This window comes from Paracoccus sp. S1E-3, from assembly GCF_013868135.1.
In the GTDB taxonomy this organism is placed as follows: Bacteria; Pseudomonadota; Alphaproteobacteria; order Rhodobacterales; family Rhodobacteraceae; genus Paracoccus.
Genome location: NZ_JACEMU010000007.1, coordinates 57,672 through 112,562 on the forward strand (window position 1 = coordinate 57,672; position 54,891 = coordinate 112,562).

The 54,891-nt window shown below is 64.6% G+C and carries 56 protein-coding genes, 2 tRNA genes and 1 pseudogene (2 of these 59 running past the window's edge); 37 read left to right on the forward strand and 22 right to left on the reverse strand.

What is annotated here, in order from left to right; all coding sequences use genetic code 11:
* Window positions 1-1,527, reverse strand: the beginning of a protein-coding gene (locus H1S04_RS11215; RefSeq protein ID WP_370470457.1) for a M10 family metallopeptidase C-terminal domain-containing protein. The gene continues 1,779 nt to the left of window position 1, outside the view; 1,527 of the gene's 3,306 nt are visible here — the first part of the coding sequence; the start codon lies at window positions 1,525-1,527; its stop codon lies beyond the left edge, outside the window.
* Between the two features lie 634 nt (window positions 1,528-2,161).
* Between H1S04_RS11215 and H1S04_RS11220 the strand changes: the two genes are divergently transcribed.
* On the forward strand, window positions 2,162-3,022 hold the full coding sequence (locus tag H1S04_RS11220; protein WP_181745683.1) for a DUF4123 domain-containing protein: 861 nt from the start codon (window positions 2,162-2,164) through the stop codon (window positions 3,020-3,022).
* A gap of 40 nt (window positions 3,023-3,062) precedes the next feature.
* Here H1S04_RS11220 and H1S04_RS11225 read toward each other — a convergent pair whose 3' ends face one another.
* The 6 genes from H1S04_RS11225 to H1S04_RS11250 form a co-directional block, all read right to left on the reverse strand.
* Window positions 3,063-3,881 carry a hypothetical protein gene (locus H1S04_RS11225; RefSeq protein ID WP_181745684.1) on the reverse strand — a complete coding sequence of 273 codons (819 nt, stop codon included), beginning with the start codon at window positions 3,879-3,881 and terminating at the stop codon, window positions 3,063-3,065.
* Entirely contained in the window at window positions 3,878-6,589 is a 2,712-nt protein-coding gene (locus H1S04_RS11230) for a toxin VasX (RefSeq protein WP_181745685.1), read from the reverse strand. Before H1S04_RS11230 ends, H1S04_RS11225 begins: the two co-directional genes overlap by 4 nt.
* Window positions 6,586-7,800, reverse strand: a complete 1,215-nt coding sequence (locus tag H1S04_RS11235) for a DUF4123 domain-containing protein (protein ID WP_181745686.1) — start codon at window positions 7,798-7,800, stop codon at window positions 6,586-6,588. Before H1S04_RS11235 ends, H1S04_RS11230 begins: the two co-directional genes overlap by 4 nt.
* A 359-nt stretch (window positions 7,801-8,159) precedes the next feature.
* Window positions 8,160-9,137 (reverse strand): biotin synthase BioB, encoded by a 978-nt coding sequence (bioB, locus tag H1S04_RS11240; protein WP_181745687.1) that lies wholly within the window; start codon window positions 9,135-9,137, stop codon window positions 8,160-8,162.
* Complete coding sequence (locus H1S04_RS11245; protein ID WP_181745688.1) at window positions 9,137-9,697, reverse strand: biotin transporter BioY; 561 nt, start codon at window positions 9,695-9,697, stop codon at window positions 9,137-9,139. The genes bioB and H1S04_RS11245 overlap by 1 nt, the downstream gene beginning before the upstream one ends.
* 78 nt (window positions 9,698-9,775) lie before the next feature.
* On the reverse strand, window positions 9,776-10,444 hold the full coding sequence (locus H1S04_RS11250; RefSeq protein ID WP_181745689.1) for a GntR family transcriptional regulator: 669 nt from the start codon (window positions 10,442-10,444) through the stop codon (window positions 9,776-9,778).
* A gap of 123 nt (window positions 10,445-10,567) precedes the next feature.
* Between H1S04_RS11250 and mprF the strand changes: the two genes are divergently transcribed.
* The 3 genes from mprF to H1S04_RS11265 all read left to right on the forward strand — a co-directional run bounded on the left by mprF (window position 10,568) and on the right by H1S04_RS11265 (window position 14,485).
* The gene (gene mprF / locus H1S04_RS11255) at window positions 10,568-13,207 is read left to right on the forward strand and encodes a bifunctional lysylphosphatidylglycerol flippase/synthetase MprF (protein ID WP_181745690.1); all 2,640 of its coding nucleotides are present in this window, start codon (window positions 10,568-10,570) and stop codon (window positions 13,205-13,207) included.
* Between the two features lie 165 nt (window positions 13,208-13,372).
* A complete protein-coding gene (locus H1S04_RS11260; RefSeq protein ID WP_181745691.1) occupies window positions 13,373-13,855 on the forward strand; it encodes a VOC family protein in 483 nt (160 codons plus the stop codon).
* 216 nt (window positions 13,856-14,071) lie between these two features.
* Window positions 14,072-14,485 carry a hypothetical protein gene (locus H1S04_RS11265; protein ID WP_181745692.1) on the forward strand — a complete coding sequence of 138 codons (414 nt, stop codon included), beginning with the start codon at window positions 14,072-14,074 and terminating at the stop codon, window positions 14,483-14,485.
* Between the two features lie 633 nt (window positions 14,486-15,118).
* On the opposite strand, the gene H1S04_RS18685 is transcribed toward H1S04_RS11265, so the two are convergent.
* On the reverse strand, window positions 15,119-15,412 hold the full coding sequence (locus tag H1S04_RS18685; protein WP_255435584.1) for a hypothetical protein: 294 nt from the start codon (window positions 15,410-15,412) through the stop codon (window positions 15,119-15,121).
* Between H1S04_RS18685 and H1S04_RS11270 the strand changes: the two genes are divergently transcribed.
* Complete coding sequence (locus H1S04_RS11270) at window positions 15,377-15,922, forward strand: Hint domain-containing protein (protein ID WP_255435596.1); 546 nt, start codon at window positions 15,377-15,379, stop codon at window positions 15,920-15,922. The genes H1S04_RS18685 and H1S04_RS11270 overlap by 36 nt on opposite strands.
* Window positions 15,923-16,047: 125 nt before the next feature.
* Here H1S04_RS11270 and H1S04_RS11275 read toward each other — a convergent pair whose 3' ends face one another.
* The 7 genes from H1S04_RS11275 to H1S04_RS11305 form a co-directional block, all read right to left on the reverse strand.
* Window positions 16,048-16,242 carry a hypothetical protein gene (locus tag H1S04_RS11275; RefSeq protein ID WP_181745693.1) on the reverse strand — a complete coding sequence of 65 codons (195 nt, stop codon included), beginning with the start codon at window positions 16,240-16,242 and terminating at the stop codon, window positions 16,048-16,050.
* Window positions 16,243-16,269: 27 nt separating this feature from the next.
* A complete protein-coding gene (locus H1S04_RS11280) occupies window positions 16,270-16,725 on the reverse strand; it encodes a M48 family metalloprotease (RefSeq protein ID WP_220185204.1) in 456 nt (151 codons plus the stop codon).
* 209 nt (window positions 16,726-16,934) lie between these two features.
* Window positions 16,935-17,414, reverse strand: coding sequence for a phosphate-starvation-inducible PsiE family protein (locus H1S04_RS11285; RefSeq protein WP_181745694.1), 480 nt, complete (start codon window positions 17,412-17,414; stop codon window positions 16,935-16,937).
* A gap of 221 nt (window positions 17,415-17,635) precedes the next feature.
* Entirely contained in the window at window positions 17,636-18,589 is a 954-nt protein-coding gene (locus H1S04_RS11290) for a YfdX family protein (protein WP_181745695.1), read from the reverse strand.
* A gap of 72 nt (window positions 18,590-18,661) precedes the next feature.
* Window positions 18,662-19,153, reverse strand: coding sequence for an Hsp20/alpha crystallin family protein (locus H1S04_RS11295; protein ID WP_036751095.1), 492 nt, complete (start codon window positions 19,151-19,153; stop codon window positions 18,662-18,664).
* 20 nt (window positions 19,154-19,173) lie between these two features.
* Entirely contained in the window at window positions 19,174-19,572 is a 399-nt protein-coding gene (locus H1S04_RS11300) for an Hsp20/alpha crystallin family protein (RefSeq protein ID WP_181745696.1), read from the reverse strand.
* A 14-nt stretch (window positions 19,573-19,586) separates the two neighbouring features.
* Window positions 19,587-20,027, reverse strand: coding sequence for an Hsp20/alpha crystallin family protein (locus H1S04_RS11305; protein WP_181745697.1), 441 nt, complete (start codon window positions 20,025-20,027; stop codon window positions 19,587-19,589).
* 206 nt (window positions 20,028-20,233) lie between these two features.
* Here H1S04_RS11305 and H1S04_RS11310 point away from each other — a divergent pair, with 206 nt between their 5' ends.
* From H1S04_RS11310 to H1S04_RS11350, 9 genes are all read left to right on the forward strand, one after another.
* Window positions 20,234-20,608, forward strand: coding sequence for a MarR family winged helix-turn-helix transcriptional regulator (locus H1S04_RS11310; RefSeq protein WP_255435585.1), 375 nt, complete (start codon window positions 20,234-20,236; stop codon window positions 20,606-20,608).
* A 260-nt stretch (window positions 20,609-20,868) separates the two neighbouring features.
* Entirely contained in the window at window positions 20,869-23,763 is a 2,895-nt protein-coding gene (locus tag H1S04_RS11315; RefSeq protein WP_181745698.1) for an ATP-dependent Clp protease ATP-binding subunit, read from the forward strand.
* A gap of 77 nt (window positions 23,764-23,840) precedes the next feature.
* Window positions 23,841-24,998 (forward strand): sigma factor-like helix-turn-helix DNA-binding protein, encoded by a 1,158-nt coding sequence (locus tag H1S04_RS11320; protein ID WP_181745699.1) that lies wholly within the window; start codon window positions 23,841-23,843, stop codon window positions 24,996-24,998.
* An 11-nt stretch (window positions 24,999-25,009) separates the two neighbouring features.
* Window positions 25,010-25,657 carry an HdeD family acid-resistance protein gene (locus H1S04_RS11325; protein ID WP_038146996.1) on the forward strand — a complete coding sequence of 216 codons (648 nt, stop codon included), beginning with the start codon at window positions 25,010-25,012 and terminating at the stop codon, window positions 25,655-25,657.
* Between the two features lie 211 nt (window positions 25,658-25,868).
* Window positions 25,869-26,489, forward strand: a complete 621-nt coding sequence (locus H1S04_RS11330) for a hypothetical protein (protein WP_181745784.1) — start codon at window positions 25,869-25,871, stop codon at window positions 26,487-26,489.
* 1 nt (window position 26,490) lies between these two features.
* A complete protein-coding gene (locus tag H1S04_RS11335; protein WP_181745700.1) occupies window positions 26,491-27,066 on the forward strand; it encodes an NADH dehydrogenase ubiquinone Fe-S protein 4 in 576 nt (191 codons plus the stop codon).
* Window positions 27,067-27,141: 75 nt separating this feature from the next.
* Entirely contained in the window at window positions 27,142-27,582 is a 441-nt protein-coding gene (locus H1S04_RS11340) for a rhomboid family intramembrane serine protease (RefSeq protein WP_298945166.1), read from the forward strand.
* Window positions 27,583-27,634: 52 nt separating this feature from the next.
* Complete coding sequence (trxC, locus tag H1S04_RS11345; RefSeq protein WP_181745701.1) at window positions 27,635-28,057, forward strand: thioredoxin TrxC; 423 nt, start codon at window positions 27,635-27,637, stop codon at window positions 28,055-28,057.
* A 57-nt stretch (window positions 28,058-28,114) separates the two neighbouring features.
* The gene (locus H1S04_RS11350) at window positions 28,115-29,260 is read left to right on the forward strand and encodes a cation:proton antiporter (protein ID WP_181745702.1); all 1,146 of its coding nucleotides are present in this window, start codon (window positions 28,115-28,117) and stop codon (window positions 29,258-29,260) included.
* 197 nt (window positions 29,261-29,457) lie between these two features.
* Here the strand turns inward: H1S04_RS11350 and H1S04_RS11355 are convergent, their stop codons facing one another.
* The 4 genes and pseudogenes from H1S04_RS11355 to H1S04_RS11370 form a co-directional block, all read right to left on the reverse strand.
* Entirely contained in the window at window positions 29,458-29,715 is a 258-nt protein-coding gene (locus tag H1S04_RS11355) for a hypothetical protein (protein WP_181745703.1), read from the reverse strand.
* A complete protein-coding gene (locus H1S04_RS11360; protein ID WP_123194502.1) occupies window positions 29,712-30,386 on the reverse strand; it encodes a D-Ala-D-Ala carboxypeptidase family metallohydrolase in 675 nt (224 codons plus the stop codon). Before H1S04_RS11360 ends, H1S04_RS11355 begins: the two co-directional genes overlap by 4 nt.
* Before the next feature lie 74 nt (window positions 30,387-30,460).
* A complete protein-coding gene (locus H1S04_RS11365) occupies window positions 30,461-30,748 on the reverse strand; it encodes a DUF6127 family protein (protein WP_068282935.1) in 288 nt (95 codons plus the stop codon).
* A gap of 119 nt (window positions 30,749-30,867) precedes the next feature.
* Window positions 30,868-31,409: pseudogene (locus H1S04_RS11370) on the reverse strand (transposase); the annotation flags it as partial.
* 81 nt (window positions 31,410-31,490) lie between these two features.
* On the opposite strand from H1S04_RS11370, the gene H1S04_RS11375 reads away from it, so the two are divergent.
* Both H1S04_RS11375 and H1S04_RS11380 read left to right on the forward strand, forming a co-directional pair.
* Window positions 31,491-31,985, forward strand: coding sequence for a HipA family kinase (locus tag H1S04_RS11375; RefSeq protein WP_181745704.1), 495 nt, complete (start codon window positions 31,491-31,493; stop codon window positions 31,983-31,985).
* Window positions 31,982-32,839, forward strand: a complete 858-nt coding sequence (locus tag H1S04_RS11380; protein ID WP_181745705.1) for a DUF3037 domain-containing protein — start codon at window positions 31,982-31,984, stop codon at window positions 32,837-32,839. The genes H1S04_RS11375 and H1S04_RS11380 overlap by 4 nt, the downstream gene beginning before the upstream one ends.
* Before the next feature lie 289 nt (window positions 32,840-33,128).
* Here the strand turns inward: H1S04_RS11380 and H1S04_RS11385 are convergent.
* Window positions 33,129-33,218 (reverse strand) — tRNA-Ser (locus H1S04_RS11385).
* A gap of 136 nt (window positions 33,219-33,354) precedes the next feature.
* Here H1S04_RS11385 and H1S04_RS11390 point away from each other — a divergent pair.
* The 9 genes from H1S04_RS11390 (at window position 33,355) to H1S04_RS11430 (ending at window position 42,978) form a co-directional block, all read left to right on the forward strand.
* Complete coding sequence (locus H1S04_RS11390) at window positions 33,355-34,215, forward strand: hypothetical protein (protein WP_220185205.1); 861 nt, start codon at window positions 33,355-33,357, stop codon at window positions 34,213-34,215.
* Complete coding sequence (locus H1S04_RS11395) at window positions 34,212-35,315, forward strand: NUDIX domain-containing protein (RefSeq protein ID WP_181745707.1); 1,104 nt, start codon at window positions 34,212-34,214, stop codon at window positions 35,313-35,315. The genes H1S04_RS11390 and H1S04_RS11395 overlap by 4 nt, the downstream gene beginning before the upstream one ends.
* A gap of 90 nt (window positions 35,316-35,405) precedes the next feature.
* Window positions 35,406-36,437: a cysteine synthase A gene (locus H1S04_RS11400; RefSeq protein WP_181745708.1), complete on the forward strand. Its 1,032-nt coding sequence runs from the start codon at window positions 35,406-35,408 to the stop codon at window positions 36,435-36,437.
* A 7-nt stretch (window positions 36,438-36,444) separates the two neighbouring features.
* Window positions 36,445-38,946 (forward strand): DUF3772 domain-containing protein, encoded by a 2,502-nt coding sequence (locus H1S04_RS11405; RefSeq protein ID WP_181745709.1) that lies wholly within the window; start codon window positions 36,445-36,447, stop codon window positions 38,944-38,946.
* A gap of 71 nt (window positions 38,947-39,017) precedes the next feature.
* Window positions 39,018-40,388: a homogentisate 1,2-dioxygenase gene (gene hmgA / locus H1S04_RS11410; protein ID WP_181745710.1), complete on the forward strand. Its 1,371-nt coding sequence runs from the start codon at window positions 39,018-39,020 to the stop codon at window positions 40,386-40,388.
* A gap of 75 nt (window positions 40,389-40,463) precedes the next feature.
* A tRNA-Val gene (locus H1S04_RS11415) sits at window positions 40,464-40,539 on the forward strand.
* A 157-nt stretch (window positions 40,540-40,696) separates the two neighbouring features.
* Entirely contained in the window at window positions 40,697-41,071 is a 375-nt protein-coding gene (locus H1S04_RS11420) for a hypothetical protein (RefSeq protein ID WP_255435588.1), read from the forward strand.
* Window positions 41,072-41,344: 273 nt separating this feature from the next.
* Window positions 41,345-42,490, forward strand: a complete 1,146-nt coding sequence (locus H1S04_RS11425) for an isovaleryl-CoA dehydrogenase (protein ID WP_220185206.1) — start codon at window positions 41,345-41,347, stop codon at window positions 42,488-42,490.
* Window positions 42,490-42,978 (forward strand): lysozyme inhibitor LprI family protein, encoded by a 489-nt coding sequence (locus H1S04_RS11430; protein WP_181745712.1) that lies wholly within the window; start codon window positions 42,490-42,492, stop codon window positions 42,976-42,978. The genes H1S04_RS11425 and H1S04_RS11430 overlap by 1 nt, the downstream gene beginning before the upstream one ends.
* Before the next feature lie 181 nt (window positions 42,979-43,159).
* Here H1S04_RS11430 and H1S04_RS11435 read toward each other — a convergent pair whose 3' ends face one another.
* Window positions 43,160-43,783 carry an OmpW family protein gene (locus H1S04_RS11435; RefSeq protein WP_181745713.1) on the reverse strand — a complete coding sequence of 208 codons (624 nt, stop codon included), beginning with the start codon at window positions 43,781-43,783 and terminating at the stop codon, window positions 43,160-43,162.
* Between the two features lie 290 nt (window positions 43,784-44,073).
* Here H1S04_RS11435 and H1S04_RS11440 point away from each other — a divergent pair, with 290 nt between their 5' ends.
* From H1S04_RS11440 to H1S04_RS11480, 9 genes are read left to right on the forward strand one after another with little or no spacing between them, the layout of a single operon-like run.
* Window positions 44,074-45,678 (forward strand): carboxyl transferase domain-containing protein, encoded by a 1,605-nt coding sequence (locus tag H1S04_RS11440; protein ID WP_181745714.1) that lies wholly within the window; start codon window positions 44,074-44,076, stop codon window positions 45,676-45,678.
* A 2-nt stretch (window positions 45,679-45,680) separates the two neighbouring features.
* Window positions 45,681-46,055 carry an ASCH domain-containing protein gene (locus H1S04_RS11445; RefSeq protein WP_181745715.1) on the forward strand — a complete coding sequence of 125 codons (375 nt, stop codon included), beginning with the start codon at window positions 45,681-45,683 and terminating at the stop codon, window positions 46,053-46,055.
* Entirely contained in the window at window positions 46,052-46,693 is a 642-nt protein-coding gene (locus H1S04_RS11450) for an ankyrin repeat domain-containing protein (RefSeq protein ID WP_220185207.1), read from the forward strand. Before H1S04_RS11445 ends, H1S04_RS11450 begins: the two co-directional genes overlap by 4 nt.
* Window positions 46,690-47,115, forward strand: coding sequence for a hypothetical protein (locus tag H1S04_RS11455; protein ID WP_181745716.1), 426 nt, complete (start codon window positions 46,690-46,692; stop codon window positions 47,113-47,115). The genes H1S04_RS11450 and H1S04_RS11455 overlap by 4 nt, the downstream gene beginning before the upstream one ends.
* On the forward strand, window positions 47,112-47,597 hold the full coding sequence (locus H1S04_RS11460) for an O-acetyl-ADP-ribose deacetylase (RefSeq protein WP_181745717.1): 486 nt from the start codon (window positions 47,112-47,114) through the stop codon (window positions 47,595-47,597). Before H1S04_RS11455 ends, H1S04_RS11460 begins: the two co-directional genes overlap by 4 nt.
* A gap of 22 nt (window positions 47,598-47,619) precedes the next feature.
* Window positions 47,620-49,551 carry an acetyl/propionyl/methylcrotonyl-CoA carboxylase subunit alpha gene (locus H1S04_RS11465; protein WP_181745718.1) on the forward strand — a complete coding sequence of 644 codons (1,932 nt, stop codon included), beginning with the start codon at window positions 47,620-47,622 and terminating at the stop codon, window positions 49,549-49,551.
* A gap of 37 nt (window positions 49,552-49,588) precedes the next feature.
* Complete coding sequence (locus tag H1S04_RS11470; RefSeq protein WP_181745719.1) at window positions 49,589-49,795, forward strand: molybdopterin-binding protein; 207 nt, start codon at window positions 49,589-49,591, stop codon at window positions 49,793-49,795.
* Between the two features lie 48 nt (window positions 49,796-49,843).
* Window positions 49,844-50,710, forward strand: a complete 867-nt coding sequence (locus H1S04_RS11475; RefSeq protein WP_181745720.1) for a hydroxymethylglutaryl-CoA lyase — start codon at window positions 49,844-49,846, stop codon at window positions 50,708-50,710.
* The gene (locus H1S04_RS11480; RefSeq protein WP_181745721.1) at window positions 50,707-51,504 is read left to right on the forward strand and encodes a crotonase/enoyl-CoA hydratase family protein; all 798 of its coding nucleotides are present in this window, start codon (window positions 50,707-50,709) and stop codon (window positions 51,502-51,504) included. The genes H1S04_RS11475 and H1S04_RS11480 overlap by 4 nt, the downstream gene beginning before the upstream one ends.
* A gap of 153 nt (window positions 51,505-51,657) precedes the next feature.
* Here the strand turns inward: H1S04_RS11480 and H1S04_RS11485 are convergent, their stop codons facing one another.
* Window positions 51,658-52,866 (reverse strand): PLP-dependent aminotransferase family protein, encoded by a 1,209-nt coding sequence (locus H1S04_RS11485; RefSeq protein WP_181745722.1) that lies wholly within the window; start codon window positions 52,864-52,866, stop codon window positions 51,658-51,660.
* A gap of 167 nt (window positions 52,867-53,033) precedes the next feature.
* On the opposite strand from H1S04_RS11485, the gene H1S04_RS11490 reads away from it, so the two are divergent.
* The 3 genes from H1S04_RS11490 to mltG all read left to right on the forward strand — a co-directional run.
* On the forward strand, window positions 53,034-53,276 hold the full coding sequence (locus tag H1S04_RS11490; protein WP_181745723.1) for a DUF6582 domain-containing protein: 243 nt from the start codon (window positions 53,034-53,036) through the stop codon (window positions 53,274-53,276).
* Between the two features lie 144 nt (window positions 53,277-53,420).
* Complete coding sequence (fabF, locus tag H1S04_RS11495) at window positions 53,421-54,683, forward strand: beta-ketoacyl-ACP synthase II (RefSeq protein ID WP_181745724.1); 1,263 nt, start codon at window positions 53,421-53,423, stop codon at window positions 54,681-54,683.
* Window positions 54,683-54,891 carry the 5' portion of an endolytic transglycosylase MltG gene (gene mltG, locus H1S04_RS11500; RefSeq protein WP_181745725.1) on the forward strand. The gene runs 964 nt beyond the window's last position, so the window shows 209 of its 1,173 coding nt (coding positions 1-209); the start codon lies at window positions 54,683-54,685; its stop codon lies off the right edge, out of view. The genes fabF and mltG overlap by 1 nt, the downstream gene beginning before the upstream one ends.

The window sequence follows — 54,891 nt, forward strand, 5'->3', positions numbered from 1 at the left end:
GACATCGATCCCGTCCTGGCCGCGCAGCACGTCATCGCCATCGCCGCCGTCCAGCACGTCATCGCCGGCGCCACCGTTGATGGTGTCATTGCCGGCGCCGCCATACAGCGCGTCATTGCCGTCATCGCTTTCAGTCTGATCTGCCAGATCGGCGATGGGAATGGTGTTGTTGATGTCGCGGCTGGCCAGCGAATCGCGCCCGCCGATGATCAGATCGTCACCGTCCAGGCCGAAGATCGTCTGACCGCCCGCGCCGCCGTCCAGCACATCGGCATTCTGGGTGCCGTAGACGATGTTGCCGGGTGCGGTGACTGCCGGATCGGGGGGCGTGGCGGTGCCGGGACCGGGCGGAAGCGTCGTGTCATAGGCGTAGACGATATTCTCGATATTGGCGAATTTCTTGACGTTGATGCCCCGCGCCAGCACGATGATGGTGTCGTTGCCGCCATTCGCCAGCTCGCGCACGATGTCGTCGCGGGAATCGACGAAATAGGTGTCGTCCCCGGCATTGCCCGCCATGCTGTCCGCGCCGCCGCGACCGTCCAGAATATTGTTGCCGTCATTACCGATCAGCAGATCGTTATAGGCGCTGCCGATGCCGTTCTCGATGTAATATTCGGTCTGGTCGGCGTTATGGCCGGCGAAGATCGCGACGTTGTTATTGTGCCCGTTCACGCTGGAGAACTGGCCCGCGCGCAGGTCGAGGATCGTCCCCGCGGTCGAACCCGAGAAATCGATGGTATCGGTTCCGCCGGTGTCATGGATGACGAAGCCGATATCGTGCTGCATCCCCGAGGAGGTCAGCTGATAGCCGTATTGGCTGCTGTTGAACCCGTATGTGTTGTCCCCGGTGTTCAGGTTGATGGTCTGATAGGTCCGCTCGCCATTGGCGTCCACGGTCGAGAAGAAGCGCCGGATCACCGCCTCGATATCCGCCATCAGCGGCGTCGAGGCCGACCAGCGGGTATCTTCGCCCACGTCGATGCCGTCGAAATAGGACATGACGCTGTATTGCTGACGGTCATAGATCCAGGTGGCGTTGTTCAGATAGTTGATCTGCACGCCACCGGGGCCGCTGTAATTGTACAGGCCCGGATGGTTCAGGCCGAATTCATGGCCGAATTCATGGATGAAGCTGTCGAACACATAGCCGCCGATATCGGTCTTGTCCGGCTCGGTGTCGTGGAACCGCTGGCCGATGCTGACATAGCGGTTGCTGGAGAAGGCGCTGCCATCGCTGGGCTCGCCGATTTCGGGGCTGACCACCCGCATCCAATCCGTCGCCGGGTTCCAGGCCGCGTCGTCGACGATTTCGAATTGCAGCGGCGTGACCGAGGACCACATGCTCAGCGCGCCGATCGCCGCCGCCTTGTAATCGGGATGGTCGTTCAGCTCGGTCACGTTGATGCGAAGCGGATTGGCGGCGATGGCGGGCGTCAGGCTGCGATTGAGCGCGCCAAGATAGTCGAGAAAGGCTTCGTAATCATCGCTTTTGCCGTAAGGGTTATCCGGCGTCTGGTCGTTGATCCACCATTGACTGGCGTTCTGGGTTGGAGTCGGCATTTCAGGGCTCCCTGTGCTAAACAACCTTGAATAGTCGAGTGTGCAAAAGTCCGGTGTCGCCAGCCGCGGGGGCTGGCGAGGTTTAGGGGTCGGAAAATCAGGTCACTGGGATCGATAATGATGACGGAAAAGTGACCTGTCCACCATTTTCCTGAAATATTTTCTGTGGATAATATAGCGAAATCAATGAGATGAATTTCAATGCGTGGCATCGGCGGAAGTCAGCTTACCACTTTGGCGACTTTGTCCCGGTCGTGGCGACGGTCCCCGCGATGCGGCGCCATCCCCCTGCGCGATGCCGGTCGGCAAGCGGCCGTAACGTCAACTTTCGGCAGGGTTGTCCGCTGCATCACCGCAGAATGACCGTGATGGCCGGGGCGCTGCGCCGCGAGTCCGGGAAGGTGCGTCGGCAATGATGGCGCGGTCTTTCCAACTGACGCAAGTGGACATAATATCAGCGGGTTGGCACGAAGCTGTGGGCGAACGCCTCGGCTTGGAGGCCCGCAGGCGCAAGGAAATGGGGCATGCCGGGAAGACGCGAACACAGCATTGATTACCGGCCAGCGGGGGCGACCAGGATCTGCGCAGGGAAGCCGGCGTGTTAAGCAAGACCGACCTTCAATTCCTCTGGGTCGCGGATGTGACCGTCGGCCATGAGGGCGGACCGATGACCGCACTGGCGGTCGCGCGCGGGGCGCGACCCGCCCATGCGCTCCGGTCGATGGAGGACTGGCTGGCCGGCCGGCGGACAGACGGGACGGTGCGCCTGCGTGGCGCGCTGGCGGATCATCCCCTTGACGAGGCGGCGGCTCTTGCCGCGGGCGTTGCCCCGGACGAGGTCCGCACCGGCGGGTTCGGTTTTGACGATCCGCGATCCAGCCAGCACCAATCCGGCCTGACCGGACAACCGGCCTCTCGGACATGGCCGGCCGACCCGGATACCCTGCGCGGCCTGCTGTTTTCCGCGCCTGCGCAGGACGGCCGCCTCGCTCCGGCCGAGCATGTCTACGCGGTGCTCGACGGGGCGGCCGTCTTCGGCCTGCCCGAGCTGCTGGAGACGGCCGGTCTGCAGCATGCCTGCCTTTTTCAGGGTGACGCCGCGCGCGACTACGCGGCCTCGGCGCCCTGGCTGGTGCGGCTGACGCCGGATCATCGGCTGACGCGGGTCCTCACCGATACCGGCGGCAGGAGGGGGGCGCTGTCCTGGGCCTCCGGTCCGGGGCTGCTGATCCGCTCGCCGCTCAGCCTTCGGGGGCTGCGCCGGCAGCTTCGCGCCTATACAATGATCCTCGACGCCACGCGCGGACGGCGAATGTTCTTCCGCTTCTACGATCCCCGAACCTTTCGCACGGTGATCGTGAATGCGCGACCGCAGATGTCGGCCGGGTTCATGCGCGGTATCCGCATGGTCGCCTGTCCCGACGCGAAGGGCGACATCCTGACCTTCGCGCGCGGCTGAGCTGACGGCTGAGCCGACGGTTGATCCACCGGCCGGCGGGTCAGGCCAGCAGGCTCTGCGCCCGCATCCAGTCGAGCGCGTTCTGGTCGATATCGCGCGGTAGCCGCTTTGGTCCCAGCAAGGAGCGCTGCCACCACGGATAGCGGATCCGGTCGGGACGACGGGCCTGAAGATCGGGCTCCTCGGTCAGTTGCAGGAACCCCTTCATCTGATCCAGTAGCCGCGCGGGCTGGCCCGGCTGACGGCCAGGATAGGGGCCGAGCCTGAACCGCGAAAGCCGCTTCGGATCGCGGCTGTCTTGAAGCTGCAGGATCGCCTCGCCATGGGCATCGCTCATCCGCAAGCCGTCGAAGGCGGTATTCAGATCATAGGTGAAATAGCGGCTGGGCAGGATGAACAGCCGCCCTCCGCGCCAGCCGTAAATCGCCCCGAGGTCGCGGTTGAACCGCACCGGACGCGGACGGCGCAGCAGGACGAACAGAATCAGCGGCAGAACCGAGATCGACAGGATGAGCAGATCCCTCAACCGGCTGCCGGGATTGCGCAGGAACATCTGGACGGCAAAGGCCGCCGGGGTGGTTTCGGCGGTGCAGCCCATGTCGGAATAATGGCCCTGAAGGCAGGTGTCATAGCTGTTGGCGCCCCAGGGATTCGTGCCCCACAGATAGCCATGCCCGTAATACATCGTGGTCTTCAACAGCCAGTCCGGGTCGACCCAATACCGATAGGAAAAGGTCAGAACCGCCGCCGCGCCGACGAGCCCGAACAGCAGCTTCATCTTGCCGTAATAGGCGGTCACGTCGACCAGATCGGCGCCCGCGCGGGCCGAGCCATCGAAATCCCTGTCGCGCACATTCATGGGGTCGCGAATTCCTTTTTCGCCGTATGCTCGAAGCCCGAGCGGGGGCCGCGCAGGCTGACCTCGACCTCAATGCTCTTGAGGCCCATGGGATGGGGCTCGCCGAAGGTGACCCACATGCTGTCCGAGGTGCCGATGCGCTGCTTGGTGTTGGGCAGTGCCCGCGGGATAAAGAAGTCGCCGCGCGAGTTCGGCACCTTGTGCGTCACCTTGACCTCAATCTCGGCGACGCCGATTTCGCGGATGGCGTTGCTGCGGACCATGACCTTGCGGTCGCCCGGCACCGGGTCGAAGATCACCGGCGCCCAGGTCAGTTCGGCGAAGCGCGCCATTTCCTCCTCGAAATGGGACCTGTAGGGGTCGGGCAGGTCCTTGGCCATCTCGATCTGATCGTAAAAGGTCGGCCTTGCCCGATCCCAGTATTCCTTGGACGAACCCCAGAAACCGAACCGGACGATGTCCTCCAGCGCGTCATAGGAGCTCAACGAAATCAGGAAGCCCACGGCCAGAATGACTGCGCCGATCCCTGCCGCCGCCCAGCCCAGTCCCGGTATCATCAGCAGGCCGCCGATCAACATGACGGCATTGCCCCAGATTTCGGCATCGTCATCACGCTCCATCCCGCGCACGATCCCGCCGATCGAGGCAACCGTTCCGAAGATCGCCGCGACATAGGGCACCGCAGTCGCCCCGAAGGCCAGTCTGCGGCCAAGCGCGGTGGCCGGCTGCGACATGCGGACCAGCGGTGTCGCCCCTCGCAGGACGCGGCTGTTATACAAGGTTTCCAACGCCTCGGCCGAGATCTGCGAGGCGGTGTGGCTGGTCTTGCCGAATGCCTTGTAGCTGTTGGTCAGCGCCTCTGTCACCGAGGCCGTGGCGGCGGCGAGTTGGAAGCCCTGCGACGAGGTGAATGCGGTGAATTTCCCCTGCGCGATCATCGTTCCGGCCTTCTTGTAGCCGGTGGCGGTGCTGAACAGCGCCCAGCTGGAGACGAAGACCGCCAATGCGTTGTGCGGCAGGTCCGCCATCGCGATCCGCCTTTCGGCGGTGATGCCGCCGACCAGACTCCAGGTGGTGGAAGTGCGGATATAGGGGATGTCGGCGCTCGGCCCGGCATTGACGAACATGCGTGTGATCACCTCGGGGATTTCACCCGTGACCAGTTGCCCTGCCACCCGCGACGAGCTGTAGGGACCACCGATCCCCTGCACGAACCGGGCCGCCTCGTCCAGCGAAAGGCGGACGGTGCCAAAGGCCAGCCGCGAATTCGGACCCTGGCGGAAGCCGGCCTCAAGCGCGTCCTGCCAGTTGGCGATGCGCTGGTTGCCGCCCGCGAGTTCGTGGGCCAGCTGGACGGCGACGGCCTCGAAGGCGATCTGGAAGCTGTATTGCGACTTGCGGATCTGGTCATAGGCGACCTCCTTCAGGCCACCCCAGATCGCGGCGAATTTCTCGAGCTTGTCCTTGATCTCGGGGGCGCCTTCGGGGATCTTCACCGTCTTGTTCCCCAGCGCCCGACGCAGCACCGAGGCCCCGACATGGGTGAGGTTGAAGGCCGCGCAGGCGCGCCCGAACATGACTGAATAATACTCCGCCGCCATCGCTTTCCTGGCGTCGTCGCCCTTGGCCTCGCTCATCGCCTCGGCGGCGGCAAGGGTCAGATGGGTGCCCAGCATCTGCGACCCCTGATCCACCATCTGCACGCACAGGCCCGCCGTGCAATCATCCATGAAACGCAGCATGGTCTGCTGTTGATCGTAAAGACCGCGATAAGTGGTTTTCCAATCGGGGCCGAGCGCGGGACTGTTGAACAGCCGCTCGAACCGGCCGTCGCGTTTGGGGATGTTCGGTTCCAGCTGCGTGCAGAGCTTGCCGACGGTCAGCGGATAGGCATAGGTCGCGGTGAAGTTTTTCTGGTGGTCGTCAAGAAGCTGCAGGCGATAGCTCATCTCCTCGATGTCGCCCATGACATCGTGGACGGCGACGAGCGCGACGCATTTCTCATTCCTGGGGGTGATGGCAGGGTTCCAACTGGCGCCGCCCCGGAATCCCGTCTGCGACAGGCCCAGCCGGGCCTTCAGCGGCTGCGGCTGGGATCCCAAGGGCTTGAATTCCTCGACCAGCTTTTCGGCATCGCCGGCAAAGGCCGCCCAATCATTCGTGCCACGCAGGTTGACCGGCGCCATGAGCTGGGCGCGAAATCCTGCATCGTGCCCCTTGCGGAAGAAGGCCGGCGGCCAGCGATATTCGCTGAAGGCGACCCAGATCTTGCTGGCCCATTTGGGCACCCAGCAATCGCGCGAGGTTTCGTTGCTGTAGGTCCATTCGCCGTCGCCGTAAGGATTGGTCCATTCGTATTTGACGAACTGTCCGCTGCCGCGATCATCGACCTGGGCGTTGGCGGGGGTCACGTCGGAATTAGCGTCCTCGCTGCCGGTGGAGTAGCGAAAGACATACCAAAGGCCGTCCGAACTGGTTGAGGAGGCGCGTTCCTCGGGCTGCTCGATATAGATATAGACGAAGCCGCGCCGCAGGGTCCGCAGGATATAGTTGCCCGGCGTGCCGATGGCGGTCGGCTTCTGCGGGGCGCGCAGGTTCTCATAGGGCAGCAGTGAAAAGCGCACCGGAAAGATCGGAATGCGGTCGGGGGTGCAGTGAAACGCCGGATCCTCGGGGTCGTTGCTGGGCGAGAAGTCACCGTAGGTCATGGCGCGGTCTCCAATTGCCGGGCGACATCCAGCAGCGCGCGGGCGCGGCCGGTATCGCTGTAGGTTTCGACCGCGCGGGCTTCGGGGCGGTCAAGCAGGTGGGCTTCGTCGATCCGGTGGCGGAACAGGATGAACAACGTTTCGACATAGCGGGCAATGGCGCGTTCGGCGCGATACCCCCGACTGCGCGCGTGGCAATAGAAAGCCGCGACCTGCGTGGCCGAGGGTGGATCGCGGTAGATATCCCCCAGCACCTCGCGCAGCCGGACGGTGAAGCGCTGGCGCAGCAGGACGCGGGAATGGGCGGTGAAGGTGTCCAGAAAGCCATCGCTGGGCGGCGGCGCAGTACCAGCGGACAGCGCCAGCCAGCGGTCATTCGGCATCCGGCAGAAGGCGCGCTCGATCCCGTCGAAGAACCGTGCGGGCAAAGCGGGATCGGGGTGATGGGCCAGATAGTCGCGGAATTGCGTCGACCAGAAGCGCAGGAACAGCCAGTTGCCGCGACCATCGGGCAGCTTGGTGAATTTGCGCAGATGGCGCCGCAGCGCCTCGAACCCGTCCGGGGCGTGCAGAAACAGCGCCGCATCGGCGGAATAGAGGCCGCGCGCGGAATCCCGCTCGTCGCGCGTGAACAGATGCCGCAAAAGGCGTGCATCGGCCGGAAGCTCGACCAGATAGGGCGAGACCTCGGCCAGGCTCTCCCCGCCGTCACCCTGAAACAGGCTCTCCGACCGCAGCCCCTCGCTTTCGATGCGCATCAGGATGCCCGGATAGGCGGCACTGTCCAGAACCGCGAAGATGCTGTCGCGCTGCGCCGGGAACAGATGCGGCCCCAGATCGGCCGGGCAGTTCAGTGCCGGGAAAGCGCCGAACTGGCTGTCCAGCGGCGGATGACACCCCAGATCCGTGACCGCCACTGCAAGGCCGCGCGCATCCGCGCCCCATCGGCAAAACGAAATCTGTCCCTGACCGTCGCGGATTTCCTCCATCACCAGCGCCGGCGCGCCGGGTTCCAGGCGCAGGGGCAGATCGGCCGGAAACGCATCGATCGCCGATGACCCGATCCATTGGCCGAGCGGCGCGCAGGCCAGATGGGCGGGGTCGATCTGGACGACCCGGTCGCGCAGCGCGGTCAGGAAGGTCTCTGCATCGGGTGCATGGCCGCCCGCAACCAGCTTCGGCCGGCCGCTGTCGGCGTGCAGAAGCGCCAAGTAAACCTGCTCCGTCATGCCGGGGGCGCTGTCTGGTGGTTGCAGGGCAGGGTCGCGGTCCCCGCGGCATTGCGATCACCGACCCGAGCAATGCGGAGCCTGCGGCCTGCCGTGCAAGTGGACGCAGGCTGCCGCCACCGGGCAGTATCGCCGTCAGCGAGGCCGCGTTCACGGAAAATGGGATAAATCGCCGAACCCACCACGGGCATCCACATCAAAAGCTTCAACATTTTATGGAATGAAGCTTTGGGTCTGTCGCTGGTCGAGGTCAAGTGCGAACTGCCCGGCGGGCCGCAGGGTTCAGCACCCGCACACCCTGGACGCCGGGGCGACCGCGACCACCGGGCAACGCCGCCGCGCTATTCCGCTGCGTCAGCCATTGCAGCTGCGCCGACTGGGGCCACCCGCATCCCGAGCCGGGCCAGCAGGTCGGCATCCTTCCAGGCGGCGGGGTTGTCGGTGGTCAGCAGCTGGTCACCCACGAAGATCGAATTCGCCCCGGCCAGAAAGCACAGCGCCTGCAACTCGTCACTCATTCCGGTCCGGCCGGCCGACAGCCGCACCACCGAGGCCGGCATCAGGATCCGCGCCAGCGCCACGATCCGCACCAGCGCAAAGGGATCGACTGGGCGCGCGTGGTCCTCGACCGGAACGCCCTCGATCCGGTTCCACAGATTCACCGGCACGCTGTCGGGATGGGCGGGCAGGGTGGCCAGCGTCACCAGCATGGCGATCCGGTCCTCCTCGGTCTCGCCCATGCCCAGAATGCCGCCGCAGCAGACCTTGACGCCACCCTTGCGCACGGCCTCGACCGTGTCCAGCCGGTCCTGCATCGTCCGGGTGCTGGCGATGCGGGCATAATAATCGGGCGAGGTATCGATGTTGTGGTTGTAGAAATCGAGGCCGGCTTCCTTCAGCCGCGCCACCTGATCCGGGGTCAGCATGCCCAGCGTCATGCAGGTCTGCAGCCCCAGCGCGGCGACGCCGCTGACCATGTCGCAGAGCCTGTCCATGTCGCGGTCCTTGGGGCTGCGCCAGGCGGCACCCATGCAGAAACGCTGCGCCCCGGCGGCCCTGGCACGCCGGGCGGCGGCCAGAACCTCCTCGGTGTCCATCAGCTTCGTCGCCGTCACGCCGGTCTGGTGATGCGCCGATTGCGAGCAATAGCCGCAGTCCTCGGGGCAGCCGCCGGTCTTGATGCTCAGCAGGCTGGCGGTTTCGATGCTGGTCGGATCGAAATGCGCCCGGTGCAGGCTCTGCGCCCGGTGCAGCAGATCGGGAAAGGGCAGGGCGTGGATCGCGCGCGCCTCGGCCATGGTCCAGTCGGTGCGGATCATCAGCCGCGCCCCTTCAGCCGGCGCATGGCCGCCAGCAGCCCCGATGCCAGCGCGACCTTGACCAGATCGCCGAGGATGAACGGCGCAAATCCCGCCGCCAGCAAGCCCGAGGGTGGCACGAAGCCCGCCAGCCACAGCAGGCCCGCTGCATAGACCACAGCCAGTCCGGTCAGCATCGCCAGGGCCTGCCCCAATGCGCCGCGCCCCTGTGCCAGCCAGCCGATCACCCCTGCCGCCAGCAGATAGCCCAGCAGATAGCCGCCGGTCGGGCCGGCCATATAGGCCAGCCCGATGCCGCGCTCGGGCGTGCCGGAAAAGACCGGCAGGCCCATCGCGCCCGCCGCAAGATAGGTCACCATCGTCACCATGCCGAGCCGCGGCCCCAATGCGGCGGCGAGGGTGAAGACCGCCAGCGTGTGCAGGGTCATCGGCACCGGCCAGAACGGAATCTGCACCTTGGCCCCGAGCGTGATGAGTGCCGCGCCCCCAAGCGCGATCACCAGCGGGCGCCAGCGAGCAGCAGAGCGGGGAATGGTCTGGGTCTGGGCCGGAAACGGCATGGATCGATCCTCCGGGATTGGTATCTATCTATAATAACTGCGGCAGCCTGCCGGATCAGCAATCTGAATTATAGATAATCAGCCGGGAATCTCGTAAGTCTCTCGCGGAGCGGCATTTTTTGTCGCCGGCTTGCGCTTGCCGATCCAGCCGACATGGCGGGCGAGGATCGCGCAGGCAAGGTCGGTCTGACCTTTGCGCAGCGCGTCGAGAATGGCGCGGTGATCGTGGTCGGTGCGGGCTTCCCAATCGCGCTGCCAGGCGGCGAACAGAAAGCGGGCGCTGGCGGCGTGCAGATCGTCGATGCTGCGCAGCAGGCGCGGCATCCGGCAGGGCGACAGGATCAGCCGGTGAAAGCGGCGGTTCGCGGCCTCCCAGTCGCGCACGGTGCTGGCGCTGTCGCCGTGGCGCGTCACCTCCTCGGCCTCGGTGAGGATGCGGCGCGTCAGGTTCGGCGCCGCGTGGCGCAGGGCGAGTGATTCAAGGCTTGCCCGCATCTCGGCGACCTCGCGCAGTTCGGTCACGTCGAAGTCGGTGACGCGAAAGCCGCGTCGCGGGGCGCTCTCGGCCAGGCCCTGCGCCTGCAATTCGCGAAACGCCTCGCGCACGGGGACGTGGCTGGCGCCGAATTCGGCGGCGATGTGATCCTGACGCAGGCGCGCGCCCGGCGCGATCTCGCCGGTGATGATGCGATCGGCCAGGATGCGTGCGATCCGTGCCGCATGAGTTTCTTCCGCGCGTCTCTGCATGAATTATAGATAATTCCGGCTGTCCGCCCTGTCGAGCGTGATCGCGCGTCACCGCTACAACACGGCCGGTTTCTGATATGGGGACGGTTTGGCGCGATTCGGCAGGCTGGGACGGGAACGGCATTGAAACAGGCAGGCACGACGGATGGGACGCGGCTGCGCGATGTCGCGGCCGAGCGGTCCCTTGTGGCGCGGCTGCGCGTGGGCATGCCCTATCTGCTGGCGCTGATGCTGTTCGGGCTGGGCGCTTATGCGCTGTATCATCTGCTGGCGCCCGTCGACATTCACGCCGTCGCCGATCAGGTCCGGGGCACGCCGTGGCAGGTCATCGCGCTCGCGCTCGGCGCGACACTCGCCGGCTATCTGTGCCTCGCGGCCTATGATTGGTCGGCGCTGCGCCATATCGGCAAGCGCCTGCCGCTGCCGGTGGTCATCATCGGCGGCTTTCTGGCCTATGCCTTCGGCAATACCGTCGGGCTGACGGCGGTGTCGGGCGGCGCGGTGCGCTGGCGTCTCTATTCCGGGCTGGACCTTGACGGCTATGACATCGCCGCGGTCTCGACCTTCACCGCCGTGGCCTTCGGCGTGGCATCGACGGTGGTCGGGCTTGCCGCACTGGCCACCCATCCGCTGGCTCTAGCGGCGATCCTGCCCCTGTCGGCCTCCAGCGTGCGGCTGCTGGCGATCGCGGGGATCCTCGCCATTCTGGTGCCGCTGGTCTGGGCCAGCTTCACCGGACGGCGGCTGACGGTCGGGCGGTTCCAGCTGCAGGCGCCGTCGCCCTCGCTGCTGGTCATGCAGCTGCTGATCAGCCTTGGCGACATCACCTTTTCCGCGCTGACCCTGTATCTGCTGCTGCCGGCGGGCGGGCCGGGCTTTCTGACCTTCCTCGCCGTTTTCGCTGCCGCGACCATGGCCGGGGTGCTGAGCCATGTGCCCGGCGGCGTCGGCGTGTTCGAGACCATCATCATCGCCGCGCTGCCTTCGGCGATGGGCATCGACCGGATCGCCGCCGCCCTCCTGCTGTATCGGCTGATCTATTACCTTGTCCCCTTCGCCATCGCGCTGATCCTGATGGCGCTGTTCGAAAGCTGGCGCGCCATCGGCGGCAAGGCGCGGGATGGCTGGCTGACGCGGGTCTTCGCCGCAGCCGAGCCTGCCTTCCGCGCCATCGCGCCGGCCGCCCCGATGCTGCTGGCGATGATGGTCTTCGGCTCGGGTCTGTGGATGTCGCTTTCGGCGCTGCTGCCGCCGGTCAGTCAGGCCGGCGAAGCCGCCGAGACGCTGTTCCCGCTGGCCTTCATCGAGGGCTCGGCCCTGTTGTCGAGCGGGTTGGGCGGCTGGCTGATCATCCTGTCGCTGGGTCTGGCGCGGCGCAGTCAGGGTGCGCTGTGGCTGACCATCGGGGCGATGCTGGCGGGCGCGGTGGTTGCGGCCCTGCAGCGCAGCGAGACCGAGCAGGCGGTGACGCTGGTGGCGGCCGTGCTGATCCTGCTGCCGTTTCGCCGAGCCTTCCGCCGGCATTCGGTGCTGACCCATGGCGCGCTGACGCCCGGCTGGGCGATCCTGTTGTTCGCCGCCATTGTCAGCGTCGGCTTCGTGCTGTTCTTCGCCCATAAAAGCACGCCCTACGAGTATGAATTGTGGTGGCAGTTTGCCGCGAACGCGAATGCGCCGCGGGCGCTGCGCTCGGGCCTGCTCATCAGTCTGCTGATCGGTGCGGGATCCTTGCTGCTGCTGCTGCGCGCGCCGCATTTCCGCCCCGCCGTCCCCGATGCCGCGATGCTGGAGACGGTGCGCAGGATCGCGATGGCGGGCGATCAGCCCGATGCCGGGTTCGCGCTGACCGGCGACAAGGCGATCATGCTGTCGGATGATCGCCGCGCGTTCGTGATGTTCGGGATTTCCGGCGGCTCGTGGCTGGCCTTTGGTGGTCCCGTCGGCGATGCCGCCGCCGCCGAGGAGGTCGCCTTCACCTTCGTCGACGCGGCCCGCCGCGCCGGTGCCCGTCCGGTGTTTTACGAAGTCGGCGCCGAGAGCGTGCCGCTGATGCTGGAACTGGGGATGGTGCTGCACAAGATGGGCGAGGAGGCGGTGGTCGATCTGGGCCGCTTCTCGCTGGAGGGGCCGGAACGCAAGAAGCTGCGCGCGACCCATGCCCGCGCCCGTCGCGATGGCCTGTCGCTGGAACTGGTCGCGCCGCCCCACGACGCGGCCCTGATCGCCGAGCTGCGGCAGATCTCGGACGCATGGCTGGCGGCGAAGAACGGCCGCGAGAAAGGCTTTTCGGTCGGGCGATTCGACCCCGACTGGCTGAACCGCTGGTCGATCGCACTGGTGCGCCTGGACGGAAAGGTGGTGGCCTTCGCCAATCTGATGACGACCGCGACGCGTCAATCCGCCAGCATCGATCTGATGCGGCATTCCGGCGCCGCCCCCGCCGGCACCATGGAGTTCATGTTCACCGAACTGATGCTGCAACTGAAGACGCAGGGTTTCCAGCGCTTTTCGCTGGGCATGGCGCCGCTGGCCGGCCTGTCGCCCCATCGCAGCGGCCGGATCTGGGACCGCTTCGGCCACATCATCTATCGGCGCGGCGGCCGGTTCTATAATTTCGCGGGCCTGCGCGCATTCAAGTGCAAGTTCGGCCCCGACTGGTTCCCCCATTACCTCGCCACGTCATCGGGACTGCCGCCACTGATGCCGCTGACCGATGCCGCCCGCCTGATCGCCCGCGACCCGACCCGGCGCGACGAGCCCTGAAGGCCCGCCGCCGGCGCGGCCGGGCAAAAACGGCTGGCGCTGTCGGAACTTGCCGCCTTCGCGCGTCCTTGATCCACGAGACCAGCGACAGGCCCCCTTTCGACTGGGGGAATGGCCCGCATCGCCAATCCGACGACCGAAACCGACCACGCACGGAGACCTGACATGAACACGCTCACCACCTGCCTGTGGTTCGACAAGCGCGAAGCCCGCAACGCCGCCGCGTTCTATGCGGCGACCTTTCCCGACAGCCATGTCGACCGGGTGAATCTGGCCCCCGCCGATCATCCGGGCGGCCATGAGGGCGACGAACTGACGGTGGAATTCACCCTGCTCGGGCAATCCTATGTCGGCCTCAACGGAGGGCCGTTGTTTACCCCGAACGAATCTGTCAGCTTCATGGTGCTGACCGCCGATCAGGCCGAGACGGACCGTTACTGGAACGCCATCGTCGGCAATGGCGGTCAGGAAAGCGCCTGCGGCTGGTGCAAGGACCGCTGGGGCTATTCCTGGCAGATCACCCCCCGGCGGCTGATCGAGTTGGTCTATGGCCCGGATCGCGAGATGGCCCGTCGCGCGATGGAGGCGATGCTGAGCATGCAGAAGATCGACATCGCCGCCATCGAAGCCGCGGCGGCAGGCGGCTAGCCGCGACGCGCGGCGGGTTGCGCACCCCCGCGAAGTTCCGACCCCAGCGGGATCGCGTGGGGTCGACCTGGGGGCGCGCGGCCCCCCAGCCGGTGATCGAGCGCGGCGGATATGGACAAGGGACGTGGTGCGCGCCTGATGCGCCCGCGAAGGCGCTGGCATCTGTGGGATGGCCATGCGCCGCCCAGCTGGCCCTTGGTCGATCAATGAGATTTCGTGCGGAGCATGGCTGCTGCTGGCGCCTTCGTATATGCGATCACGACAACGAAATCTGGAAGCGCAAGGCCGGGCATAAGGAATATGCGGCCGCCCATTCCATCATACTTTTCGCTGAGGACGGCGCAAAATTGGTGGTGCCCGTCAAAAGCCCTCGCCACGAAACAGGGTGGAAAAACAGACGAAGCCGTAAAAACAAAAAAGAAGCACGGCGATATTGAGATCGAGTTTACCGCAGCTAGCGTGAACCCGCGCGAACCCAATGCTGCCGTCCGATTGTGGCGAGGAAGCTTCGCTTGCGGCCATCGGAAAGAAGCATCCGCATTTCAATTGAACGGGCGAAAGGTGGTAAAATTCATGTTATTATTCATAGTCTTGACGATAGATTTTTATAAATCAGCTTTCCTCGGCTGATCGTCCTCGGCAACAGTGCTGAAATGCATCTCCCTTCCGGGCCGAATGATTGCGACACGGCGCCCCGCGGTAAGGCCATGCATTTCACGTTTCCTCCGGGAGGCCGCAGCATCTTCTTGTCGAGGATCTGAGCGGCCTTCGAAGGGCGTAATGGCCGTGCCGCTGCGACATTATGTCGCCGTTAAGTCGCTCACCGCGATGTTATCGGGATGAATATTGGCTTTGGGCGATGGTTATATTAGGGTCGACGGCTTGTGAAATTCCGTGGGGTGATGAAACTATGGGTACTTCAACCGTCGATTGGCTTTGGCTCGGAAACCAGAGTGCGCTCAACTCAGACCCAAACACAGCCCCGACTGATGCGGAAGTCCAACAGATTGTCGGGCTGAGCCGGGAAGGCTCTGATGAGATCAAGCCCACCAAGCTGACGGGAACGACTTATCCCAGTAATGCAGCGCAAAAGGGCGAGTGGTTTCTGCCGCAATACCACCTGCAACAAAATGGGCTCGCTGCGCCTGACTCGGACTTCGACTATATTTCTCCGACAACGGGTGAGCCCGTGACGGATGTCACGCTGGACTTCTTTTCCATCGTTCAGATCGATGTTCTCACCCCGGACGGGACAACTTCACGTTATCCGGCCGTGATTGTCCAGATGAGCAATGGTGACGTGTTCCTGCGCCCGTCTGCGGCAGCCCGTGACGCGTTGACCAGATCAAATCGCTGCAGAAAATCACGGTCGTTTCGGCGTCTCAATTCAATGGCAACGTTCAGAGCGGCTATCTTGACCCAACCCTGTCCTTCAAGCCGTCGATCTATGACCTGGATATCGTCTGTTTCGCCAATGGCACGCTGATCCTGACCGATCGCGGCGCGGTACCGGTCGAGGCGCTGCGCGAGGGCGATCTGGTCGTCACCCGCGACCATGGCACCCAGCCGATCAGCTGGATCGGCTCGCGGCGGCTTTCGGCGGAAAAGCTGCGGGCGAATGCGCGGCTGCTGCCGATCCGGGTCGGCCAGGGCGCCCTTGGGGCAGGCGTGCCGTCGCAGGACCTGCTCGTCTCGCCTCAGCACCGGTTACTGGTGCGCTCGCATATCGCGCGGCGAATGTTCGGCGCCGACGAGGTGCTGGTGGCTGCCAAGCACCTTTGCGCGCTTGACGGGATCGAGGTTGCCGCAGATGTCGGTCAGATCGAATATTTTCACCTGCTCTTTGACCGGCACGAGGTCATCATCGCGAATGATACCGAGGCGGAGTCGCTCTATACCGGTCCCGAGGCGCTGAAATCCGTGGGTCCTGCCGCCCGCGAGGAAATTCTGACCATCTTCCCCGAGTTGATGGACCGCGATTTTGCCCCAGCCCGTCCCCTTGTGGCCGGTCGTCAGGGTCGCCGTCTGGCGGCACGGCATCTGCAAAACAGCCGAGCCGTTCAGTAACCCCCTGCATGGACGCTGCGAAGGGCAGGCACGGCTCGCAGCAGCTGGAAGGTGGCGGCAACACCGTCGATCAATGGTTGTGATCGGCCGACCCTGATGTGGTCCGCCGTCTTTCGGCGATCTGGTCATTCTTCGGGGCGTGCCACCCTACACGGCAGGGCGAAACCGGCTGGAAGGGCCGCACGATCCCCATGGATAAGCTCGACCGCATCGTTGTCAGCCAGATTTAGGAAAGGCTGTTGAACCCCGAACGGATCGAAGACGCGCTCGCCTCGCTGCTGGGTTGCCCGCAGGAGAGCGTTGATCAGCGCGGCCAGCATGGCGAGGTCCGGGCGGCGCGATCTACGTCAACCGCAGCAAAACCGCGCTGTTGAGGACGCTGATAGCCACCAGAGGAGGGAAATCGGCGGGAATCGGCGTTCCCGGTTTTGTTCCGAAGTGGCGGAGGGGATGGGCTTGATATCCAACCTTCTCTGGAAGACCTGTGACCTGCCTTCTGACAGGTCGCCGTTCTGCTGTCCGAGCCAGCTTGCCAGCGAGACGAGGCGCGACATCATGTCTGCGAGGCTCATGATCCACAGGTCGCGGTTGGCGATATGCCCGATCTCATGCGCCAGCACCCCGGCGAGTTCTCGGCCGTCGAGCAGGCCGAGCAGCCCGTCGGTGACCCAGATGCGCTGTCCTCGGGGCTGCCCAGGGCGAAGGCGTTCGGCAGCCGGCTCGGCACGCGATAAAGCGCGGGCGCGCGCTGCAGCCCGGCCCTGCGGGTGAGTTCGGCCAGGGCCGCGAGGAGACCGGGGCATCACGACCGGCGAGCCGCTGCGCCTGTTAAGCCGAGAGGAGCAGCCGGTGTGGCAGCGCGGGCGGAAACAGGAGATCCCCGACCATTGCGAGCGCCATGAGGAGACCGGTCTCGGGTCCGACGATCGCTGTCACCGCGATCCAAGCGATCGCGGCCATGAGCCCGAGCAGCAGCGCCGATTGCACGAAATTGAGCAGGCGGAAGCCGCGGTCATCGCGTCTCGTGGCCTCCGAGTTCGCGCCGGTCCTGATCGCGCACCAGCCAGTGGACAGCGCCGAGCGCAAGCGCTGCGCCCGCGAGTGCTGCAATCTTGGATGAATCCGTCTCGCCGAGGTCCAGGATGATGAATTTGCGCGCGATGGCGAGGAGCGCGATCAGCACGATCGTGCGGACCTGGAGGATCCCGAAGCTGCGTTCGGTCGCAACAAGAAGGGAGCGCTTGAACTCGAGCGCGATCACCACAGTGAAGATCATGCCGAACACCACCTGGAAGGTGGCGTAATCGAGAGTGTCGAATGCCCCCAGAATCAAGCGGTTCACGACTTCGCGCATCAGCGCCCACACCGACGCCACGACGATCGCCGCAATGATGACGCTGAGGACGATGATGACAACTTGCTCGAACTTCTCGTAGAGCGTCATCGCCGACCATTGTTCACGGGTCAGCCCGGATGGTTTCAGGTCTTTCATCAGTTCCCCTCGAAGTTCCCCCCGAATAGACAAGCTCTCCCTGGCTTCGCCGCAGACCGGGATCATTCGGGAATTCTTTACCTGCGATGGAGCCAGGAACCAATTGTTATGTGTCGAGAACCGGGACTCCGGGCCCAGACTATCGATCGTTCCTCAGTCTTCCTGCGAAAGAGCCCCGCCGCTGGTCTCGTTTGCGGCGGGGCTCCATTAGAGGTTCTCTTTTAGTTGAAGATGCGCGTTCGAAGTTCCTCGAACCGGGTCGCAATCGTTTCGAAGATCCCTCCGGTATCCTCCTGCGCCTCAATCTGACGGTCCAACTCATCCAGCGCCTTATGCAGATCCTCGAAATCGCTTTCGCGGCCGTAGCCGAGCGCTTCGGCGATTTTGAGTTCCTGGCGTGCCGCCTCAACATAGTCGGCGGCCGTCAGATCGGCATCTTCAGTAGCGGCTTTATCTTCAGTAGCGGCCTTGTCGTTTGCCGCCTCACCGTCGTCATTGAGCAGAGCTTTGGCCTTCTCGATCATCGCCACGGCTCTGAGCGGAGGCAGGGCGATCACTGTTTCGGTCACCACCTGGGTGCTCAGTGCGGCGTTGAGAACCGTCATCGCTTCGTCGGTCTTTCCTTCATCAAGCAGTGCCGTCGCTGCAAGGATCGCGTCGGGATAGGTCGCAAGCGGCAGGCTGGTTGTCCGGATGACAACCTCGGACGCGAACTCGCTCAGCAGCGGTCTCGCTTCCTGGAACTTCCCATCGTCGACCAAGTCCTTGATCTGTTTGCCGAGTCCTCGGACGGCTTCGACGCTGCCCAGAACGTCATAGGTGAAATGATTGACCGACACGGGCGCCAGAGCGAGACCCGGTTCACGCGCGACGACGGTTTCGAGCTTCCCCGTAGCCAACGCGAGCGCAGCAATCGCCGCATCTTTATCGCCCTTCTCGATCGCGGCGATCGCGGCCATCGTTTCATCGAGCGCGTCGACCGCCTCCTGGATCAGGGCGGTGCGTTTATCGGCGAACTGTGAATCGGTTTCGGCGGTCACGCTCTCTTGGACCTGCTCCCGGTTGACCGCCTGCGCTTTAGCCTCCGCCTGAGCCGTATCCTGAGACCAGGAAGGGCCGGCGCTGACAATCAGCAGGGCCAAAGCTGTTCCCGCGTAAAGATTCCTGAGTTTCATCAGTCTATTCCTTTCGGCTGTGATTGGTTCTACGGCGGTTTCGCCGCAGAGTTGGCACGATCAATGCCCGGCTCAGGCCTCCTTGACCGCGATTTTCCTGACCTTGGCCTGGGCTTCGGGCGTTTGCGGCAGCTTGATCGTCAGAACCCCGTTCTTGAAGGATGCCTCCGCCTTTTCGCCATCCACACCGGGGGGGAGCGGGATTGTCCGATAGATCGCGCCGTAGCTGCGCTCGGACAGATAATACCCTTTTTTCTCCTCCTGGCGCTCGATCTTCTTCTCGCCCTTCACAGTCAACATGTCATCGTTGACCGTCACCTCGATGTCCTTCATCTCCATGCCCGGCAGCTCGATCGACACTTCGATCGCCTTGTCGGTCTCGACCACGTCGGATTTCGCTTCGCCGCTGCCAAAGGGCCATTCGAAATGACCGACCCGGTTCCAGAAGTTCTCGAACACATGGTTCATTTCGCGCTGGAGTGTCGCGATCGGGTTGTCTTCGCTGCTCTTGGCGTCTGGCGCGCCGTCCTTGCGTGCCCAGGGAATGAGGTCTTTGATCTGCATGATATGGTCTCCTTCGGTTTTCAGGCGCCTTTGACGGGGATCCTTTTTGGCTGCGCTTCAGGGGCTCGGGGGAGCGTCAAAGTGAGGACGCCTCCGCGCATCTCGGCCTCGATCCTGTCGGGATCGAAATTCTCGGAAAGCGTGAAGGCCCTCTCGAAATCACCCTCGCCATATTGGGCATAGGCAAGTTCCAGGTTTTCTGGCCGCATCGGCTCAACCTTGCCGCGGATCGTCAGCACGCGGTTTTCGAGTGTGATTTCGACCGCATCGGGGGCGACCCCAGGCATTTCGAGCATCATGGAGACACCCTGATCGGTCTCGACAATATCGGTCAGCGGGCGGTAGATGCGGCCGCCGCCGGCGGTCTCGGGCGCGTCGGTCGGCGTCGTTTCGGTGGCTTGCGTGATGTCGGTGCTCATCGTTCCAGCTCCTCTCAGGCTGCCTTGATCTCGATTTTTTTTGGTTTTTCTGCCTCGGGCCGGGAGATGACGATCCGCAGTACGCCGTTCGCTATTTTCGCCTCGACCTTGTCATCCGCGGCCGCGAATGGCAGACGGATCGCGCGAGAAAACTTGCCATACCCGCGCTCTCTGCGGTGCCAGCGCGCGCCCTCGGGCGCCGTTCGTTCGCCCTCGGGCGCCGTTCGTTCGCCCGAAATCGTCAGGACGTTGTCCTTGACCGCGATCTCGATATCGCCCGGCTTGATGGCAGGAAGTTCGGTAGTAACGGCGACGGCTTCCGCATCCTGCCAGACATTCACAGCCAGGAATGCCGCACGAGACGGCGACGGCCAGAAGCCGCGGTCGAGATCGCGCATCATGGAGCGCATCAGCGCAAAGGGATCGCTGCGGCGCAGATATGTTGGATAGAGCATTGCTGGTCTCCTGTGGCTCGACGACGTCGTGCAGGAAAACACTGCATTCGCGGTTCGATCGCCACGGCAAGAGATATCGATCCCGAAACCTTTTCAATTCTACGCTCACAAGGATACCACGCAGGCATAATTTATGCTAGCATTTCAATCTCTATCGGCGTCTGATGGAGCTTCGCGACGGCCTACAGATCCTTGGAGGTCAAATGATGATTGCATCCGACCATGCGTTGATCGGGACGACGATCCATCGGGTCGCCCAGCACATCCAGCAGCGGATCGACGATGAAAGTCGTGAGTCCGGTTTGACGAGACAGTCGTGGATGGCAGCCGCCCATGTGGACGAGTGCCCGGGCCTCGCGATCGGCGACCTCGCGGCGCGGCTGGAAGTCGGCAGTGCGACAGCCGGGCAACTCGTGGACCGCATGGTGCGCGGCGGCTGGGTTGAGCGTTCGCCGTCACCGAATGATCGGCGGTCGCAGATCGTTGTGCCGACGAGAAAGACGCAAAAAAATCTTGCGAGACCTAGATCCCCGACGAGCGGCGTTGAAGGAAGACATCTTACAGGACCTATCAGTCGATGAGAGGCGCGTTCTTCTCGCACTTCTCGAACGCATAGATGCGCGGCTTTCACGCTAGAGGGCGCGAATCGGTATGGAGAGGAAGACTGGATCTTCTCGAGCAATCTGCGCAGGATCTCCTGCAACCAAAGACAGTGGACGAGCCCGATCTGGTGGCATTAGGTTCAAAGATGAAAAGGACGGAAGCGGTCGCTGCGTGACACTGTCACTGGCGCAGATGATCGGCGGACAACCCTGACTGGATAAAGAAACGGAGAAGACGAATGGCAAACGGAGCTTGCGATATTTGCGGTCGCCCGGCGACGGCGCGCGTGCGCGCCTCGTTGAACGGCAGAGTTCAGAACATGGAGCTGTGCGATCAGCACTACAGCGAAGTAGCGCGCCGGTCGGGTCGCAGCGCCTCGCCGCTGGAGTCCCTGTTCGGACGGCGCTCCCTCCTTGACGAATTCTTTGGCGAGAGCGGTTTCGGCAGCCTCTTTGGTGACAGTCCGCCGCGAGGCGGCACGCTCGGCTCTATGGGTGATAGCGATGACGCTGTCGTCGACGCCACTTTCGGCGAGGGCGCGCCGCGGCGTGGATCGCGGCGCGGCGGCGGACGCACCATCGCCGACCGGCTGAGCGAACAGGGCAACAAGCTGCTGCAGGATGCCGCACAGAAGGCCGGGGAATTCGGGCGCAGCGAGGTCGATACCGAACATCTGCTTCTGGCATTGACCTCGTCTGACGTCGTCAAGACGATCCTGGAACAGTTCAAGGTCGATGTGGACGATCTGCGCCGCCAGATCGAGAAGGAAGCGAAGCGTGGAGACGCCAAGACGGAAGGCGAAATCGGCGTAAGCCCTCGCCTGAAGGACGCGCTGAACCGGGCCTTCATCGCCTCGAACGAGCTTGGCCATTCCTATGTCGGTCCCGAGCACCTTCTGATCGGACTTGCCGAGGAAGGTGAAGGCCTGGCCGCGGCGATGCTACGCAAGCTGGGGTTGACGCCGCAGGCGCTGCGTCAGCAGGTGACGAAGGTGGTCGGCAAGGGAGCCGAGGAAGGCCGCGTCGAGACTCCGTCGAACACCCCCGATCTCGACCAGTTCAGCCGTGACCTGACGAAGCTCGCCCGCGAGGGCAAGCTCGATCCCGTCATCGGCCGCGCCCGCGAGATCGAGACGACGATCGAAGTGCTGGCCCGCCGGAAAAAGAACAACCCGGTGCTGATCGGCGAGCCCGGCGTGGGCAAGACCGCCATCGTCGAGGGACTTGCACAACGGATCGTCGCGGGCGAAGTGCCCGAGGCGCTGCGCGACAAGCGGCTGGTCGAGCTCAACATCAACTCGATGGTGGCCGGGTCGAAGTATCGCGGCGAGTTCGAGGAGCGAGTCCAGAAGATCCTCAAGGAGATCACCGAGGAGAAGGACAGCCTGATCCTGTTCATCGACGAGATCCACACCATCGTCGGCGCCGGCCAGGGCGGTGGCGAAGGCGGTCTCGACATCGCCAACACCTTCAAGCCGGCGCTGGCGCGGGGCGAGCTGAACCTGATCGGTGCGACGACGCTCAACGAGTACCAGAAATACATCGAGAAGGACGCGGCGCTCGAGCGACGGTTCCAGCCGGTCTATGTCGAGGAACCCACGATAGCTCAGGTCATCATGATCCTGCGCGGCCTGCGCGACACGCTGGAGGCGCACCACAAGGTGACGATTACCGACGAGGCCATCATCGCCGCCGCGGAGCTTTCGGATCGCTATATCACCGGTCGCTTCATGCCCGACAAGGCGATCGACCTGATCGATCAGGCAGCCGCGCGGGTGAAGATCTCGGCCACGGCGCGCCCCGTGGACGTCCAGGAGCTGGAAGCCGAGGTCGCGCAGATCAAGCGCGAACAGGACTATGCCGCGGCCCGCAAGCAATTCGACCGGGCAGCGGAACTGAAGAAGGAACTCGAACAGAAGCAGAAGGAACTGGACGAGCTTCTGGAAATCTGGAAGCGCGACCAGGCTTCGGCGACCGCCGAGGTGCGCGCCGATCACGTCGCGCAGATCGTCTCCAAGATCACCGGCGTTCCGGTCACGGAGCTGACCACCGAGGAGAAGGACAAGCTCCTCAAGCTCGAAGAGAAGCTGCACGAGCGCGTCATCGGCCAGGAAGAAGCGATCCGCGCCGTGGCCGATGCGGTGCGGCTGGCGCGTGCGGGTCTGCGCGAAGGTTCCGGTCCGACTGCGACCTTCCTGTTTCTCGGGCCAACCGGGGTTGGCAAGACGGAACTGGCCAAGACGCTCGCGGAGGTGATCTTCGGCGACCAGGATGCGCTGATCCGTATCGACATGTCGGAGTATGGCGAGCGCCACTCGGTTGCCCGGTTGGTTGGCGCACCTCCGGGCTACGTCGGATACGACGAAGGCGGGCAGCTGACGGAGAAGGTGCGCCGTCGGCCCTACTCGGTCGTGCTCCTCGACGAGATCGAAAAGGCGCATCCCGATGTCTACAACATCCTGCTTCAGGTGTTCGACGATGGCCGCCTGACAGATGGCAAGGGCCGCGTGGTGGACTTCACTAACACCATCATCATCGCCACCTCGAACCTCGGTTCGGACATCATCCAGCGCAACCTCACGAAACGCGGCAGCAGTGAGTTCGACGAGGCCAAGCAGAAATCCGAACTGATGGAGGTGTTGCGCGGTCATTTCCGGCCAGAGTTCATCAACCGGATCGACGAGATCATCGTCTTCCATTCGCTGAACCAGTCGGAGATCCGCCAGATCGTCGAGTTGCAGCTCAACCGGGTGAAGCGGACCGCCCTTACCCAGGGCGTCGAACTCGAATTCGACGTGAGCGTCGTGGATCACTTCGGCGCGGTCGGCTTCCGCCCCGAATTCGGCGCCCGCGAGCTGCGCCGGCTGATCCGGTCGGAGTTGGAGACCGAGTTGGCCCGCGAGATGCTCTCCGGGCGGATCGAGGATGGTGACAAGGTCCGCGTCGCCTGGTCGGAAGACGAACAGAGGGTCGTGTTCGAAAAGATCGTAAAGGACACCGGTGACGACAGCCCGGACGATCAGGCCAAGGCCGGGATCGAGGAGCCCAGCGAAGTTGCCGAAGACAGGACGGACGTTCCGAAGCCCAGCGTTGGGGATGAGGTGCAGTCCAAGGACGACAAGTCCGCCGAGTGACAGCGCAAAAGACTGGTCCGGCGCGATATCGGTCGCGCCGGACCATCTCTTCGGAGAGTTATAGGAAGGTCCACGGCATGAACGTCATTAGATCATTCCGCAATCTCGACCGGCACGGCCAACAGCGCGCGCCTGAGGTCATCGAGGAAGAGGTGCGGCAACTTGAACCGCACCTTGCGCGCTTTCGCGAGGATCTGGTCCGGCTCGAAGTCGTTGCCTCGCAGACGAGGGGCAAGACGCGCATCAAAGTCAGCCTGCGCCTGCAACTGCCGTCGGGCGTGATCGCGGCGCGGGAAGAGGGATTCGAGATCGAGCCTGTCCTGCGCAAGGCCTTTGCCGACCTGCGCCACCAGGTCGATCGGCATGTGGCGCGCCTCAAGCACGAGCCTGAATACAAGCGTCCCGCCCGCCGGCGCCGGATCGGCGCCCCGCTGCCGCCCGCGCGGGATGCGGCGGAAGCGGACCGGCGCCAGCTCTTCTTTGACCTGATCGAGGATCATCTCGATACAATCTATGACACCGTCAGGCGCGAGTTGACCTATCTCGAATGCAGCGGATCGGTACCGGAGGGATATCTGAGCGTTCGCGGTCTCTTCGATGCGACGATCCTCAAGGGGCTGGCCCGCTTCGAGGATCGACCTTCGGAGTTTTCCGTCGGCGACTGGCTGAAACGGCTGGCTTTTGAGACCATCGAGGAAGAATCCCGCGCCGCCCGCCGCGCCGTGCCTGAGGATGCCGCCTCCATCGAGGCGGAACCCGAGGCCCCGGCGGAGGATCCGACCGAGGCGGATCAGGCGATGTTCGAGTTCTACCAGCCCGACGAAGTGCTGATGCTGGAGGACCTCATCGCCGACGACGGCGGCACAGACGCCGAGACCGATGTGGATCGTCATAAGATCGCCATGGCACTGCACCGGGCTATCGCAGATCTTGCTCCGGTCGAGCGCCGCGTCCTGTATCGGATGTACCTGGAAGACGCCACGATCGCGGAGACGGCAGAACTTTTCGGCCTGACCGAGACAGAGGTCGCGGAGATCGCAGAAAATGCGGGCGCGACACTACGCGCGAGGCTTGCCGAAGCCGGGTTGGTCAGAGAACCATCAGGCCGCGCGCCCGTCCAACGGGAAATCGCTCACACGCAGCGTCTGCCTCAGCCGATCGAGGATCGCCGCCGCTTGGCCGCCGCCCTAACCGGCGAGGAGGCCGGCTCCGACACCTTACATGGAACTGAATAGGAGATCGACCAATGACCACAGCCTCTGAAAACCCGACCGACAAGATGCAGGACATGCTGTGCAGCCTGTCCCGGAATTGGTGGGCATTCGTGTTACGCGGCGTGCTCGCATTGATCATCGCAGTGCTAGCCTTCGTCATGCCTGCGGAATCGCTTCTGGCGCTCACGCTGGTCTTCGGCGCGTTCGCCTTTGCCGACGGCGTGTTCGGCCTCGTCGCCGCGATACGTAACATCCGCAAGGGCGAACGCTGGGGCTGGCTGATGTTCAGCGGCATTCTGGGCATCGCCACGGGCGTCGTCGTGGTTGTCTCGCCTTTTGTCGCGACGCTTGTGCTTGCGACATTCCTCTGGGCCAGCATCGCCTTCTGGTCCGTGTTCTCGGGTGCCCTCGAGATCGCGGCAGCGATCCGCCTGCGAAAGGAAATCGACGGCGAAATCTGGCTGATCCTAAGCGGCCTTCTCTCGGTCGTTCTCGGTGTCGTCGTGACCTGGATGCTGCTGACGCGCCCGGTCGAAAGCTTCCTCGCGCTCGGCTGGCTGATCGGCTTCTACGCCGCGTTCTTCGGGGTGATGATGATCCTCCTCGGGCTACGGCTTCGCAAGGCGGATCGTTCGGACGGTGCGGCCTTCGATGACGCTCCCCCATCGGCAAAGGCGTGAGGTGCCCTGTGGTGCATGACGGGCGACTTGCCGGCGAGGAGCACGATTTCACCCGATGGGACGAAACGATCTTCGACCGTTGCCTGAGCACGGGCTTCAATCCGTTCGGCAGCGGTCCGACGCCAATCTTCCTGCGGCACCGGGACGCAGAGGCGCCGGACGCCGATGCAAAGCCGTGCATGCCACTTGACACCGAAAATGCGAGGTGCTGATGTCGAACCGCCTGCCTGACTTGGCATTTGCTGGTGCGGCCGCTGCCTTGGGCATCGGAATCCTTTTCGTTTTTCGTTCGATGTATCTTGCCGAAGACATACTGCCTTTCGCGCAGGAGATGACGCTCATCTTCCTCGGCGCTGTCGTGACGATCATTCTGACCGCGGCGCTTCTCAATCGCCAGACCGATCTCGAGCTTCGCAAGGAAGGAAGGGTCATCATCCTCCAGCAGCAATGCGACATTTACATGGCCTGTATCGAGAAGGTCGCAGAGATCGTGGAAACCGCAAGGCACGATGCGAAGCTGATCGATGAACTGCGTGTTCTCAGCCACAAGATGGCTGTGGTCGCGAGTGCAGGGGTCGTGTCCAGCTTCGAGCAGGTACTGGAGAGCTTGCAGTCCGGTTTTGCTGACGGCACGCTCTCGGACGGGGACGGAGAGGGCGTGATGAATGCCGTCGCCGATCTCACGATAGCGATGCGGTCGGACGTCCTGCACGCTGCTGCCTTTCCTTCGCAGAACACCGAACGCGCCGTTCGCCTGAATTCGAGGCGAATGGAAAAACTCGACGATCTCGAACGTCACCTTCTCGTATCCACCGACACCCGGGAGAACTGATATGCGCGGCGATAATCGTCCACCATTCCCGCCGAAAATTCCAGGAACCGATCTGCCATCCTGGGACGTGCCGACGGCAATCATCTACCGTCCTGCCCGTTCCGCGATGACATCGGCGCCTCGGCCCAACTACTGGGTCCTGGAGTTCGAGCCGTCCCGGCCGCCGCAGATCGACCCGCTGATGGGACATACCTCCAGCGACGATCCCTATCGCCCGATCCGGCTGAAATTCCCCGACCGTGATAGCGCCGTGGACTTCGCCGAGCGGCAGGACTGGCGCTATATCGTGCGTGAGGACGCCCCGCGCCGCCCCGCGCCTAACCCCTGGCGGGGAGAGGAGCGGCATCGCCTCTATAACGGCGCCGACGCCCCGAACGCCTTTCGCATACCGTTCCGCCTGGATCGGGGTCGCACGGACCACCCAATCCGGCGCGCAGTCGAGCAGAAAGGCACGGTGGACCTGTCGTCCCAAGAAGAGGCCGAATTCGATCCGGTCCTCGAAGCCTCGCTCGAATCCTTCCCCGCCTCTGATCCTCCGGCGTGGACGGGTGTGACAATTGCAAGAAAGACGACGTGATGACGGCCAGCTGCATGCGCTCGGGGAAATGAGATGTTTCCATGGGCCGATACCGTTGCTCGCAGATACCCCCCCGTGGCCGTCTGGTCAGTCGTCGGGATCAGCCTTCTCGCTTTCCTCTACCAGAGCGGCCTGCCGCCGCGTGCGCTCAACCGGTTCCTGTTCGACTTCGCGCTGGTGCCGTCGCGCGTCTTCGGTCAGCTCCGTCTCATCGCCCCGTCCGATTGGACGCCGTTCCTGACAAACATCTTCCTGCACGGGGGCTGGCTGCATCTCATCTTGAACATGTGGACGCTCTGGATCTTCGGCCCCGCCGTCGAAGATCGGTTCGGACCGGGTAGATTCACACTGTTCTATCTGTTCTGTGGTGTGGCGGCCGGACTGGCTCACGCGCTGGCGAACCCCCACTCAGTCGTTCCCGCGCTTGGCGCATCGGGGGCCATCGCGGGCGTGATCGGTTGCTACCTACCCGCACCGCGGCAGCGAGAGGCCCGCCGCGCCATGTCCACGCGCTGAATGCTTGCATCAGCCGGCCGCCAGGACCGGCTCGTCAACGAAAGGATACAGGATGCCCACGGTCGCTTGCCCGCACTGCAATTCCACCAACAGAGTGCCGCAAGAGCGCCTGACCGATAATCCCAATTGCGGACGCTGCGGCGCGCCCCTCTTTCAAGGCAGGCCCGTCACGCTTACAGCGACTAATTTTGACCGTCATGCGAATGCCGAACTGCCCTTGCTGGTCGATTTCTGGGCCGAGTGGTGCGGGCCATGCAAGATGATGGCGCCCCAGTTCGAGGCGGCGGCGCGCTCGCTCGAACCCCATGTCCGCCTGGGCAAGCTCGACACCGAGGCCGAACAGCAGATTGCCGGCCGCTACGGGATCCGCGGCATTCCCACCATGATCCTGTTCAGGAGCGGGAAGGAAATTGCGAGAACGAGCGGAGCAATGCCTGCCGCGCAGATAGCGCAGTGGGCGCGGTCGCACGTCTAGAGTTTACAGGTATTGGCCTTACCTGCGCCATGCCATCAGGAGAAGAAGGAGAAGAACATGCATGGCGTGACCGGATTTTTTGAAAGTGCGGCCTTGCTGGTCTTTGCCGCGTTCGTGCTCGTGACGATATGTTCACGGATCGGCGTGCCCAGTATCGTCGGTTACATTCTTGCCGGCATAGTCATCGGACCTGCCGGCCTCGGCCTGATTGCTGAGAGCGCTGCCCTGAGCAGCATTGGCGAGATCGGAGTGGTACTCCTGCTGTTCGCGCTTGGCCTGGAATTCTCGTTCGAGAAGCTCGTAACGCTCAGGAAGCATGTCTTCGGTCTTGGAGCCGCGCAGGTTGCAGTCACGACGATAACGGTATCGTTGATAACGAGTCTGATCTTCGATCTCGCGCCCGTCCCCGCAATCCTCATCGGCGGGGCCGTTGCCATGTCATCCACGGCCATGTGCCTCAAGGTGCTCGCAAGCGCGAACGCTCTGGGATCGGCCCAAGGGCGTCTGGCCATTGCAGTGCTTCTGTTTCAAGATTTGGCAGCTGTTGCATTCCTGCTTCTGCACGATTCGATGAGCGGAGCCGCCGAGGGACATGGCGTGATAACGGTCATCGCCAGTTCTACGGCATTGGTTGCAGTTCTGTTCATTGCCCGTGGCCCCCTGCAGGCGCTTGCCCGTTGGGTCGCATCGCGTGGCGATCCGGAACTCGCCCAACTCCTCGCGCTCACTATTGCGCTCGGGTCTGCGATCGTCGCGACCTCCGCCGGTCTTTCTCCGGCACTCGCCGCATTCGCGGCCGGCATGATTATCGGCGAGGGTGACGCGCGCCATGCCGTCGAGAACGAGATCCGGCCCTTCCGCGATTTGTTTGTCGGGATTTTCTTTATCGGCATCGGAACGCAATTGCCACTTTGGATCATTCCTTCTGCATGGCCTGTCGTGCTGATCTGGCTTGTCATTCTTCTTGTGGGCAAGACGCTGATTGTTCTGGTCGTCGCCCGACTATTCGGCGAGTCGCTTCAGACCTCATTGCGCACTGGGATCATCCTGGCCCACGGAGGAGAATTCAGCCTGATGCTGCTGTCGGTTTCTTCGGCATCGGGCATTGTCGCCAACGAGTTCGCCGGCCCCCTCCTTCTTGCGATTGGAGCGAGCATGCTGGCCGGGAGTGTCATGGTCAGATGGGCAGGGCTAAAGGTTTAGTGGGGTCAAGATCAAGATAACTATGTTTCTCAGATCACTGAGAGCACGCCCGCGCCTGATCACGCATGACGCTATAGTCGGAGAGTATTTCGGCTATTGCCGACCTCTCCGGCAACAGATCGAGCTCGTCGGCTGCGCGTGCCTGGAAGTCGCGGCTATACTCGACAACCGGCGGACAGACGGTCGCGACGCGGGAATCAGAAGCGACCGTCGCGCAGGCGGTCAGCGAGATCGTCGTGATCACGAGGACGGCGAGCCGCCGCTTCCAGCATCCGACGTTGGACGTCATTGGCCTTCTCCATGGTTTCAAGGCGTTCGGCGAGGCGTCCCGCTCGCCCCCCGGAGCGCCGAAGCGAAAGCAGGAACAGGAGCACGGCGAACGCGATGGCGCCGTAGCGCAGAGCTACCCGCATGCACGGGCGGGCGGCGAACCGGGTCAGGAGCGCGGTGATCATCGCAGCCCCTTCTTCCAATCGTCGAGCCGAGCGTAGATCGTGACCGCGATGCCGGCGAGCGCCACCGCGATGAACACCCAGCGCAGTGTGTCGAGATACGGCACGAGCGTCAGGATCGCGGTCTGGGTCTCCGCCAGGACGCTCTGAGCCACCTCGACCCCGGCGACACCCAGCGTCGCCACACCGGCTGCGCCGCCGCCCTTCATGGTGCGGCTGTCAGCCAGCACCTCGCGCGCGGGCGGCGTCTCGGCTGCAAATGCCGTCGCCCGGACCGGGAACCGCTCGCCCCACTGGCGCGCGGGCCCGACGTCGACATGGATGAACCCCGAGCGCGGATAGAAGCCGAAGCCGAGGAATCCGACCTCCCGCGCCGCCGCCTCGAAGGCCGCTGGGTCGTGGTTCGCCATGGCGATATCGAAGGCGGCGCCGTCGAGATGCTTCGACCGCGTGGCGCCGCCGACGGCGCGGTTGTGCTCGGGGCTGCGATAGGCGGAACGCACGATCAGCGGCTTGCCCAGCCGGTCGCGCAGCGCCTGCAGCTTGTCGAGCGCGGGCTCGTTGATCAGCAGCTTGCCAGTGCCCCGGCAGGCGATCTCGGCTGGCGAGAAGTTGGGCCAGCGCCAGCTGCTCACGGGGACGTCGCGCCAGTGGTCGTAGAAGGTCGTGGTCATGGGGTTCTCCGAAACGAAAAAAACCCGCCTCGAGGGCGGGTGATTGCGAACTGAGGAATGGGGATGGGGCGCGGCTACGGGCTGCCGCCGAAGATCTTGAGCTTGATGGCGATGCCCGCGAGCAGCGCCAGCATGACGCCGGTTGTGATCATGCGGACGGCCGTCTGCATGGCGGTGCGGCGCACCAGGCGGATGCAGTCGACGAGCGAGCGGAGATCGCGGATGTCGAGCGCGGCCTCGTCGCCGTCGAGACCGACATCGGCGAGCGCGCGCTTCGCGCCTTCCTCTGCGGCCCGGGTCAGGATCGCCTCGAATTCGGCGTCGGGCATGCGGACGAAGCCGTCGGATCGGGGTGGTGTCATCGGGATCCTCCTTCCACTGCTCAGCCGATCTTGCAGCCCCAGAAGGACGTGTGATCGGCGGCGAAGTAGCCGTCCGCGACCCGGAAATACCCCTGCAGTTCGACGGTATCGCCTGCCGTCAACTGCATGCCCAAACCCCTGTAAACGCTGTAGACCTTCTTGATGCTGACATCCCACCCCTCGCGCCTGAGGATCACGTGAACGCGGCGATAGCCGTAACGCACACGGGTTTCGCAGATCTCGCGGATCCGCCGTTTCAGTTCTGCCGGATCGGTGCGGCGGGATTGGTAGTGGTAGCTTGAGCGGTCAAACCGCAGGGCCCCACACGCCCTGCGGATCGAGACCGCCCAGTCTGCGCACATCCCGCGGACCAGTTCACGCGTCCGCTCCGGCTTCAGAGCTTTCGGCGGACAACATCCTGCAACATCTCCCGGTCCAGCGTCAGGTCCGCCACGATGCGCTTCAGGCGCGCGTTCTCATCCTCGAGCTGCTTCAGCCGGCGCATCTCGTCGGGCAGCAAGCCGCTATATTTCTTCTTCCACGCAAAGTAGGTCGACTGCCCGATCCCCGCCTTGCGGCAAATCTCGGCAACAGGCGTGCCTTCCTCGCCCTGCTTCAGGATAAACGCCTTCTGCGCTTCCGTGAACTTCGATGCCTTCATCGTTCTCAACTCCTCGCCCAGCCAAGAAAAGCCTAGCCGAAAACTCCCGCTTCAAACGGTCCAGTTCTCAGGGGGCAGAGCATGGCGTTTGGCTCTACGCGCAGCACGGGTTTCTCCGCATGGAGCAGCGGTCAGCGCCTCTCTGACGCGATGAGGCCAGTGGCCGCCGGCATCCTGCTGTTCGACGCGATCATCCAGAACCCTGATCGGCGGGCGGAGAACCCGAACTGCCTTGTCAGGGGCAACGAGCTGAGGATCATCGACCACGAGCTTGCCTTTGCCCACAGACTGATCCTGTTGTGGCGCGCGCCGTGGGCACTTGGCGGCATGAGGGACTTCGAAACCCCTGGCAGGCATATTTTCGTGCATGAGCTGAAAGGCGCGCCGTTCGACTTCAGCGAGATCAAATATCGCTGGAGCGCCTTGTCGGATGGGCGGCTGCAGGAGTATGAAGGAGCAATCCCCTCGGAGTGGGCAGCAGCCCGCGCCGACATAGATGCTGCGCTGAAGTTGATCGCCGAGGCTAGGGACAACATCGATGCATGCATCGGGGAACTTGGGAGGATACTGGCATGACCGCGAAGGAGCCGTATAGCTACGTCGTTCTGCGATACATTCACGATGTCCTGACGGGCGAGTTCGTGAATGTCGGCTTGGTCATGGTCGTCCCTGGTCGTCCACTTATCCTGACGAAATCTCGCAAGACATTCGGCCGTATAAAGAATGTTTTCCCGGATCTAGACAGTGAGTCCTACAAGCGCGCGATCGAGGCCATCGATCGCGGGATGAAGAGCGTTCAGCGTAGTCTGAAAAGTGAGGGCCTTTTCAAAGGCGACAGGACCGCTGGTGACTATGCGCGGATCGCGCTACCGCTCGACGACAGCTCGTTGCAGTGGTCACCAGTTGGCGCCGGCCTGACTGCTGACCCTCAGAAGACCTTCGATCAGCTCTATCTGCGCTTTGTCTCGAGGTATGACCGACCGTCTGAGCGCCGACGGAGTGATGACGACGTATGGCGTCCCGTCGAGGCGAAGCTCAAGGAACATGGTGTAAACGTTGAGCTGGAGCCCAAGCGGATCCAAGGAAACACGGACGCTGTCGAGTTTCGTCATGCGTGGAAGAACGGGCGCTGGCACGTCTACGAGCCACTTTCATTCGACCTGTCTGACGCGGACAACATCAAGGATAAGGCACGCCGCTGGCTGGGGCACCTTTCAGCCGTCAAGATTGGCACAACCGAGGATGTTCAGGTTCATTTTATAGTGGGGCGTCCTCAGAACACCTCTTTGGAGCCAGCGTACCGGAATGCCGTCGAGATCCTTCGTCAGGTGCCGTTCGACAACAAGGTGTTTGACGAGGACCAGATCGAAGACTTCGTTAATCAGATTGAGGACGAAGTGCGGCACCACGAAGGTCGCACTCTGCAGTAGACCGCGGCCCTCGCGCGCACTCAGTTCGAGGACAGTGGCGTCCTCATGCCAAACGCCAATACGAACAATGATCGTCGCTTGTAGCCGATTATTCCTCAGAGAATCAATAGCTTGAGAGCTGTTCACCGAAAGCGCCGCGGTTAACAGGTCCGGAGAATATCGGCCCGGAGAGAACGAATGCGCGTCCTTCGGGGCGTAGCCCGGTTAACAGCCCCTCCCGCATAACCCTCGAAAACAACGGAAAAATCCGGCTGCGGCCGGACCGGGAGAACGCTTTCGCTAGGGCAAGTGGCGGAGAGGGTGGGATTCGAACCCACGGAACCCTTGCAGGCTCAACGGTTTTCGAGACCGCCCCGTTCGACCACTCCGGCACCTCTCCGCGCTTTTTCGGTGTGGTTCGGCGCATTTAGCGGGCGGGGGGTTGAAGCGCAAGGGGGTTTGCAGCGAAAAATACAGGAATGGCTCGCGAGGGATCATACATGCGGCCAAATGGCTCTCTTGCGGCGGTCCTGGCTGTGTTTCTTGCCCTGTCCGGTGGCGCTGTGATCGCCCAGTCTTCCCAGCAGGGACAGGCTGCGCCCGGCATGTCGGCCGCCCAGACGCAGGTGCTGGCCGAACAGGTCTTTCAGGCCGCGCTCGCCGATCGGCTGGCGGCGGTGATCGCGGCCGAATCGGCCGAGTTCGCGGATCGGATGGCGATTCTCTATCTCAGCGACGGCAGCGGGCCGGATTGGCGGGCCGAGGTGATGCGGATCCACGACCCTGCCCGCGTCTCGGGACTGTTGCTGGGCGCGCTGCAGACCCGGCTGGCCGGCAATCCGGTGGCAGCGGCGCGGTTGCGCGCGCTTCTGGGGCCGACCGGGGTCACGGCGGCCACCGACGGGCGCGGACTGGAACTGGCGGCGCGGATGCAGCTGGCCCGGCCCGCGACCCTCGCCGCAACCGCGCGCCGGCTTGAGGGGGACCTGGCGCGTGGCACGCCGGAACTGGCGGCGATTGCCCGGATCATGCGGCAAGGCGATCCGGTCACCGAGCGGCTGGCGGCGCGGATGAATCGCGATATCGCCTTTGCCCGCGGCTTTGCCGAAGGCGGCGGCTTCGATTTTCCGACCGCGTCGGAGGATGTGGCCGCAGATCTTTGGATGCAGGAACCCGAACTGGTCGCCGAGATCACCGCCCGCAGCGAATTGGCGCTCTATGCCGCTTTCGTGCCGCTCGGCGCCGCCGCCATCGACCATATTGCCACGGCGCGGACCATGCCGCGCGCGCGGGCGGTCTCGGCGATCCTGGCGCTTGCCGAGGGCGACGTTCTGGACCAGCTTGCCGCAGAAAGCGGCCGTGCCGCCGCCAGACGACATGAGGGAAGCCCGCTATGACCGACCGTTCGATCATCCTTGCCGGCCCGCTGGCGACGCCGGCGCTGCTGGATGTGCTCGGCCTGCGCGGCATGGCACTGACGCTGTCGGGCAATCTGTCGGGGGGCGCGGATGCGGGGTTGGGCGGCGACTGGCCGGCCTATCTGTCGGGGGAAGGCCGCATTGCCGCCGTCCGGGTCGCCCAGGTGCCGGAGCTCGACAGCTATCTGGCGGTGATGCGGCTTCAGCCGATCGAGATCGACGGGCAGTCCGTCTGGGGCTTTGGCGCGGGCGGCGGCGAGGACTGGACGGCGGACAGCGCCGGACTGATGGCGCGGGTCGCCTCCAGCCTGCTGGCGCGGCTGGATCACCGCAGCCCGGCCCAGCTTCACGCCCGCCTGCGCCGCATCGCAGAGATTGTCGCGGGCGGCCTGCGCGTTGCGGGCGAGGTCGAGCCGACCGCCTTGCTGCCCGAAGCCGATCCGAAGCGGGTCGAGGTGATTTCGCGCTTCGAACGTTACGGCCGCTATTTTGCGGTCGAGGAAATCAGCCTGCGCCATCGGCTGTATTCCGGCGGCTGGTCTCCGGTGCTGGAGCGCGAGGTGTTCATCTCGGCCGATGCGGCATTGCTTCTGCCTTACGATCCGGTGCTGGACAGCGTCCTGCTGATCAGCCAGTTCCGCATGGGTCCGCTGGCGCGCGGGCAGGCGCAGGCCTGGATGCTGGAACCCGTCGCGGGGCGGATCGACGCGGGCGAGACCCCCGCCGATGCCGCCCGCCGCGAAGCCGTCGAGGAGGCCGGACTGAAGGTCCGGCGGCTTTATCCGCTGCCCGGTCATTACCCGACGCCGGGCGCGAACAGCGAGTTCTTCTATCCCTTCGTGGGCACGGTCGATCTGTCGGGGCGCACGTCGGGGCAGGGCTTCGGGCTGGAGGAGGAGGGCGAGGACATCGCCACCCATATTCTTCCCCGCGCCGAGCTGGTCCGGCTGGCGCTCTCGGGCCAGCTGCAATGCGGTCCGCTGATCATCATGGCGCTGTGGCTGGACCGGGAGGCGGATCGGATCCGTGCCGACCAGATCGAGGGTGGCCAGATCGGCGAGGATCTGGCGGGAAGGTGAGCGCGGGGCGGTCAATTTCCGCCTGCAAAGCCTTGCCGCCATGGCCTGCGCTGCTATTGATCGGGGCTGAACGACAGGAAAGGTCACGATATGGACATCCGCCAAGACCTCGCCGCCGCAATCGGCAATACCCCTCTGATCCGCCTGAAAGGCGCGTCCGAGGCGACGGGATGCGAGATCCTGGGCAAGGCCGAGTTCATGAACCCCGGCCAGTCCGTCAAGGATCGCGCGGCGCTCTATATCATCAAGGATGCCATGGCGCGGGGTGATCTGAAGCCCGGCGGCACCATCGTCGAAGGCACGGCGGGCAATACCGGCATCGGGCTGGCGCTGGTGGGGGCCTCGATGGGGTTCCGCTCGGTCATCGTGATCCCCGAGACGCAGAGCCAGGAAAAGAAGGACATGCTGCGTCTGGCCGGGGCCGAACTGGTGCAGGTGCCGGCCGCGCCCTACAAGAATCCCAACAACTATGTCCGTTATTCCGAACGGCTTGCCAGGGAACTGGCCCGGACCGAACCCAATGGCGCCATCTGGGCCAATCAGTTCGACAATATCGCCAACCGTCAGGCGCATCTGGAAACCACCGGCCCCGAGATCTGGGACCAGACCGACGGCCGCGTCGACGGTTTCATCTGCGCGGTCGGATCTGGCGGCACGCTGGCCGGGGTAGCGATGGCGTTGCGGCCCAAGGGCGTGAAGATCGGCCTCGCCGATCCCGAAGGCGCGGCGCTTTTCAGCTTCTATACCACCGGGGTCTTCGACAGCCCCGGCAGCTCGATCACCGAAGGCATCGGGCAGGGGCGCATCACCGCCAATCTGGAAGGCTTTACCCCTGATTTCAGCTATCGCATCCCCGATGCCGAGGCGCTGGAGGTGTTGTTCGATCTGGCCGAGAACGAGGGTCTGGTGCTGGGCGGATCGTCCGGAATCAACGTCGCGGGGGCGATCCGAATGGCCGGCGACATGGGACCGGGGCACCAGATCGTGACCATCCTGTGCGACGCCGGCAACCGCTATCAGACCAAGCTCTATAACCCGGCCTTCCTGCGCGAGAAGGGCCTGCCCGTCCCCGCCTGGCTGGAGCGCGAGCCGGCGATCCTGCCCGAAGTCTTCGAGGACTGACCCGGCCATGACCCGCCTTTATGCGCTGATCGTCGCGATCTTCATCGCCCTGTCGCTGCCTGCTTTGGCGCAGGACCAGCAGGCCCCGAATTACGACGCGTGGGACAAGGTCGCCGCCCAGACCGAGCAGATTCTGGAAAGCAATCAGGCCAATGAGGCGCGGCTGCAGGCCATACGCGGCGAAATCGTCAAATGGCGCGACCAGTTCAAGTCGCAGGAAGGCGTGAACTCCACCCGGATCACCACGCTGAAGGACCAGATCACCGCGCTGGGGCCGGTCCCCGCCGAAGGCCAGGCCGAGGCCGAGGACGTGGCCGCGCGCCGCAAGGAGCTGAACGACCAGCTGAGCGAATTGCAGGCGCCGGGGCTGAAGGCGGTCGAGGCCTTCGGCCGCGCCGACAGCATCGTCACCCAGATCGACCAGAAAATCCGTGCGCAGCAGGCCAGTGCGCTGGTGCGCAAGACGCCCTCGCCGCTCAATCCGGGCAACTGGACGGTGGCGATGACCGAAGCCGCCAAGGTGGTGAGGAACATCGTAGCCGAGCTGCGTGACAACTGGACCAAGAACGGCGGCATATCCGGCCTGACCCAGGCGCTGCCGGTGATCGCGGCCTTCATGCTGGCGGCGCTGTTCCTGCTGACGCGCGGGCGCCGCTGGATCGGCTCGCTGCCGTCGCGGCTGTCGGCGCGGGCCAGCGACCGGGTGCGCGCGGCCCTGGTCTTCGGGGTGTCGCTGGGCCAGATCCTGATCCCCTTCCTCGGGATGTTGCTGCTGGTCGGCGCGCTCTATTCCACCGGTCTGTTCGGCAATTGGAGCCAGCCTCTGCTGCTGGCCATTCCGGCCGGCGCCATGGCCTATATCAGCGGTATCTGGCTGTGCTGGCAGTTGTTCCCGGAACCCGGCAGCGGCGTCACCCCGGCGCTGCCCCTGTCCGATCGCCAGCGCGCGCAGGCCCGCTTTCGCGCCGAGGTGCTGGCCTTCTGTCTGGCCGTGCATCTGGTCTTCGGGCGCACGATGCTGCCGCTGGCGGGGTTCAACAGTGACGCCGACCGCGATATCGGCGCCATCCCGCAGCGCCTCAGCGAGGCGGCGGCCGGGGTCTGGTATCTGCCGCTGATTCTGATCGCCTGCTTCTACCTGTTCAACCTCGGCAACATCCTGCGCAGGATGCGCGCCTCGGACGTGGCGGGGGTGCCGCAATACCGGATCACGGTGGCGGCGATCCTTGGCGCGGTGGTGCGGCTGATCGCGCTGGTGGTGCCGGTGCTGGCGATGCTGGGCTATGTCACGGCGGCGAATGCGCTGCTGTGGTCGACGGTGCTGACGCTGGGTCTGGCCGGGCTGCTGATCGTGCTGCAGGACTTCATCGGCGATCTTTACGGCCTGGCGGTCGGCAACGGATCGGCGCGCGATTCGCTGATCCCCGGCCTGATCGGCTTTGCGCTGGTGCTGCTGTCGCTGCCCTTCTTCGCGCTGATCTGGGGCGCACGTACCAACGACCTGTCCGAGGCCTGGCTGCGCATCCAGCAGGGGATCACCTTCGGCGGCATCACCCTGTCGCCCATGGGCATCCTGGGCTTCCTGCTGGTCTTCGGCATCGGCTACATGCTGACCCGCTTTGTGCAGGGGGCGTTCCGCAACTCGATCCTGCCGAAGACGACGATGGATGCGGGCGGCCAAAGCGCGGTCATCTCGATCATCGGCTATATCGGGATCGGGTTGGCGGCGATGCTGGCAATCTCGGCCTCGGGGATCAACCTGACCTCGCTGGCGGTGGTTGCAGGTGCGCTTTCGGTCGGGATCGGTTTCGGCCTGCAGCAGGTGGTGTCGAACTTCGTGTCCGGCATCATCCTGCTGATCGAGCGCCCGGTCGCCGTAGGCGACTGGATCGAGGTCGGCGGCAAGCAGGGCATCGTCAAGAAGATGGCCGTGCGCGCGACCCAGATCCAGACCTTCGACCGGACCGAGGTGATCGTTCCCAACTCGGACCTGATCACCCAGCAGGTGACCAACTGGACGCGCGCCAACCTGACCGGCCGGATCATCGTCAAGGTCGGCGTGGCCTATGGCAGCGACACCCGTAAGGTGGAACGCATCCTGCGCGAGATCGCCGAGGATCAGCCCACCATTCTGATCGAGCCACCGCCCGCTGTCCTGCTGGTCAATTTCGGTGCCGACAGCCTGGATTTCGAGATCCGCGCCGTGCTGTCGGACATCAATGGCGGAGTCGGTGTGGGGTCAGAGATCCGCCACCAGATCGCCGAGCGTTTCGCGGCCGAAGGGATCGAGATCCCCTTCGCACAACGCGACCTGTGGTTCCGCAACCCCGAGACGCTGTTCGCCAAGCCGCCCTCGGCCCCCGGAAAGCCGAAATCCGGCGATCCCGCGCAGATCGAGGCCGCGCCCAAGGACAAGCCGCTGCCCACCGCCTTTTCGACGGGCGAACTTCCTTCGGATGTGGAAGGCGATGGGGATGGCGACGGAGACGGAGACGGCGATAATACCTGAGCCATCGCGCGGCGATTGACTTGGTTGCAGTTGCAACTTATTCTCCCCTTCGAACACGAGAGGGGGAGAAGATGACGATTGATGCCCTGCCGCGCGGGATGATCCGCGCCGCCACCGCCAACGGCACCGCCGCGCATGAGGGCTATATGCCCGGTTTCGGCAATGATTTCGAAACCGAAGCCCTTCCGGGCGCGCTGCCGCAAGGGCAGAACTCGCCCCAGAAATGCGCCTATGGCCTCTATGCCGAGCAGCTGTCGGGCACTGCCTTCACTGCGCCGCGTGGCCAGAACGAACGGACCTGGTGTTACCGCATCCGCCCCAGCGTGAAGCATGTCGGGCGCTTCCAGAAGATCGATGTGCCTTACTGGAAGTCCGCCCCGCATGTCCTGCCCGACGTCGTCAGCCTGGGCCAGTATCGCTGGGATCCGGTCCCCCACAGTGAAGGTGAGGCGCTGACCTGGATCACCGGGATGCGCACCATGACCACGGCCGGCGACGTGAATACGCAGGTCGGCATGGCGGCGCATATCTATCTGGTCACCGAGTCCATGGTCGACGAATATTTCTTCAGCGCCGACAGTGAGTTGCTGGTCGTTCCTCAGGAAGGACGGCTGCGCTTCTGCACCGAACTCGGGGTGATCGACCTGGAACCGAAGGAGATCGCGATCATCCCGCGCGGCCTCGTCTACCGGGTCGAAGTGCTGGAGGGGCCGGCGCGCGGCTTTGTCTGCGAGAACTACGGCCAGAAATTCGATCTGCCCGGCCGCGGCCCGATCGGCGCCAACTGTCTGGCCAATCCGCGCGACTTCAAATGCCCGGTCGCCGCCTTCGAAGATCGCGACGCCCAGTCCCGCGTTGTCATCAAATGGTGCGGCCAGTTCCACGAAAGCTTTATTGACCACAGCCCGCTGGACGTGGTCGCGTGGCACGGAAACTATTGCGCATACAAATATGATTTGCGTACATATTCTCCGGTCGGGGCGATCCTGTTCGACCACCCGGACCCGTCGATCTTCACGGTGCTGACCGCGCCTTCCGGGCAGGAGGGCACCGCCAATATCGATTTCGTGCTGTTCCGCGAACGCTGGATGGTCGCCGAACACAGTTTCCGGCCGCCCTGGTATCACAAGAACATCATGTCCGAGATGATGGGCAATATTTACGGCATCTACGATGCCAAGCCGAAGGGCTTCGTGCCCGGTGGCACCAGCCTGCATAACATGATGCTGCCCCACGGTCCCGACCGCAACGCCTTCGAGCACGGCTCGACCGAGCCGATGGTGCCGGCCAAGCAGGACAACACCATGCAGTTCATGTTCGAGACGAGGTTTCCTCAACAACTGACGGAATTTGCTGCGAAAGAAGCTCCTCTGCAGGATGATTACGTCGATTGCTGGGACAGTCTGGAAAAGAAATTCGATGGCACGCCGGAGGTGAAATAGGCGCCCAAACGTCAAAGGCAGGCAAACCCACTTGCCCCCGACGCCGCGCCGGGCTAATCCGGCGCGGTCCCTCGGGGGCGGTTAGCTCAGTTGGTAGAGCGCTTCGTTTACACCGAAGATGTCGGGGGTTCGAGTCCCTCACCGCCCACCAATTACCTTGTTATTCAACGGGTTACGGCGCGTTCCCCTCTGCGGTCCAGCGATGCCTGCGGTCATTTGTTTCAAATGCCCTGCATTACGCCTGCCGGGATTAACGCTTCATCCATCTGAATGGGCTAGCAGTGAGGCGTTATCAGATGAGGTGGATGATGAAACCCGGCTATCTTCTTGGCATGGCGCTGCTGTTGGTGACGGCCTGTGCGCAGACGACGATTCAGCCCATGTCGAAGGACAGTTTCAAGGTTGCGACTCAGGCGGCGCCAGCCTGCGGTCCCAACGGCGCACGCAATGTTGCCTTCAAAAGCGCCTCGATCGAGGTGATCCGCAGGGGATATGACAAGTTTGTCCTCGTTGGCGATGCGAATAATTCGGACTTCTGGTCCGGCGCCCACAAGCAGGACATGGTGGTGCGAGTAATTGCCGAAGGCAGTCCCGAGGCAGCGAATGCGCTCTCCGCCCGCGAACAGCTTGGCAGCGATTGGCGGCAGATCCTTGAAAAGGGGGCGCCCACGACCTGCGGATAACGGCTCGGCTGCCCGGCACCGCGGCCTTCCTTTGGGCGCTGCTCCTGGCGATGGGGGCAGGATCGGCGCAGCGGCACAGGCAACGGGATCGCCTGTTCCGCCGCCGAGGCCCCGGCGCGGTGCACCGCGTCGGTTCCGCTCGACGCGGCGACGATTGACGCAAGCGCGTGCGGGGCGCAGTCTGCTGTTGACGCGTCTCGGGAAGACGGCCATACACCGGATTATCTGAACACGCGTTCAAATAATAGGAGGGCTGCCTTGTTCACGCATGGGATGGAATTCGATCTGGGCGAAGATATCGGCGCGCTGCGCGAGATGGTGCACCGCTTCGCGCAGGAGCGCATCAAGCCGATCGCGGCCGAGGTCGACCGCTCGAACGCGTTCCCGAACGAATTGTGGCGCGAACTGGGCGAGCTGGGCCTGCTGGGCATCACCGTGCCCGAGGAATATGGCGGATCGGGCATGGGCTATCTGGCCCACACCATCGCGACCGAGGAGATCGCGCGGGCTTCGGCTTCGGTCAGCCTGTCCTACGGGGCGCATTCGAACCTCTGCGTGAACCAGCTGAAGCTGAACGGCTCGGAGGCGCAGAAGCAGAAATACCTGCCGAAACTGTGCTCGGGCGAGCATATCGGCGCGCTGGCGATGTCCGAGGAGGGCGCCGGTTCGGACGTGGTCGGCATGAAGCTGCGGGCGGAAAAGCGCAATGGCTATTACGTGCTGAACGGGTCGAAATACTGGATCACCAACGGACCGGACGCCGATACGCTGGTGGTCTATGCCAAGACCGACCCCGAGGCCGGATCGAAGGGCATCACTGCCTTCATCGTAGAAAAGGGCATGAAGGGCTTCACCCAGGGACCACATTTCGACAAGGTCGGGATGCGCGGGTCCAACACGGGCGAGCTGATCTTCGACAATTGCGAAGTGCCGTTCGAAAACGTGCTGGGCCAGGAAGGCAAGGGCGTCCGCGTGCTGATGTCGGGCCTCGATTACGAACGTCTGGTGCTGTCGGGCATCGGCACCGGGATCATGGCCGCCTGTCTGGACGAGGTCGTCCCCTACAGCCGCGACCGCAAGCAGTTCGGTCAGGCGATCGGGAATTTCCAGCTGATGCAGGCCAAGATCGCCGATATGTATGTCGCCATGAACACCGCCAAGGCTTACGTCTATGAGGTCGCCAAGGCCTGCGACGCGGGCAAGGTGACGCGGCAGGATGCCGCGGGGGCAGTGCTTTACGCTTCCGAACAGGCGATGGTGCAGGCCCATCAGGCGGTGCAGGCGCTGGGCGGCGCGGGCTTCCTGAATGACAGTGTGGTCAGCCGCCTGTTCCGCGACGCCAAGCTGATGGAGATCGGGGCCGGCACCAGCGAGATCCGCCGGATGCTGATCGGCCGCGAGCTGATGGCGGGTGCATGATGCGCGTTTTTGCCCTTCTGCTGCTGTTCGCCGCACCTGCCTCCGCGCAGGATATCACCTATGATCCGGCCCTGCTGACCGGCTGTCTGCAGGCCAATGCGGCCAAGCCCGACAGCTGCATCGGTGCAGCCTCGAAGGTCTGTCTTGACAGCGAGGGCGGCAGTTCGACCGTGGGCACGGTGTCCTGCCTCGCGGCCGAGAATGCGCAATGGGACGCATTGCTGAACACCGCCTATGAGGCGGTGATGGCCGATGCCGAAGCCACAGATGCCGAGATGAAGGAACTGGGCAGCGCTGCCGCGCCGCAGGTCCCGGCGCTGCGCGAGATGCAGCGCAGCTGGATCGCCTTCCGCGATGCGGCCTGCGGATATGAGGCCACGCGCTGGGGCGGCGGCAGCGGCGCCGGTCCCGCCGCGACCGGCTGCGCGATGGAGCTGACGGCCCGGCAGGCGCTGCGGCTGCAGGCTTACGCCGATCAGCAGCGCTGAACGGGGCGGGCAGGTGGCTTGCGCATCCATCCATTCCCGCCCGCGCCCGGCGGGGCATCGGGGGGGGCATGATGGTCCCCGCAAGCTGGCCGCGGCGGAGCGGACGCGTTCTTTGCCACAGCTGCGCGCGAATGGCTGGACCGGCCGCCCTGGCGGCCGGTCCGCAGGCCCGAAGGCCGGCTCAGAACTTGCGGATATAGGACATGCCGATGACGGTCGGGTCGACCTCGACCTTGCCGATCTTCTTGCCGTTCAGCTCGACATCGGAATTGATGTCGATCCAGCGGAGATCGGCGCGGATTGCGGATGTGTCGGTGACCCAGTAATCGGCGCCCAGATGCGCGGCGATACCCCAGCTGTTCTTCACCCGCAGATCGTTCCCGGCCAGCGGCCCCTTGGCGTCGGCGTCCCAGAAGCCGGCGAAGTTCACGCCCAGACCGACGAAGGGCTTCAACTGCGGCGTCGCGTCGAAGTGATATTGCAGCGAGACGACCGGCGGCAATTGCTTGACGGTGCCGATCTCGGTGCCGTTCGACCGGATCGTATGCTTGAAGGGCAGCGCGCCCAGCACCTCGACACCGAGATTGTCGCGGATGAAATATTCGAAGGTCACGGTCGGGCGGGTGCTGTCGCCGATATCGGTCGGCACGGTGCCCCCGGCCAGCGTCCCGTTATCGGATTTGGGCCTCACATTGGCGATGCCGAGACCCAGCGTCCATTCCCCTTGCGCTTGCGCCAGCGCAGGCGTGGAAAAGGCCAGTCCCTGGGCGATCATCGCGGCGGCGATCAGCAAATGGCGTGTCATGGCGGTCCTTTCGTCTTGGTTGTCGAGGTGGCGATAGGCTTTTGCGAAGGCCACGCCCTTGATCTGCGTCAATCGGTGCGTCGCCGAGGTTCTGCTGCGTCAACATGGCGCGGCCCACTGCATGCGGATGCCGCCATGACGCGCCCGAGAAGCGCGGCGGCGCGGCGCTGCCGGCGGGGTGGGGATGCCGCGCCTCGCAGACGGACTGTTATCGAGATTTCGGCCGATGGCCTTCCTGCCGCGCAATGGGCGCGGATCGGGGGCGCGGACGAGGCAGGAAAGGATAAGGAATGAAACTGAAATCTGCTGCCATCCCGTCCTCCGAGGCATTCCGCACCAATCGCGCGGCGCATCTGGATCTGCTGGCGACCGCCCGCGCCGCCGCCGATGCGGTGCTGGCCGGCGGCGGTGAAAAGGCCATGGAGCGTCACACCTCGCGCGGCAAGATGCCGCCGCGTGAGCGGGTTGCGAACCTGCTCGATCCCGGCTCGCCCTTCCTCGAAATCGGGGCGACGGCGGCTCACGGCATGTATGACGGCGATGCGCCGGGTGCGGGGATCATCGCGGGCGTCGGCCGCGTGCATGGTCAGGACGTGATGGTCGTTGCCAATGACGCGACCGTCAAGGGCGGCACCTATTACCCGATGACGGTGAAAAAGCACCTTCGCGCGCAGGAGATCGCCGAACAGTGCAACCTGCCCTGCATCTATCTGGTCGATTCGGGCGGGGCGAACCTGCCCAATCAGGACGAGGTTTTCCCTGACCGCGAGCATTTCGGCCGCATCTTCTTCAATCAGGCCAATATGTCGGCGAAAGGCATCCCGCAGATCGCGGTGGTGATGGGGTCCAGCACGGCGGGCGGGGCCTACGTTCCGGCCATGTCCGATGTCTCGATCATCGTACGGGGTCAGGGCACAATCTTTCTGGCCGGGCCGCCCCTGGTGCGGGCGGCGACGGGGGAGGTGGTCAGTTCCGAAGATCTCGGCGGCGGCGATGTGCACACGCGGCTGTCGGGTGTGGCCGATTATCTGGCCGAGGATGACGCCCATGCGCTGGCTTTGGCGCGGCGCGCGGTTCAGCAACTGAACCGCCGCCTGCCGCAGACCGTGGTCTGGCAGTCGCCCGAAGCCCCGGCCTATGACCCCGAGGAAATTCTGGGCGTGGTGCCGGGCGATCTGCGCACGCCCTATGACATCCGTGAGGTGATCGCGCGGACCGTCGACGGCTCGCGTTTCGACGAGTTCAAGGCGCGTTACGGCGAGACGCTGGTGACGGGTTTCGCCCATATCGAGGGCTGCCCGGTCGGCATCGTCGCCAATAACGGCGTGCTGTTTTCGGAAAGCGCGATCAAGGGGGCGCATTTCATCGAACTTTGCAGTCAGCGCAATATCCCGCTGATTTTCCTGCAGAATATCACCGGCTTCATGGTCGGGCGGAAATACGAGAACGAAGGCATCGCGCGCCACGGCGCCAAGATGGTGACGGCGGTGGCGACGACGCAGGTGCCGAAGATCACCATGCTGGTCGGCGGGTCGTTCGGCGCCGGCAACTATGGCATGGCCGGGCGCGCCTATTCGCCCCGCTTCCTGTGGACCTGGCCGAACAGCCGGATCAGCGTCATGGGCGGCGAGCAGGCGGCGGGCGTTCTGGCCACCGTGCGCCGCGACGGGATCGAGCGGAAGGGCGGCACCTGGTCGGCCGAGGAGGAGGCCGAATTCAAACGCCCCACCATCGAGATGTTCGACCGCCAGTCGCATCCGCTTTACGCCTCGGCCCGGCTTTGGGACGACGGCATCGTCGATCCGAGGAAGACCCGCGAGGTGCTGTCGCTGTCGCTGCGCGCCAGCCTGAACGCCCCGATCGAGCCGACGCGCTTCGGCGTGTTCAGGATGTGACGATGGAAGCGGTGGGCTTCAAATTCGGCGACAGCCGCGCGCTGAACGAGCGTCTGCTGGCGCTCGTCCGCACGGGCGCGAAGACCGCGACCTGCGGCGCGCTGCGCGATTTCGGCGCCGATGAGCCGCTGCCCGAGGTCGGGCGCCGCGACGTGGCGCTCGACTGGGACGGCAGGCCGGCGCTGCTGATCGAAACCACCGAAGTCACCATCCGCCGCTTCCGCGAGGTGTCGGAAGACTTCGCCCTGGCCGAGGGCGAAGGCGATTTCGAGGACTGGAAACGCGGCCATATCGGGTTCTTCACCCGCAATGGCGGCTTCGATCCCGAGATGGAACTGGTCTGCGAACGCTTCCGGCTGGTCGAGGTGCTGGCATGAAACGCGCGATCCTTGCCTTGCTTCTGATGACAGGTGCCGCCATGGCCGATCCCGCCGCGCTGCTGAACGCCGCCGCCAATGGCGATACCGCGACCGTCGCGGCCGAGATCGCCGCCGGCACGCCCCTCGAAAGCCGCAGCACCAAGGGCGAGACGGCGCTGCTGCTCGCCACCCATGGCAACTATGTCGAGGCCGCCCGCGCCCTGATCGCGGCGCGGGCCGATGTGAACGCCAAGGACGCCATTCAGGACTCGCCCTATCTTTATGCCGGGGCGCGCGGCCATCTGGAGATCCTGCGCCTGACCTTGGAAAACGGCGCCGATTTGAAAAGCCTGAACCGCTTCGGCGGCACGGCGCTGATCCCGGCGGCGGAACGGGGCCATGTCGAAACCGTGGCCACCCTGATCGCGGCGGGCGTCGACGTGAACCATGTCAACAGGCTCGGCTGGACCGCGCTGATGGAGGCGGTGGTGCTGGCCGATGGTGGCCCACGCCACCAGCAGATTGTCGAGATGCTGATGAAGGCCGGGGCCGATCCGAACATTCCCGATTTCGACGGGGTGACGGCGCTGCAACATGCCCGCCGCATGGGTTTCGGGCAGATGGCGGCGCTGATCGAAGCCGGGGGCGGGCGATGACGCGCCTGCCCGCCGACACCATCGAAGCCGAATGGGTCTATACCGGCCCGGATTTTGCGCGGGCTCATCCGCTCGCCCGGCGGCTGGGGGCGGTGTGGCTGATCGTTCTGTGGGTGGGCCTGCAACTGGTCGTGGCCTGCTTTTCGCTGGTTGATCTGGTCGGGCGTCTGATCGGTGCGTTCAGCGTGATCTACGTTTTCGCCGCCATCTTTCTGCTGCTCCTGATCCTGAACGACCTGCTTGCCCTTTTCGGTTTGGTGACGCGCAATACGGTCGCCTGGTATCCGGTCTGGGTCAGCCTGATCTGCGGAGCGCTGTTTACCATCCCGCTCATGTTCTATTGGGCCGATGGTCTGCGTCCCAACCTGATCTATCGGCACCGTTTCGGGCGGCTGGTGCATCCGGCGGGGGGCACGGCATGATCCGGGTCTGGCAGGGCGACATCACCACGCTGGACGTGGATGCCATTGTGAATGCGGCGAATGCCTCGCTTCTGGGCGGGGGCGGCGTCGATGGCGCGATCCACCGCGCGGCGGGGCCGGAACTGCTGGCCGAATGCCGCGCGCTTGGCGGCTGCCCGACGGGCGAGGCGCGGATCACCGGGGGGTACGCGCTGCCCGCGCGCCATGTCGTCCACACCGTCGGGCCGGTCTGGAAGGGCGGCGGCGCGGGCGAGGACGAACTGCTGGCCTCGGCCTATCGCAGCAGCCTGACGCTGGCCCGCGAACAAGGGCTGAAAACCATCGCCTTTCCCGCCATCTCGACCGGCATCTACGGCTTTCCGGCCGAGCGCGCTGCCCGCATCGCGGTCGAGACCATCCGCCGCGACGGCAAGGGGCTTGAGGTGACGCTCGTCGCCTTCGACGCCGCCACCGCCGCGCTGCTGCGGGATGCGTTGACATGAATTCAATCGCGGAGGAGCCGCCATGTTCGAAAAGATCCTGATCGCCAATCGCGGCGAAATCGCCTGCCGCGTCATCGACAGCTGCCGCAAGCTGGGCGTCGCCACCGTCGCGGTCTATTCCGATGCCGATCGCGGCGCGCGCCATGTCGCCATGGCCGACGAGGCGGTCCATATCGGCGGGCCGGCCCCCGCCGACAGTTACCTGCGCGGCGATGCCATCATTCAGGCCGCGCGCGATACCGGGGCGCAGGCGATCCATCCGGGTTACGGATTCCTGTCCGAGAACCCGGAATTCGTCGATGCGGTGGAAGCGGCGGGGCTGGTCTTCATCGGCCCCTCGGCGAAGGCGATCCGGGCGATGGGGCTGAAGGACGCGGCCAAGGCGCTGATGGAAAAGGCGGGCGTGCCGGTGGTGCCGGGCTATCACGGCGCCAATCAGGACCCGGCCCATCTGGCCGAACAGGCCGGCAAGATCGGCTATCCCGTCCTTATCAAGGCGGTGGCAGGTGGCGGCGGCAAGGGCATGCGCCGCGTCGACGATCCGAAGGATTTCGCCGCCGCGCTCGATTCCGCCCGGTCCGAGGCCCAGAACGCCTTCGGCAATCCCGATGTGCTGATCGAGAAATACATCCTCCAGCCGCGCCATATCGAGGTACAGGTTTTCGGCGACGGGGTGCGCGCGGTCCATCTGTTCGAGCGCGACTGTTCCCTCCAGCGCCGCCACCAGAAGGTGATCGAGGAAGCCCCGGCCCCCGACATGCCGCCCGAGGTCCGCAAGATCATGGGCGCCGCCGCCACCCGCGCCGCCGAGGCCATCGGCTACAAGGGCGCGGGCACCATCGAATTCATCGTCGACGGCGCGAACGGGCTGCGCCCCGACGGGTTCTGGTTCATGGAAATGAACACCCGGCTGCAGGTCGAACACCCGGTCACCGAACTGATCACCAGCGTCGATCTGGTCGAATGGCAGTTGCGCGTCGCCTCGGGCGAGCCGCTGCCCGTCAAGCAGGAGGATCTGCATATCCACGGCCACGCCTTCGAGGCGCGGCTTTATGCCGAGGACGTGTCGGCGGGCTTCCTGCCCGCGACGGGGACGCTGACCCATCTGCAATTTCCCGATCAGGCGCGGATCGAGACCGGCGTGCGCCCCGGCGACACCATCAGCCCATGGTATGACCCGATGATCGCCAAGGTCGTGACTTTTGGTCCGACCCGCGCCATCGCGCTGCGCGCGCTGGAACGCGCGCTGGTGGATACCGAGGTTGCGGGGTCGGTCACCAATGTCGACTTCCTGATCGCGCTGACCCGTCATGCGGGCTTCGGCGCCGGTGAGGTCGATACCGGCCTGATCGAGCGTGACCTGGACGCGTTGATCGCGGCGGCGGAACCCGATCCGGGCGCGGTGGCGCTTGGCGTGGTCGGCCTGTCGGGCCTGTCCGATCCGGAGGTTCATGGCGGCATGACGCTATGGCAGCCCCTGCGCCGCACCATCGCCTGGGACGGCGGCGAGGCGGTGCTGGAGGTCGAAGGCCCCGGCGCCGCCCGTGTCACGCTGGACGGCAATCCGCATGAAATCCGCTGGCAGGGCGATCGCTGGTGGGTCGATGGCGATCTGCGCCGCAACCGCATCGTGAACCATGCCGCCGGCACCAGCGTCTTCGGTGGCCGCACCGTCTCGCTGAAGCCGCTCGATCCGCTGGACCGCTCGGGCGAGGAAACCGGCGGCGGCCTGACGCTGTCGCCGATGCCGGGACTGGTCAAGGCGGTCTTCGTGGCGCCGGGGCAGGCGGTCACGGCGGGTGACCGGCTGGCGGTGCTGGAAGCGATGAAGATGGAACATACGCTGACCGCCGCGCGTGACGGCGTCGTGGCCGAAGTGCTCGCCGCCGCGGGCGATCAGGTCGAGGCGGGTGCGCCGCTGATCCGGCTGGAGGAAGAAGCCGAAGCCGCGTAGGCAGATCCGTGCGACAACCGCAATGAAGGAGAATGCAATGAAACTGAGTGCCAGAAATGTGCTGCCCGGCGTGGTGGTGGAAATCACCAAGGGCGCGGTCAACGCCATCGTCCGCATCGACATTGGCGGCACGGTGGTGACCTCGTCCATCACCAATGCCGCGGTCGAGGATTTGGGTCTGGTGGTCGGCGAAAACGCCTATGCCGTGGTCAAGGCCAGCGATGTGCTGATCGGCAAGGACTAGGTAACAGCGGGCCTGCCGAATGGCAGGCCCTCTCCACACGAGGACCGCATGAGCGACACTGTTGAAATCTTCGAAATGGGCCCGCGAGACGGGTTGCAGAACGAAAAGGCGCTGATCGCGACAGCGAACAAGATCGCGCTTGTCGACATGCTGTCGGGCGCGGGCTTCCGGCGGATCGAGGTGACCAGCTTCGTCAGCCCGAAATGGGTGCCGCAGATGGCCGACGCGGCCGAGGTGATGGCCGGCATCCGCCGCGCCCCCGGCGTCAGCTATGCGGTGCTGACCCCGAACATGAAGGGCTATGAAGGCGCACGCGCGGCGAAAGCCAGCGAGGTGGCGATCTTCGCCTCGGCCTCGGAAGGGTTCAGCAAGGCCAATCTGAACGCCACGATCGCCGAATCGCTGGACCGGTTCCGGCCGGTCGCGGAGGCGGCGGCGGCCGATGGGGTGCCGGTGCGCGGCTATGTCAGCATGGTCACCGACAGCCCGTTCGAGGGCGACGTGCCGCCCGACGATGTCGCCCGCGTGGTGGCGGCGTTGCGCGATATGGGCTGCTATGAAATCAGTCTGGGCGACACCATCGGGCAGGCGACACCGGAAAAGATCGATGCCATGCTGGCGGTGGTGCTGGGCGAGATGCCGGCCGCAAAGCTGGCCGGGCACTATCACGACACCGCTGGCCGGGCGCTGCTGAACATCGACGCCTCGCTGGCGCGGGGGCTGCGGGTCTTTGACGCGGCGGTCGGGGGCCTTGGGGGTTGCCCCTATGCGCCCGGTGCGAAGGGGAACGTGGCCACCGAAAAGGTTGCCGCGCATCTGGCGGCGCAGGGCTATGACACCGGTCTCGACATGGAACAGATCGATCGCGCGGCCAGTTTTGCTCGCGCCTTGCGCAGCACGGGGACGGCAGCATGACCGAGACAGGCGAATTCCAGACCATTCGGATCGACCGCGACGCGCGGGGGGTGGCGACGCTGTGGCTCGCCCGGGCCGAGAAGCACAATGCGCTGTCGGCGCAGATGCTGACCGAACTGACCGATGCCGCCCATATGCTGAGCCATGACGACTCGGTCCGGGTGGTGATTCTGGCGGCCGAGGGGCCGACCTTCTGCGCGGGGGGCGATCTGGCCTGGATGCGCGAACAGATCACCGCCGATGCCGAGACCCGGCGCGCCGGCGCGCGCCAGCTGGCGAACATGCTGATGGCCATGAACACGCTGTCGAAGCCGCTGATCGGGCGGGTGCAGGGCAATGCCTTCGGCGGCGGTGTCGGCATGATGGCGGTCTGCGACATGGTGGTGGCCGCGCGCCCGGCGAAGTTCGGCCTGACCGAAACCAAGCTCGGCCTGATCCCGGCCACCATCGGCCCTTACGTTCTGGCCCGCATGGGCGAGGACAAGGCGCGCCGCGTCTTCATGTCCGGCCGCCATTTCGATGCCGAGGAGGCAATGGTGCTGAACCTCGTCGCCCGACTGGCCGATCCCGAGGATCTGGACGAATTCGTCGAGGAGGAGGTCGCGCCCTATCTGCTCTGCGCCCCCGGCGCCGTGGCCGAGGCCAAGCGGCTGGCGCGCGCGCTGGGTCCGCGCATCGATGCCGACGTGATCGAGCACAGCATCGACCGGCTGATCGCCATGTGGGAGGGCGACGAAGCCCCCGAAGGGATCGCCGCCTTTTTCGAAAAGCGCAAGCCGCGCTGGCAAAGCTAGGGCAGGACCTGCGCCATCGCTGGATGGGCGGATCGAATGATCCGCCCGTTCCTGATTCAGCGCGCAATATTGGCGAGGGTCGAAAATAACATCTTGATTTCTAGTAGATGTTTTCACTTCCGTGGTGATTTTCATCAGGTTGTTATGAGAAGCTCAGGCCGCGCGCAGCAGCCGCCCGAGACGGGCGATGCCTTCGTCCATCGCCGCCTTGTCATGCAGCGTGAAGCTGAGCCGGATGGTGTTGCGCCCGCTGCCGTCGGGGAAGAAGGCGTGACCGGGGACGAAGGCGATGCGCTCGGTCCGCAGCGATCGCGCCAGCAGTTCGGCCCCGTCGATATACTCGGGCAGGGTCAGCCAGACGAACATGCCGCCCTCGGGCCGGGTCCAGGTGACGCCATCGGGCATCTCGCGGTCGAGCGCGGCCAGCATCAGGTCGCGGCGGCGGCCATAGGTTTCGCGCAGCATCGGCACATGGCTGGCGAAATGCCCGCTGGCGACAAGATGGGTGGCGATCTGGTTCAGCGTCGCCGAATGAAGGTCGGCGGCCTGTTTTATCAGCACCAGCCGCGCGATGACCGGCTGGGCCGCGCAAACCCAGCCGATGCGCAGCCCCGGCGCCAGCGTCTTCGAGAACGAGCCGCAATAGATCGTGCGGCAGGCGTCGATCTGGCCGCGCCGGGCGATCTCGGTGGCGAGGATCGGCGCCACCGCTTCGCCGTCATAGCGCAGCGCCTGATAGGCGGCGTCCTCGATGATGGCGATGTCCAGATCCTCGGCGAGGTCCAGCAGCCGCTCGCGCCCGGTCTGGTCGGTGGTCACGCCGGTCGGATTGGCGAAATCGGCGGAGAGATAGGCGAATTTCACCCGCCCGCCCTGCGCCGCCGCCTGATCGCGGTAATCCTGCGCCGGCCGGTTGTCGCCGGGGGTCAGCGGGGCGTAATGCGGCTCATAGGCGTTGAAGGCGCCGAGCGCGCCCAAATAGGTCGGCCAGCCGACAAGCGCGGTGTCGCCGGGGGCCAGCAGCAGCTTGCCGAGGTAATCCAGCGCCTGCTGCGAGCCGGAGGTGATCAGGATATTGTCGCGTGTGCAGGGCACACCGATCCCGGCCATCCCGGCGGCGATCCAGCCGCGCAGCGGGCCGTAACCCTCGCTGACGGAATATTGCAGCGACGTGGCGCATTGCCGGTCCGACAGCGCCCGGCCCATCCCCTCGCGAAATGCCTGTGCCGGAAACAGGGCCGGGTCGGGAATGCCGCCGGCGAAAGAGATGATGTCGGGCTGGTCGAGCAGTTTCAGCAGCTCGCGGATTTCCGATGCCTTCATCCGCGACATGCGCGGCGCGAGAATCTGGTCCCAGTTCATCCCTTCCCCCCTGTTGCGGCAAGAATTTGCCCGCGCTTCAGGGTAGGTCAATAGGGCTGACCTGTCTGCCCGATCAGTCGCTTGCCCGCGCAACGGCGATCAGGTGGAGGGGAAACTGTTGGCCCTGCTCGTGCGTTCGGTCAGGGCAAAGCCGGAAGGAGATCGTCATGTCCAGACTGGATGCCGAGGATCGCGACGCGCTGCCGTCCGACGCCTTCGCCTTTCCCAGGGAACGCAAGGAGCCGCTGATCGACGCGCGGCATGTGCGAAACGCCATCGCCCGTTTCGATCAGGTCGAGGGCGTCACCGATGCCGAGCGTGACGCCGCATGGCAACGCATCCTCGCCGCCGCAGAGCGCTTCGGCGTCGAAGTGAGCGAGGCTGACTGGCGCGAGCTGGGCCGCAGCTGAGCGCAAGCGCGTGCGGTCCGGCGTCAGCGTCGGGGTCGCGGACCTTGATCCTCGTGCCGCGATGGGCGGGATTCGGCGCGCATAACATTGCGTGGCCAGGTGGCGCCGTGTATCAGATCGCGAAACGATCATAAGGATAACGCGATGCGCAGAGTTGTCATCACTGGCCTTGGAATGGTTACGCCGCTGGCTTCGGGTGTCGAGGAAACCTGGGAACGGCTGCTGGCGGGCCAGTCGGGGGCGGGACCGATCACCCGCTTCGACGCCAAGGACGTGGTGACGAAATATGCCTGCGAAATCCCTTTCGGCGATGGCAGCGACGGCAGCTTTAACCCCGATGACTGGATGGAGCCGAAGGACCGCCGCAAGGTCGATGACTTCATCCTTTACGGCATGGCTGCCGCCGTGCAGGCGGTACGCGACGCGGGCGTCGAGGATCTGTCCGAGGACGAGAAGCTGCGCGCCGGGGTGATGATCGGCTCGGGCATCGGCGGGCTGACCTCGATCGCGGAAACGGCGGTGCTGATCAAGGAAAAGGGACCGAAGCGGGTCTCGCCTTTCTTCATCCCCGGTTCGCTCATCAACCTGATCTCGGGTCAGGTCTCGATCCGGTTCGGCTTCAAGGGGCCGAACCATGCGGTGGTGACGGCCTGCTCGACCGGGGCGCATGCCATCGGCGATGCGGCGCGGCTGATCATGCTGGGCGATGCCGACATCATGATCGCCGGCGGCGCGGAGGCCCCGATCAGCGAGATCGGCATCGCCGGGTTCAACGCCTGCAAGGCGCTGTCGACCAAGCGCGGCGACGATCCGCAGGCGGCCAGCCGTCCCTATGACGCCGATCGCGACGGTTTCGTCATGGGCGAGGGCGCGGGCGTCGTGGTGCTGGAGGAATATGAACACGCCAAGGCGCGCGGCGCGAAGATTTATGCCGAGGTGCTGGGTTACGGGTTGTCGGGCGACGCCTATCACATCACCGCCCCCAGCGAGGACGGCGATGGCGGCTTCCGCGCCATGCAGAACGCGTTGAGGAATGCCGGGCTGGAACCCGCCGATATCGACTATGTGAATGCACATGGCACCTCAACCATGGCAGATACGATCGAACTGGGCGCGGTGGAGCGTCTGCTGGGCGATCACGCCAAGGATGTGACCATGTCATCGACGAAATCCAGTATCGGGCACCTGCTAGGCGCGGCCGGCGCGGTGGAGGCGATCTTCTGCATCCTCGCCCTGCGCGACCAGATCGCACCGCCGACCATCAACCTCGACAATCCGGCGGTCGAGCCGAAGCTGGATCTGGCGGCCAACGCCGCCGTGCGCCGCAAGATCGACGTGGCGCTGTCCAACAGCTTCGGTTTTGGCGGCACCAATGCCAGCCTGATCGTCGGCAAGGTGCGCGACTGATGTGGAAGAACATCGCCTCGACCTTTCTGACGCTCGCGATTTTCCTGCTGATCGGGGTGGCGGTCGTCGTGGCCTGGGGGCGCGCGCAATATAACGGTGCGGGCCCTGCGCAGGTGGCGCAATGCGTGCAGGTCGCGCGCGGCGCCAGCCTGTCCGCCGTCAGCAAGCAGCTGGAGGAACAGGGCGCGGTTTCCAGCGCCTATATCTT

What these genes read in the sequence shown, in the direction of transcription:
- H1S04_RS11225 (WP_181745684.1), bottom strand. Translation starts at nt 3,881, where the DNA reads ATGAATGTGCGCGACAGGGATTTCGATGGCTCGGCCCGCGCGGGCGCC.
- H1S04_RS11230 (WP_181745685.1), bottom strand. Translation starts at nt 6,589, where the DNA reads ATGACCTACGGTGACTTCTCGCCCAGCAACGACCCCGAGGATCCGGCG.
- bioB (WP_181745687.1), bottom strand. Translation starts at nt 9,137, where the DNA reads ATGATCCGCACCGACTGGACCATGGCCGAGGCGCGCGCGATCCACGCC.
- H1S04_RS11245 (WP_181745688.1), bottom strand. Translation starts at nt 9,697, where the DNA reads ATGCCGTTTCCGGCCCAGACCCAGACCATTCCCCGCTCTGCTGCTCGC.
- H1S04_RS11250 (WP_181745689.1), bottom strand. Translation starts at nt 10,444, where the DNA reads ATGCAGAGACGCGCGGAAGAAACTCATGCGGCACGGATCGCACGCATC.
- H1S04_RS11260 (WP_181745691.1), top strand. Translation starts at nt 13,373, where the DNA reads ATGAACACGCTCACCACCTGCCTGTGGTTCGACAAGCGCGAAGCCCGC.
- H1S04_RS18685 (WP_255435584.1), bottom strand. Translation starts at nt 15,412, where the DNA reads ATGGTCGCGGGTGACGACCAGATCGCCCTCGCGCAGCGCCTCGACCGG.
- H1S04_RS11275 (WP_181745693.1), bottom strand. Translation starts at nt 16,242, where the DNA reads ATGCTGGCCGCGCTGATCAACGCTCTCCTGCGGGCAACCCAGCAGCGA.
- H1S04_RS11280 (WP_220185204.1), bottom strand. Translation starts at nt 16,725, where the DNA reads ATGCCCCGGTCTCCTCGCGGCCCTGGCCGAACTCACCCGCAGGGCCGG.
- H1S04_RS11285 (WP_181745694.1), bottom strand. Translation starts at nt 17,414, where the DNA reads ATGAAAGACCTGAAACCATCCGGGCTGACCCGTGAACAATGGTCGGCG.
- H1S04_RS11290 (WP_181745695.1), bottom strand. Translation starts at nt 18,589, where the DNA reads ATGAAACTCAGGAATCTTTACGCGGGAACAGCTTTGGCCCTGCTGATT.
- H1S04_RS11295 (WP_036751095.1), bottom strand. Translation starts at nt 19,153, where the DNA reads ATGCAGATCAAAGACCTCATTCCCTGGGCACGCAAGGACGGCGCGCCA.
- H1S04_RS11300 (WP_181745696.1), bottom strand. Translation starts at nt 19,572, where the DNA reads ATGAGCACCGACATCACGCAAGCCACCGAAACGACGCCGACCGACGCG.
- H1S04_RS11305 (WP_181745697.1), bottom strand. Translation starts at nt 20,027, where the DNA reads ATGCTCTATCCAACATATCTGCGCCGCAGCGATCCCTTTGCGCTGATG.
- H1S04_RS11310 (WP_255435585.1), top strand. Translation starts at nt 20,234, where the DNA reads ATGATTGCATCCGACCATGCGTTGATCGGGACGACGATCCATCGGGTC.
- H1S04_RS11315 (WP_181745698.1), top strand. Translation starts at nt 20,869, where the DNA reads ATGGCAAACGGAGCTTGCGATATTTGCGGTCGCCCGGCGACGGCGCGC.
- H1S04_RS11320 (WP_181745699.1), top strand. Translation starts at nt 23,841, where the DNA reads ATGAACGTCATTAGATCATTCCGCAATCTCGACCGGCACGGCCAACAG.
- H1S04_RS11325 (WP_038146996.1), top strand. Translation starts at nt 25,010, where the DNA reads ATGACCACAGCCTCTGAAAACCCGACCGACAAGATGCAGGACATGCTG.
- H1S04_RS11330 (WP_181745784.1), top strand. Translation starts at nt 25,869, where the DNA reads ATGTCGAACCGCCTGCCTGACTTGGCATTTGCTGGTGCGGCCGCTGCC.
- H1S04_RS11335 (WP_181745700.1), top strand. Translation starts at nt 26,491, where the DNA reads ATGCGCGGCGATAATCGTCCACCATTCCCGCCGAAAATTCCAGGAACC.
- trxC (WP_181745701.1), top strand. Translation starts at nt 27,635, where the DNA reads ATGCCCACGGTCGCTTGCCCGCACTGCAATTCCACCAACAGAGTGCCG.
- H1S04_RS11350 (WP_181745702.1), top strand. Translation starts at nt 28,115, where the DNA reads ATGCATGGCGTGACCGGATTTTTTGAAAGTGCGGCCTTGCTGGTCTTT.
- H1S04_RS11355 (WP_181745703.1), bottom strand. Translation starts at nt 29,715, where the DNA reads ATGATCACCGCGCTCCTGACCCGGTTCGCCGCCCGCCCGTGCATGCGG.
- H1S04_RS11360 (WP_123194502.1), bottom strand. Translation starts at nt 30,386, where the DNA reads ATGACCACGACCTTCTACGACCACTGGCGCGACGTCCCCGTGAGCAGC.
- H1S04_RS11365 (WP_068282935.1), bottom strand. Translation starts at nt 30,748, where the DNA reads ATGACACCACCCCGATCCGACGGCTTCGTCCGCATGCCCGACGCCGAA.
- H1S04_RS11375 (WP_181745704.1), top strand. Translation starts at nt 31,491, where the DNA reads ATGGCGTTTGGCTCTACGCGCAGCACGGGTTTCTCCGCATGGAGCAGC.
- H1S04_RS11380 (WP_181745705.1), top strand. Translation starts at nt 31,982, where the DNA reads ATGACCGCGAAGGAGCCGTATAGCTACGTCGTTCTGCGATACATTCAC.
- H1S04_RS11395 (WP_181745707.1), top strand. Translation starts at nt 34,212, where the DNA reads ATGACCGACCGTTCGATCATCCTTGCCGGCCCGCTGGCGACGCCGGCG.
- H1S04_RS11400 (WP_181745708.1), top strand. Translation starts at nt 35,406, where the DNA reads ATGGACATCCGCCAAGACCTCGCCGCCGCAATCGGCAATACCCCTCTG.
- H1S04_RS11405 (WP_181745709.1), top strand. Translation starts at nt 36,445, where the DNA reads ATGACCCGCCTTTATGCGCTGATCGTCGCGATCTTCATCGCCCTGTCG.
- hmgA (WP_181745710.1), top strand. Translation starts at nt 39,018, where the DNA reads ATGACGATTGATGCCCTGCCGCGCGGGATGATCCGCGCCGCCACCGCC.
- H1S04_RS11420 (WP_255435588.1), top strand. Translation starts at nt 40,697, where the DNA reads ATGAAACCCGGCTATCTTCTTGGCATGGCGCTGCTGTTGGTGACGGCC.
- H1S04_RS11425 (WP_220185206.1), top strand. Translation starts at nt 41,345, where the DNA reads ATGGAATTCGATCTGGGCGAAGATATCGGCGCGCTGCGCGAGATGGTG.
- H1S04_RS11430 (WP_181745712.1), top strand. Translation starts at nt 42,490, where the DNA reads ATGCGCGTTTTTGCCCTTCTGCTGCTGTTCGCCGCACCTGCCTCCGCG.
- H1S04_RS11435 (WP_181745713.1), bottom strand. Translation starts at nt 43,783, where the DNA reads ATGACACGCCATTTGCTGATCGCCGCCGCGATGATCGCCCAGGGACTG.
- H1S04_RS11440 (WP_181745714.1), top strand. Translation starts at nt 44,074, where the DNA reads ATGAAACTGAAATCTGCTGCCATCCCGTCCTCCGAGGCATTCCGCACC.
- H1S04_RS11445 (WP_181745715.1), top strand. Translation starts at nt 45,681, where the DNA reads ATGGAAGCGGTGGGCTTCAAATTCGGCGACAGCCGCGCGCTGAACGAG.
- H1S04_RS11450 (WP_220185207.1), top strand. Translation starts at nt 46,052, where the DNA reads ATGAAACGCGCGATCCTTGCCTTGCTTCTGATGACAGGTGCCGCCATG.
- H1S04_RS11455 (WP_181745716.1), top strand. Translation starts at nt 46,690, where the DNA reads ATGACGCGCCTGCCCGCCGACACCATCGAAGCCGAATGGGTCTATACC.
- H1S04_RS11460 (WP_181745717.1), top strand. Translation starts at nt 47,112, where the DNA reads ATGATCCGGGTCTGGCAGGGCGACATCACCACGCTGGACGTGGATGCC.
- H1S04_RS11465 (WP_181745718.1), top strand. Translation starts at nt 47,620, where the DNA reads ATGTTCGAAAAGATCCTGATCGCCAATCGCGGCGAAATCGCCTGCCGC.
- H1S04_RS11470 (WP_181745719.1), top strand. Translation starts at nt 49,589, where the DNA reads ATGAAACTGAGTGCCAGAAATGTGCTGCCCGGCGTGGTGGTGGAAATC.
- H1S04_RS11475 (WP_181745720.1), top strand. Translation starts at nt 49,844, where the DNA reads ATGAGCGACACTGTTGAAATCTTCGAAATGGGCCCGCGAGACGGGTTG.
- H1S04_RS11480 (WP_181745721.1), top strand. Translation starts at nt 50,707, where the DNA reads ATGACCGAGACAGGCGAATTCCAGACCATTCGGATCGACCGCGACGCG.
- H1S04_RS11485 (WP_181745722.1), bottom strand. Translation starts at nt 52,866, where the DNA reads ATGAACTGGGACCAGATTCTCGCGCCGCGCATGTCGCGGATGAAGGCA.
- H1S04_RS11490 (WP_181745723.1), top strand. Translation starts at nt 53,034, where the DNA reads ATGTCCAGACTGGATGCCGAGGATCGCGACGCGCTGCCGTCCGACGCC.
- fabF (WP_181745724.1), top strand. Translation starts at nt 53,421, where the DNA reads ATGCGCAGAGTTGTCATCACTGGCCTTGGAATGGTTACGCCGCTGGCT.